61 protein-coding genes, 4 tRNA genes and 1 other RNA gene (2 of these 66 running past the window's edge) are annotated in these 53,390 nt (G+C 71.1%); 33 read left to right on the plus strand and 33 right to left on the minus strand.

From position 1 onward, the window contains the following. From ACLNEE_RS02485 to ACLNEE_RS02505, 5 genes are all read right to left on the minus strand, one after another. On the minus strand, positions 1-371 hold the 5' end (the start) of the coding sequence (locus ACLNEE_RS02485) for a M23 family metallopeptidase (protein WP_411421624.1). 817 nt of this gene lie to the left of the window's left edge; 371 of the gene's 1,188 nt are visible here — the first part of the coding sequence; its start codon is at positions 369-371; its stop codon lies beyond the left edge, outside the window. A gap of 92 nt (positions 372-463) precedes the next feature. Beyond that, positions 464-1,198 (minus strand): biotin--[acetyl-CoA-carboxylase] ligase, encoded by a 735-nt coding sequence (locus ACLNEE_RS02490; protein ID WP_412006740.1) that lies wholly within the window; start codon positions 1,196-1,198, stop codon positions 464-466. Beyond that, a complete protein-coding gene (locus ACLNEE_RS02495; RefSeq protein ID WP_411421622.1) occupies positions 1,180-2,391 on the minus strand; it encodes an aminotransferase class I/II-fold pyridoxal phosphate-dependent enzyme in 1,212 nt (403 codons plus the stop codon). The genes ACLNEE_RS02490 and ACLNEE_RS02495 overlap by 19 nt, the downstream gene beginning before the upstream one ends. Next, entirely contained in the window at positions 2,378-2,698 is a 321-nt protein-coding gene (locus tag ACLNEE_RS02500; protein WP_411421621.1) for a thioredoxin family protein, read from the minus strand. The genes ACLNEE_RS02495 and ACLNEE_RS02500 overlap by 14 nt, the downstream gene beginning before the upstream one ends. 61 nt (positions 2,699-2,759) lie before the next feature. After that, positions 2,760-3,533: a PspA/IM30 family protein gene (locus tag ACLNEE_RS02505; RefSeq protein WP_411421620.1), complete on the minus strand. Its 774-nt coding sequence runs from the start codon at positions 3,531-3,533 to the stop codon at positions 2,760-2,762. Positions 3,534-3,588: 55 nt separating this feature from the next. On the opposite strand from ACLNEE_RS02505, the gene ACLNEE_RS02510 reads away from it, so the two are divergent. Further along, on the plus strand, positions 3,589-4,206 hold the full coding sequence (locus ACLNEE_RS02510) for a DciA family protein (RefSeq protein WP_411421619.1): 618 nt from the start codon (positions 3,589-3,591) through the stop codon (positions 4,204-4,206). On the opposite strand, the gene ACLNEE_RS02515 is transcribed toward ACLNEE_RS02510, so the two are convergent. From ACLNEE_RS02515 to ACLNEE_RS02525, 3 genes are read right to left on the minus strand one after another with little or no spacing between them, the layout of a single operon-like run. Next, positions 4,200-6,032 carry an ArnT family glycosyltransferase gene (locus ACLNEE_RS02515; protein ID WP_411421618.1) on the minus strand — a complete coding sequence of 611 codons (1,833 nt, stop codon included), beginning with the start codon at positions 6,030-6,032 and terminating at the stop codon, positions 4,200-4,202. The genes ACLNEE_RS02510 and ACLNEE_RS02515 overlap by 7 nt on opposite strands. A 26-nt stretch (positions 6,033-6,058) precedes the next feature. Further along, entirely contained in the window at positions 6,059-7,156 is a 1,098-nt protein-coding gene (locus tag ACLNEE_RS02520; RefSeq protein ID WP_411421617.1) for a glycosyltransferase, read from the minus strand. Then, a complete protein-coding gene (locus ACLNEE_RS02525) occupies positions 7,156-8,091 on the minus strand; it encodes a DMT family transporter (protein WP_411421616.1) in 936 nt (311 codons plus the stop codon). Before ACLNEE_RS02525 ends, ACLNEE_RS02520 begins: the two co-directional genes overlap by 1 nt. 52 nt (positions 8,092-8,143) lie before the next feature. Here ACLNEE_RS02525 and sppA point away from each other — a divergent pair, with 52 nt between their 5' ends. From sppA to ACLNEE_RS02590, 13 genes are all read left to right on the plus strand, one after another. After that, a complete protein-coding gene (gene sppA / locus ACLNEE_RS02530) occupies positions 8,144-8,956 on the plus strand; it encodes a signal peptide peptidase SppA (protein ID WP_411421615.1) in 813 nt (270 codons plus the stop codon). Continuing rightward, on the plus strand, positions 8,953-9,378 hold the full coding sequence (gene aroH, locus ACLNEE_RS02535) for a chorismate mutase (RefSeq protein WP_411421614.1): 426 nt from the start codon (positions 8,953-8,955) through the stop codon (positions 9,376-9,378). The genes sppA and aroH overlap by 4 nt, the downstream gene beginning before the upstream one ends. Positions 9,379-9,401: 23 nt before the next feature. After that, positions 9,402-10,004 (plus strand): DUF2808 domain-containing protein, encoded by a 603-nt coding sequence (locus ACLNEE_RS02540; protein ID WP_411421613.1) that lies wholly within the window; start codon positions 9,402-9,404, stop codon positions 10,002-10,004. 97 nt (positions 10,005-10,101) lie between these two features. Beyond that, on the plus strand, positions 10,102-10,239 hold the full coding sequence (gene rpmH, locus ACLNEE_RS02545) for a 50S ribosomal protein L34 (RefSeq protein ID WP_213178710.1): 138 nt from the start codon (positions 10,102-10,104) through the stop codon (positions 10,237-10,239). A gap of 4 nt (positions 10,240-10,243) precedes the next feature. Continuing rightward, positions 10,244-10,627: a ribonuclease P protein component gene (gene rnpA / locus ACLNEE_RS02550; RefSeq protein WP_411421612.1), complete on the plus strand. Its 384-nt coding sequence runs from the start codon at positions 10,244-10,246 to the stop codon at positions 10,625-10,627. Beyond that, entirely contained in the window at positions 10,624-11,034 is a 411-nt protein-coding gene (locus tag ACLNEE_RS02555) for a PH domain-containing protein (protein WP_411421611.1), read from the plus strand. The genes rnpA and ACLNEE_RS02555 overlap by 4 nt, the downstream gene beginning before the upstream one ends. A 52-nt stretch (positions 11,035-11,086) precedes the next feature. Beyond that, positions 11,087-12,223 carry a membrane protein insertase YidC gene (gene yidC, locus ACLNEE_RS02560; protein ID WP_411421610.1) on the plus strand — a complete coding sequence of 379 codons (1,137 nt, stop codon included), beginning with the start codon at positions 11,087-11,089 and terminating at the stop codon, positions 12,221-12,223. A 30-nt stretch (positions 12,224-12,253) separates the two neighbouring features. Continuing rightward, positions 12,254-12,832, plus strand: coding sequence for a YceD family protein (locus ACLNEE_RS02565; RefSeq protein WP_411421609.1), 579 nt, complete (start codon positions 12,254-12,256; stop codon positions 12,830-12,832). Next, positions 12,829-14,346: an AAA family ATPase gene (locus ACLNEE_RS02570; protein ID WP_411421608.1), complete on the plus strand. Its 1,518-nt coding sequence runs from the start codon at positions 12,829-12,831 to the stop codon at positions 14,344-14,346. The genes ACLNEE_RS02565 and ACLNEE_RS02570 overlap by 4 nt, the downstream gene beginning before the upstream one ends. Before the next feature lie 70 nt (positions 14,347-14,416). Further along, on the plus strand, positions 14,417-14,596 hold the full coding sequence (locus ACLNEE_RS02575; RefSeq protein WP_411421607.1) for a hypothetical protein: 180 nt from the start codon (positions 14,417-14,419) through the stop codon (positions 14,594-14,596). 159 nt (positions 14,597-14,755) lie between these two features. After that, entirely contained in the window at positions 14,756-15,751 is a 996-nt protein-coding gene (locus ACLNEE_RS02580; RefSeq protein WP_411421606.1) for a FliH/SctL family protein, read from the plus strand. Positions 15,752-15,804: 53 nt separating this feature from the next. Beyond that, positions 15,805-16,977: an aminotransferase class V-fold PLP-dependent enzyme gene (locus tag ACLNEE_RS02585; RefSeq protein ID WP_411421605.1), complete on the plus strand. Its 1,173-nt coding sequence runs from the start codon at positions 15,805-15,807 to the stop codon at positions 16,975-16,977. A 102-nt stretch (positions 16,978-17,079) separates the two neighbouring features. Then, positions 17,080-17,640, plus strand: a complete 561-nt coding sequence (locus ACLNEE_RS02590; RefSeq protein ID WP_411421604.1) for a hypothetical protein — start codon at positions 17,080-17,082, stop codon at positions 17,638-17,640. A gap of 7 nt (positions 17,641-17,647) precedes the next feature. On the opposite strand, the gene aqpZ is transcribed toward ACLNEE_RS02590, so the two are convergent. The 4 genes from aqpZ to yidD are packed head-to-tail and all read right to left on the minus strand — an operon-like array spanning position 17,648 to position 20,577. Continuing rightward, a complete protein-coding gene (gene aqpZ / locus ACLNEE_RS02595) occupies positions 17,648-18,388 on the minus strand; it encodes an aquaporin Z (protein ID WP_411421603.1) in 741 nt (246 codons plus the stop codon). A gap of 52 nt (positions 18,389-18,440) precedes the next feature. Continuing rightward, positions 18,441-19,943, minus strand: coding sequence for a UDP-N-acetylmuramoyl-L-alanyl-D-glutamate--2,6-diaminopimelate ligase (locus ACLNEE_RS02600; RefSeq protein WP_411421602.1), 1,503 nt, complete (start codon positions 19,941-19,943; stop codon positions 18,441-18,443). A gap of 29 nt (positions 19,944-19,972) precedes the next feature. After that, a complete protein-coding gene (locus ACLNEE_RS02605) occupies positions 19,973-20,245 on the minus strand; it encodes a glutaredoxin family protein (RefSeq protein WP_411421601.1) in 273 nt (90 codons plus the stop codon). A gap of 20 nt (positions 20,246-20,265) precedes the next feature. Continuing rightward, entirely contained in the window at positions 20,266-20,577 is a 312-nt protein-coding gene (yidD, locus tag ACLNEE_RS02610) for a membrane protein insertion efficiency factor YidD (RefSeq protein WP_411421600.1), read from the minus strand. Positions 20,578-20,670: 93 nt separating this feature from the next. Between yidD and rpsD the strand changes: the two genes are divergently transcribed. After that, entirely contained in the window at positions 20,671-21,279 is a 609-nt protein-coding gene (gene rpsD / locus ACLNEE_RS02615) for a 30S ribosomal protein S4 (protein WP_411421599.1), read from the plus strand. A 115-nt stretch (positions 21,280-21,394) separates the two neighbouring features. On the opposite strand, the gene trpC is transcribed toward rpsD, so the two are convergent. The 5 genes from trpC to ACLNEE_RS02640 all read right to left on the minus strand — a co-directional run bounded on the left by trpC (position 21,395) and on the right by ACLNEE_RS02640 (position 25,011). Then, positions 21,395-22,279, minus strand: coding sequence for an indole-3-glycerol phosphate synthase TrpC (trpC, locus tag ACLNEE_RS02620; protein ID WP_411421598.1), 885 nt, complete (start codon positions 22,277-22,279; stop codon positions 21,395-21,397). 53 nt (positions 22,280-22,332) lie between these two features. Next, a complete protein-coding gene (gene lpdA / locus ACLNEE_RS02625; RefSeq protein WP_411421597.1) occupies positions 22,333-23,787 on the minus strand; it encodes a dihydrolipoyl dehydrogenase in 1,455 nt (484 codons plus the stop codon). Between the two features lie 50 nt (positions 23,788-23,837). Then, positions 23,838-24,647, minus strand: a complete 810-nt coding sequence (locus ACLNEE_RS02630) for a TrmH family RNA methyltransferase (protein WP_411421596.1) — start codon at positions 24,645-24,647, stop codon at positions 23,838-23,840. Positions 24,648-24,667: 20 nt separating this feature from the next. After that, entirely contained in the window at positions 24,668-24,883 is a 216-nt protein-coding gene (locus ACLNEE_RS02635) for a hypothetical protein (RefSeq protein WP_412006741.1), read from the minus strand. Between the two features lie 44 nt (positions 24,884-24,927). After that, positions 24,928-25,011, minus strand: a tRNA-Leu gene (locus ACLNEE_RS02640). 179 nt (positions 25,012-25,190) lie between these two features. Between ACLNEE_RS02640 and murA the strand changes: the two genes are divergently transcribed. The 5 genes from murA to ACLNEE_RS02665 all read left to right on the plus strand — a co-directional run bounded on the left by murA (position 25,191) and on the right by ACLNEE_RS02665 (position 29,725). Further along, the gene (murA, locus tag ACLNEE_RS02645; protein WP_411421594.1) at positions 25,191-26,546 is read left to right on the plus strand and encodes a UDP-N-acetylglucosamine 1-carboxyvinyltransferase; all 1,356 of its coding nucleotides are present in this window, start codon (positions 25,191-25,193) and stop codon (positions 26,544-26,546) included. Between the two features lie 12 nt (positions 26,547-26,558). Beyond that, positions 26,559-26,640 (plus strand) — tRNA-Leu (locus ACLNEE_RS02650). Between the two features lie 8 nt (positions 26,641-26,648). Then, entirely contained in the window at positions 26,649-27,881 is a 1,233-nt protein-coding gene (locus ACLNEE_RS02655) for an aspartate aminotransferase family protein (protein ID WP_411421593.1), read from the plus strand. Then, the gene (locus ACLNEE_RS02660) at positions 27,874-29,127 is read left to right on the plus strand and encodes a bifunctional folylpolyglutamate synthase/dihydrofolate synthase (protein WP_411421592.1); all 1,254 of its coding nucleotides are present in this window, start codon (positions 27,874-27,876) and stop codon (positions 29,125-29,127) included. Before ACLNEE_RS02655 ends, ACLNEE_RS02660 begins: the two co-directional genes overlap by 8 nt. A gap of 19 nt (positions 29,128-29,146) precedes the next feature. Further along, entirely contained in the window at positions 29,147-29,725 is a 579-nt protein-coding gene (locus ACLNEE_RS02665) for a pentapeptide repeat-containing protein (RefSeq protein WP_411421591.1), read from the plus strand. Here the strand turns inward: ACLNEE_RS02665 and ACLNEE_RS02670 are convergent. The 3 genes from ACLNEE_RS02670 to ACLNEE_RS02680 are packed head-to-tail and all read right to left on the minus strand — an operon-like array spanning position 29,722 to position 32,925. Then, positions 29,722-31,128, minus strand: a complete 1,407-nt coding sequence (locus tag ACLNEE_RS02670; protein WP_411421590.1) for an FAD-binding oxidoreductase — start codon at positions 31,126-31,128, stop codon at positions 29,722-29,724. The two genes, ACLNEE_RS02665 and ACLNEE_RS02670, sit on opposite strands and share 4 nt — an antisense overlap. Then, positions 31,121-32,428 (minus strand): amidohydrolase family protein, encoded by a 1,308-nt coding sequence (locus ACLNEE_RS02675; protein WP_411421589.1) that lies wholly within the window; start codon positions 32,426-32,428, stop codon positions 31,121-31,123. Before ACLNEE_RS02675 ends, ACLNEE_RS02670 begins: the two co-directional genes overlap by 8 nt. Further along, a complete protein-coding gene (locus ACLNEE_RS02680; RefSeq protein WP_411421588.1) occupies positions 32,425-32,925 on the minus strand; it encodes a DUF4359 domain-containing protein in 501 nt (166 codons plus the stop codon). The genes ACLNEE_RS02675 and ACLNEE_RS02680 overlap by 4 nt, the downstream gene beginning before the upstream one ends. A gap of 14 nt (positions 32,926-32,939) precedes the next feature. Between ACLNEE_RS02680 and ACLNEE_RS02685 the strand changes: the two genes are divergently transcribed. Then, positions 32,940-33,012, plus strand: a tRNA-His gene (locus tag ACLNEE_RS02685). A 21-nt stretch (positions 33,013-33,033) separates the two neighbouring features. On the opposite strand, the gene ACLNEE_RS02690 is transcribed toward ACLNEE_RS02685, so the two are convergent. Both ACLNEE_RS02690 and ACLNEE_RS02695 read right to left on the minus strand, forming a co-directional pair. Continuing rightward, complete coding sequence (locus ACLNEE_RS02690; protein ID WP_412006742.1) at positions 33,034-34,122, minus strand: DUF1611 domain-containing protein; 1,089 nt, start codon at positions 34,120-34,122, stop codon at positions 33,034-33,036. Between the two features lie 28 nt (positions 34,123-34,150). Further along, entirely contained in the window at positions 34,151-35,245 is a 1,095-nt protein-coding gene (locus ACLNEE_RS02695) for an enolase C-terminal domain-like protein (protein WP_411421587.1), read from the minus strand. Positions 35,246-35,340: 95 nt separating this feature from the next. On the opposite strand from ACLNEE_RS02695, the gene miaB reads away from it, so the two are divergent. From miaB to ftsZ, 5 genes are all read left to right on the plus strand, one after another. Next, a complete protein-coding gene (gene miaB, locus ACLNEE_RS02700) occupies positions 35,341-36,741 on the plus strand; it encodes a tRNA (N6-isopentenyl adenosine(37)-C2)-methylthiotransferase MiaB (RefSeq protein ID WP_411421586.1) in 1,401 nt (466 codons plus the stop codon). A gap of 29 nt (positions 36,742-36,770) precedes the next feature. After that, a complete protein-coding gene (locus ACLNEE_RS02705) occupies positions 36,771-37,880 on the plus strand; it encodes a D-alanine--D-alanine ligase family protein (RefSeq protein ID WP_411421585.1) in 1,110 nt (369 codons plus the stop codon). Next, positions 37,877-38,287, plus strand: a complete 411-nt coding sequence (locus ACLNEE_RS02710) for a hypothetical protein (RefSeq protein ID WP_411421584.1) — start codon at positions 37,877-37,879, stop codon at positions 38,285-38,287. Before ACLNEE_RS02705 ends, ACLNEE_RS02710 begins: the two co-directional genes overlap by 4 nt. After that, positions 38,284-39,105 carry a cell division protein FtsQ/DivIB gene (locus ACLNEE_RS02715; protein WP_411421583.1) on the plus strand — a complete coding sequence of 274 codons (822 nt, stop codon included), beginning with the start codon at positions 38,284-38,286 and terminating at the stop codon, positions 39,103-39,105. The genes ACLNEE_RS02710 and ACLNEE_RS02715 overlap by 4 nt, the downstream gene beginning before the upstream one ends. A 184-nt stretch (positions 39,106-39,289) precedes the next feature. Continuing rightward, the gene (gene ftsZ / locus ACLNEE_RS02720; protein ID WP_412006743.1) at positions 39,290-40,504 is read left to right on the plus strand and encodes a cell division protein FtsZ; all 1,215 of its coding nucleotides are present in this window, start codon (positions 39,290-39,292) and stop codon (positions 40,502-40,504) included. Between the two features lie 169 nt (positions 40,505-40,673). Here the strand turns inward: ftsZ and ffs are convergent. Then, an RNA gene (gene ffs / locus ACLNEE_RS02725) (signal recognition particle sRNA small type) lies at positions 40,674-40,770 on the minus strand. A gap of 40 nt (positions 40,771-40,810) precedes the next feature. Between ffs and panB the strand changes: the two genes are divergently transcribed. After that, entirely contained in the window at positions 40,811-41,629 is an 819-nt protein-coding gene (gene panB, locus ACLNEE_RS02730; RefSeq protein ID WP_411421582.1) for a 3-methyl-2-oxobutanoate hydroxymethyltransferase, read from the plus strand. Here the strand turns inward: panB and hemW are convergent. Continuing rightward, positions 41,517-42,833 (minus strand): radical SAM family heme chaperone HemW, encoded by a 1,317-nt coding sequence (hemW, locus tag ACLNEE_RS02735; protein ID WP_411421581.1) that lies wholly within the window; start codon positions 42,831-42,833, stop codon positions 41,517-41,519. The genes panB and hemW overlap by 113 nt on opposite strands. 100 nt (positions 42,834-42,933) lie before the next feature. Here hemW and ACLNEE_RS02740 point away from each other — a divergent pair, with 100 nt between their 5' ends. From ACLNEE_RS02740 to ACLNEE_RS02765, 6 genes are all read left to right on the plus strand, one after another. Further along, positions 42,934-44,109 carry a PIN/TRAM domain-containing protein gene (locus tag ACLNEE_RS02740; protein ID WP_411421580.1) on the plus strand — a complete coding sequence of 392 codons (1,176 nt, stop codon included), beginning with the start codon at positions 42,934-42,936 and terminating at the stop codon, positions 44,107-44,109. A gap of 31 nt (positions 44,110-44,140) precedes the next feature. Continuing rightward, on the plus strand, positions 44,141-44,839 hold the full coding sequence (locus tag ACLNEE_RS02745; RefSeq protein WP_411421579.1) for an ATP-dependent Clp protease proteolytic subunit: 699 nt from the start codon (positions 44,141-44,143) through the stop codon (positions 44,837-44,839). A gap of 72 nt (positions 44,840-44,911) precedes the next feature. After that, a complete protein-coding gene (locus ACLNEE_RS02750) occupies positions 44,912-45,514 on the plus strand; it encodes an ATP-dependent Clp protease proteolytic subunit (RefSeq protein WP_411421578.1) in 603 nt (200 codons plus the stop codon). Between the two features lie 69 nt (positions 45,515-45,583). Next, positions 45,584-46,579 (plus strand): ketol-acid reductoisomerase, encoded by a 996-nt coding sequence (gene ilvC, locus ACLNEE_RS02755; protein ID WP_411421577.1) that lies wholly within the window; start codon positions 45,584-45,586, stop codon positions 46,577-46,579. A 28-nt stretch (positions 46,580-46,607) separates the two neighbouring features. After that, positions 46,608-47,648, plus strand: coding sequence for an adenosylcobinamide-phosphate synthase CbiB (gene cbiB, locus ACLNEE_RS02760; protein WP_411421576.1), 1,041 nt, complete (start codon positions 46,608-46,610; stop codon positions 47,646-47,648). 49 nt (positions 47,649-47,697) lie between these two features. After that, positions 47,698-47,940, plus strand: coding sequence for a hypothetical protein (locus tag ACLNEE_RS02765; protein ID WP_411421575.1), 243 nt, complete (start codon positions 47,698-47,700; stop codon positions 47,938-47,940). Positions 47,941-47,966: 26 nt separating this feature from the next. On the opposite strand, the gene ACLNEE_RS02770 is transcribed toward ACLNEE_RS02765, so the two are convergent. The 9 genes from ACLNEE_RS02770 to hisF form a co-directional block, all read right to left on the minus strand. Next, positions 47,967-48,275: a YciI family protein gene (locus ACLNEE_RS02770; RefSeq protein WP_411421574.1), complete on the minus strand. Its 309-nt coding sequence runs from the start codon at positions 48,273-48,275 to the stop codon at positions 47,967-47,969. Between the two features lie 23 nt (positions 48,276-48,298). Next, the gene (locus ACLNEE_RS02775; protein ID WP_411421573.1) at positions 48,299-48,544 is read right to left on the minus strand and encodes a hypothetical protein; all 246 of its coding nucleotides are present in this window, start codon (positions 48,542-48,544) and stop codon (positions 48,299-48,301) included. Positions 48,545-48,863: 319 nt separating this feature from the next. Further along, positions 48,864-48,948 (minus strand) — tRNA-Ser (locus ACLNEE_RS02780). A 40-nt stretch (positions 48,949-48,988) separates the two neighbouring features. Continuing rightward, positions 48,989-51,022, minus strand: coding sequence for a ComEC/Rec2 family competence protein (locus tag ACLNEE_RS02785; protein ID WP_411421572.1), 2,034 nt, complete (start codon positions 51,020-51,022; stop codon positions 48,989-48,991). A gap of 55 nt (positions 51,023-51,077) precedes the next feature. Beyond that, positions 51,078-51,269 (minus strand): hypothetical protein, encoded by a 192-nt coding sequence (locus ACLNEE_RS02790; protein ID WP_411421571.1) that lies wholly within the window; start codon positions 51,267-51,269, stop codon positions 51,078-51,080. Further along, entirely contained in the window at positions 51,266-52,165 is a 900-nt protein-coding gene (gene glyQ / locus ACLNEE_RS02795; RefSeq protein ID WP_412006744.1) for a glycine--tRNA ligase subunit alpha, read from the minus strand. The genes ACLNEE_RS02790 and glyQ overlap by 4 nt, the downstream gene beginning before the upstream one ends. Positions 52,166-52,235: 70 nt before the next feature. Next, positions 52,236-52,946: a bifunctional demethylmenaquinone methyltransferase/2-methoxy-6-polyprenyl-1,4-benzoquinol methylase UbiE gene (ubiE, locus tag ACLNEE_RS02800; RefSeq protein WP_411421569.1), complete on the minus strand. Its 711-nt coding sequence runs from the start codon at positions 52,944-52,946 to the stop codon at positions 52,236-52,238. Next, positions 52,933-53,262 carry a hypothetical protein gene (locus ACLNEE_RS02805; RefSeq protein WP_412006746.1) on the minus strand — a complete coding sequence of 110 codons (330 nt, stop codon included), beginning with the start codon at positions 53,260-53,262 and terminating at the stop codon, positions 52,933-52,935. Before ACLNEE_RS02805 ends, ubiE begins: the two co-directional genes overlap by 14 nt. A 79-nt stretch (positions 53,263-53,341) precedes the next feature. Then, positions 53,342-53,390: the 3' portion of an imidazole glycerol phosphate synthase subunit HisF gene (hisF, locus tag ACLNEE_RS02810; protein WP_411421568.1), read on the minus strand. Its footprint extends 731 nt past the window's final position; only the last 49 of its 780 coding nucleotides appear in the window; its start codon lies off the right edge, out of view — the gene reads right to left on this strand; the stop codon is at positions 53,342-53,344.

Raw genomic sequence — 53,390 nt, forward strand, 5'->3', positions numbered from 1 at the left:
GTGACGATGCCGTCGCGCACCAGGGAGTCCAGGGAGCGATCGAAGCGGGCGGGGGGCTCGTCACGCCCCTGGGCCGGCGCGGGGCGCAGGGGGGGGGCAGGCTGGGGCCTGAGCCGGGAGGTCGCGGCCGATCCCGGGGATGGCGGAGACGGCGGCGTTGCGGAGCGGGTGGGCGGCGAGACGGCGGGGAGGGCAGGCCTCGCCACTGGTGGGGCGGCCGGTGACGCGGCCGCGGGGGCGGGAACAGCGGCCTCCTCCCGGGCTGGATCGGAGCTCTGCTCCTGGGCTGCGACGAGACCGGAAAGCCCCACCAGGGTGGTGGTGGCGGCCAGGGCCACGGGGACCAGGCGGAAGGGAGCGGATCGGGCCATGACGGGATTGTAAAAAGCGCGGGCTCACCGCGCCCAACCGGCGCGATCGGGCCGGATTCCTCCGTCGGGCCGACCGCGGGGTCCGCCAGCGCTCAGAACACCCGGGCCAGCGTGGTGCGCCACGGACCGCGCTCCAGCCGCAGGCCCCCGTCGCTCTCCAGGCCCGCGATCTGCCAGCGCAGGCCGAGATGCTCCACGCCCTCCCGGGGTGACCAGAGCCGTCGCTCGGCCTCGCGGCGCACCAGGTCGGGCTCGTCCGCATGGCGGAGGGCCCAGTCGATGGCCGACAGCACCCGCACCTCCAGCCGACGGGGGCAGGCCTCGGGATGCCAGGCCCGGCCCGGTGCAAGGGCCTGGCCGACCGACACGGCACCGGGGGGCACCCGGTTGATGCCATTGAGGCCGATGCCCGCCTGGGCCCAGCGCACCTGCGCCCCCCGCAGACGCAGGCGCGGCAGCAGGCCGGCCAGCTTGCGTCCGTGCAGCAGCAGGTCATTGGGCCACTTGATGCGCACCGGCAGCCCCAGGGTCTCCAGTTGCTGCGCCAGGCCCACCGCCAGGCCGAGCGCCAGGCTCGCCCGGGCCTCGCCGCTCCAGGGGAACGCCGCACTCAGCCACACCCCGCCGCGCGGGGCACTCCAGAGGCGGCCCCGCTGGCCGTGGCCATAGCGCTGCCGCGCCGCGATCACCGCCAGCCGGCCCTCGAGCGGCCCGGTGGCGCTGGGGCGACCTCCCAGCCACCGCTCCAGCTCCCACTCCGTGCTGCCGCAGACGGCGAGGCGCCGGATCTGCCAGGGGCCGGGGGGCCTCAGCGGCCGGCCAGCCAACGGCCGATCCGATCCGCACCCTCCTCCAGGGAGGCGCTGGGGTGGACGAGGGCCAGCCTGAGCCAACCCTCACCCCCCGGACCAAACCCGTTCCCGGGGGTCAGGGCCACGCCCGTGGACTCCAGCAACTCGCCACAGAAGGCCTCCGCGTCGCACAAGGCCTGCCCGTCGCGGTGGCGGACCTGGGGAGGCAGGGGCAACCAGAGGTAGAGCGCCATGCTGGGCAAGGGCACCGGCCATCCCACCGCCTCCAGGGCCGCGGCCATGCGATCACGACGCTCCCTGTAGACCTCCCGCAGCTGCGCCGGCCAGTCGGGGGCCTGCTCGAGGGCCGCCACGGCGCCGGCCTGAAGCGCCAGGGACTGGTTGAAATCCACCACCCCCTTGAGCTGGCGAAGGGCCGTGATCAGCCACTCGGCACCGATCGCGAAGGCCAGCCGGTAGCCCCCCAGGCACCAGCTCTTGGACAGGGAGAAGAACTCGATGCCGCACTCACGCCAGTGGGGATGGCGCAGCAGGGCCGGGGCTTCGCCCTCGAGAGCCAGATCCACGTAGGGGTTGTCGTGGGCCAGCACCAGGTCGTGGCGCAGGGCCTTCTCCACCGCCGCATCCACCCAGGCCTGCTCGCCCGTGGTGGCGGTGGGGTTGTGGGGGAAGCCGAGCACCATCAGCTTGAGCGCATCCCACGTGGACGGTGGGAGACGGTCGAAGTCCGGCCGCCAGCCGTCGGCAGGGTCGAGCCGCAACAGCTCGGGCCGGGCCGAGGCGAGCTGCAGCCCCCCCAGGTGGGAGGGGTAGTAGGGATCGAGCAGCAGGGCCCGATCGCCGGGATTCAGCACGGCCAGCGGAAGGTGGGCCGTGCCCTCCTGGGAGCCCACCAGCAGCAGGACCTCCCGCTCGGGATCGACCGCCACACCGAACCGTCGCTGGGCCCAGCCGGCCACGGCCTGGCGAAACGGGAGCGTGGAGGCATGGAGGCAGTAGGCGCTGCTGGCCGGATCGCCCAGGCCGGAGCGGATCGCCTCGATCGCCACCGCAGGAGGCTGGAGATCGGTGGATCCCAGCGAGAGATCGAGCAGGGGAGGCCCTGCGGCACCGGGTTGCCGGGCCCTGGCGGCATAGGCCGCCTTGCGCTGGTCGTTGCGGGCGAAGACGCCGCTGCCCAGGCGGGAGAGCCGCTCAGAGATGGGCATCCAGGAAGGCCTTGAGCTGGGCCTGGGCCATGGCACCCTCATGGCGCGCCACCACCTGGCCGTCCTTGTACAGCACCAGGGTGGGAAGACCCTGCACCTCCAGCAGATCGCGACTGGCGGGGTTGGGGTCGGCCTCGAGCTTGCCCACCGTCAGACGCCCGGCGTATTCCGCCGCGGCCCAGTCCATCATCGGGGCCATCAACCGGCAGGGGCCGCACCAGGTGGCCCAGACATCCACGAGCACCGGGGTGCTCACCTCCAGGACCTCGCTCTGGTAGTTGGCATCGCTGAGCTCGAGGACGGACACGGCAGGGTTGGGGTGGGTAAGGGCGGCAGGGAAGGAACGGAACCAGCGGACAGGGTCGCGGTCAGAGCTTGTCGATCGAGCGCTTCAGCTCCTCGAGCTCCGCATCGACCTCGGCCACCTTGACGGGCTCGAGCTGGGGAACCGGGTCACTGTCCAGGGGGAGGGCGACGGGAGTCTGGGCGCCGGAGAGCCGGTTCTTGAGAGCGGCGAGCTCGTCGTCCACATCACTGCCCTCGAGGGCGGCGAACTGGCTTTCGAGGTCGGCTCCGGCGAGTTCGGCGGCCGCCTGGCTGCGGGCCTCCATGGTCTGCACCTTCTCCTCCATCCGCTCGAAGGCCGCCATGGCGGAATTGGTGCCGAGATTGCCGACGGCGCTCTGCAGCTGCTCCTGCGCCTGGGCCGCCTGGGCCCTGGCCTTGAGCATGTCCTTCTTGGTCTTGGCCTCGGCGATCTTGGCCTCCAGGGCGACCAGGCTCTTCTTCAGCGCCTCCACCTGGCCCGCCTGGCTCTGCAGCTGGGTGTTCAGCGCCGTGGCGGTGTCCTGGTAGGTCTTGCGACGGGTGAGCGCCTCCCGGGCCAGGTCCTCCTCCCCCTTCTGCAGGGCGAGTTCGGCCCGCTCGAACCACGTCTTGGACTGGCTTTCGGCCTGCTCCGCCTGGTTCTGAATCCGCTTCTGGCTGGCGATCGCCGTCGCGACGGCCTGCCGCAGCTTCACCAGATCGGACTGCATGTCCGCAACGGACTGGTCAAGGATCTTGGAGGGATCCTCCATGCTGCCGATCACCGCATTGGCGTTGGCGCGGAACAAACGGCTGAGGCGGTCGAAGAAGCCCATGGCCCAGCGAGGTGCGATGCCAGAGGCTAACCATGGACGGTCCTAGCGTTTGCGCATGGTTCCCGTGCCGCCACCGACCGACGCCGGGGATGGCCCCGTTCGCGGCCGCCGCCGCCGCCGGGAGCGGCCGCTGATGGGGACACGGCGCCACGGCAACCTGTCGATCCTGGCGCCGGCCCCGCAGGCTCCGGCCGCCACCCTGTCGCGCTGCCTCGAGACGCTGCAGCAGAGCTGGCAGAGCAGCGGCAACCTGGCGGCCCTGTGGCAGCGGTGGCCCCAGCTCGCCGGCCCCCAGCTCGCCCCCCACTGCCGTCCCCTGCGGCTGGCGGGTTCGGTGCTCACCGTGGGGGCCGCCCCAGGCCCCTGGCTCCAGGCCCTGCAGTACAACCGCCACCAGCTGCTGGCCAGCCTGCGGGCGGCGGGCTTTGCGATCCGCTCGATCCGCTTCGAACAGCACCATCCCGGCGCCCCGGTGCTCCAGGCCAGCCTGGGAGAGGCCGACAGCTGGGCCCGCCATCCCAGCCGGGTGGACGTGCATGGCATGGCGACCTGCCCCTGCTGTCACTGCCCGGCTCCGGCAGGGGAGATGGCCCTGTGGGGCCACTGCAGCTTCTGCCGTCGCAGGGATCTGAACCCTCCCCCCGACGCGGAGGGGGGGGCAGCGGATCAGTAGCGCTCCGGGCGGGGATCCCGCCAGTCGGGACGGACACCGGCCGCCTTCAGCGCCGCCGCCCGCCGCTCGAGCCGGGAGCGATCCAGCCGCCAGAGGCGGTAGATCCCCGCGGAGTCCAGCAGCTCGGGCTCCAGGCCCTGCCAGTAGGGCTGCTGCGCCGTTCCGGCGTCGATCACCAGCAGCAGCGTGGGCTGCTGCTGCACCGTGCTGGGACTCTGGCCGGCGCGACGTTCGGCCCCGAGCCGATCCGCCAGGTTCACCAGCCCCGTCGCCGGGGCCCCCTCGAAGATCACGACCTGGCGGGCGTAGTAGTGCAGGGAAGGCTTGAGCATGCCCACCATGGCCAGGGGTTCCTGGGAATGCCGGTCCTGACGGACAGTGGCGGCCATCTGGCGCACCGGCGCGCCCCGCAGCCCATCCCCCAGCTCCCCGACGGGCAGCAGGACCAGCGGCACAAACAGGACCAGCGGGAGCTGCAGGGCCAGCAGCCCCTCGGATCGGCCGCGGGAACGCCAGGCCAGCCCGGCCGCCACCGCCGCCAGGCCGTAGCAGCCAGCCGCCAGCGCCAGCCGCCGACTGGCCAGCAGCTGGGCCGGCAGGGTGGGCATTTCCGGGGTGACGATCCCGGGCACCCACCAGGGGGCCGCGGCAAAGACCAGCGCCAGGAGCAGCGCCAGCACCAGGCTGAGCCCGAACGCCAGGCGCCACGGCCTGCCGCCGCCGGGACGCGCGGCCAGGGCGATCAACAGCCCCGCCGCCGGGGTGGCGGGCAGCCAGTAGCTCGGCAGCTTGGTGGCGGCCGCCGTGAAGAACAGCAGCACCGCCAGCAACCAGCAGGCCGCGAAGCGCTGCAGGGAGAGGGCCGGTGGCAGGGGCGGCCCCGGGAAGCCGAACCGGCCCCCGCCGATCCCCCGAATCAGCCCGAGCAGCAGGAGGGGACTCCAGGGAAGACTGGCCAGCAGCAGCACCACGGCGAAGAACCACCAGGGCTGCTGATGGTTGTTGACCACGGCGGTGAACCGCTGCAGGTTGTGGTAGCCGAAGAAACTGCGCCAGAAGGGCTCCCCCTCCACCGCGAGGGCCAGGCCATACCAGGGCAGAGAGATTCCGGCCGTGATCGCCAGCCCGACCGGGGGACGCAACCGCGTCCAGAGCCGCCCCAGATCAGCCTGAAGGGCACCGAACAGCAGCAGGGTCAGGCCGAGCAACAGGATGGCCACGGGCCCCTTGGCCAGCACGGCCAGCCCGAGCAGCACCCAGCCACGCCACCACCCCCCTCCCGCGGCGGCATAGCTGTGCCAGCAGAGCAGCAGGGCCAGGCTGAGGCAGCCGGAGAAGAGGGCATCGCTGACGGCGATGCGACCCCAGAGCAGCACCAGCGGCGAGAGGGCGAAGGCCAGGGCCGCCGTCAGCGCCGTGACCACGGCCCGGGGCTGCCAGCGGTCCTGCCCGTGGTCGGTCGCCTGAGGCCAACGCAACAGGGTCTGGACCAGAGCCAGCATCACCGCCACGCTGGCCAGGGCCGAGGGCAGCCGCGCCGCCCAGGTGCCGAGGGGATTCCACTGCTCCTGGCCCGGCAGGGCATAGACCAGCCCCATGGCCCAGTACACCAGCGGTGGCTTGTCGTAACGGGGCAGGCCATTGACGCGGGGGATCAGCCAGTCACCGCTTTCGGCCATCGCCCGCGCCGAGGCGGCGAACAGCGGCGGAGTCTCATCCACGAGGCCACTGCTGCCCAGCTGCCAGACGAACAGCCCCAACCCCAGCAGCAGGGTGAGCCCCAGGACCCGACGGCGCACGGCAGGGGTGACGGAACGGGAGGGCAAGCGGGACGGTCGGCTGCGGGGCGACCCTATCCGCCACGCGCAGCCCGGTCCGCCGCCGCGGCCACCACCGCCTCGAGCCACGCCTCGATCCGCGCCGCGAAGGCCTGCTGGGAACAGGTCTGCTCAACCCAGCGGCGGCAGCCGGCCCGGGGGACCGCCAGGGCCCGCTGCACCGCAAGCCGCAGGCCATGGCGATCATCCGGTGGGGCCAGCGCCCCGTTGGTACCTTCCTGCACCAGCTCGCCGGGGCCGCCGCGGGCATAGGCGGCGACGGGCACGCCGCAGGCCATGGCCTCCACCACCACGTTGCCGAAGGCCTCGTTCCACTTCGGGGTGTTGAGCAGCACCGCACAGCGACCGAGCTCCTGCTGAAGCCGCTCCGTCGGCAGAAAGCCACGCCACTGGATCGTGCCCGCCGGCACCGAAGCCTCCACCCGCCGGGCGTAGGCCCCATCCTCCTCCAGGCCCCAGACGGCCAGGGGCATCTGCAGATCCGCGGCCACCGCGGCGGCATCCTCCAGGCCCTTCTCCGGGGCAACCCGGCCCGCCCAGCCCAGCAGGGGATCGCCGCTGGGGGCGAAGTGGTAGCGGGTCAGGTCGAAGCCGTTGCCCACCAGACGGGGGGCGCCCGGCAGGCTGAAATCCCCAGCCTGGGCCGCGGTGTGGAAGGCAAAGTGCTCGGGATGGTGCTGTGCCACTGCGGCGACCACCGCATCCATGGCCTCACCCACCGACCCCATGCTGATCAGATGGGCCAGGGGGCACGCGGTGTGCGGCGTCAACCAGATCGGCAGCCAGTCGTAGGCCAGGTTGACGATCACATCGAAGCCGGCCTGATGGAGGAGGGCGCGTTGCCAGAGCTTCGGCAGCACGCCATCCACCGGAATCTCCACCGGAGCGTCCCGGTGGCGGTGCTGCCAGCTGGGCTGGTCGACACCCGCTTCACACCAGAGCGCGGCGCCGCTGCAGGCCGGGGGCAGCCGGGAGCCCTCCCCGGCGAGCACGGTCAGGCGATGGCCGCGCTCCAGCAGTCCCGCGACCAGGGCCGTGGCGGTGAGTTCCACCCCCCCACCCCGGCCACTGCCCAGGCTGCCCACCGGCGTGCTCACCACCAGCACCCGCATCAGCGGTGCCCCTGCCAGAGCTGCTGGCGGCGGTTGATCAGCAGCACCGAACTGAGAGCCAGGGCCGCCCCCAGCCACTGCAGGGGCAAGAGCCGCTCCTCCAGCCAGGCCACCCCACAGAGCACCGCGAAGACAGGGGTGAGAAAGGTCAGGGCGGTGAAGCCGGTGAGGTCGCCGCTGCTGGCGAACCAGAAGAACAACCCATAGGCCAGGGCACTGCCGAGCAGCGTGGCGTAGGCCATCAGGCCCCACTGGAGCGGCGACCAGGCGGGCAGCCAGGGGCCGCCGCCGGCGAGGGCAGGCGCCTCGGCCAGCAGCAGCAGGGGCAACCCTCCCAGCACCATGTGCCAGCCGGTGATCGCCACCGGATCACTGCGGCGGGCGGCATAGCGGCACAGCACCGTCCCGACCGCCATGGCCACCGCGGCCCCCAGCATCCAGAGCTCCCCGTGACTCCAGGCCGACTGGTCGAGGGACGCGGGTCCCTCCAGCCACCAGTGCCGCAGGACCGGTCCGGGCAGGCCCAGGCAGAGGATGCCCAGCAACCCCAGCAGCAGACCGAGCCAGCCCACCGGGTTGATCGCCTCCCCGAACAGGCTCCGGGCCAGCAGGGCCACCAGCAGCGGCTGGGAATCGATCAGCACCGACCCCAGGCCGGCCCCGGTCTGACCCAGGCCACGGGTCAGCAGCCCCTGGAACAGGCTTCCATCCACGAGCGCGAAGGCCAGCAACCAGGGCCAGTCGGCCGGATCGATCCGGAGCGAGCGGCCCAGCAGGACGGCGGCCAGCAACACCACAGCACCGGCGGGCAGGAGCCGCAGGGTGGCGATGGCCCAGGGCGAGCCCCCCGTGAGCAGGGGCTTCATCGCCGCCATCGCCGTACCCCAGAGGGCGAACGGCAGGATCATCAGAAGCCAGCGGAGGGGCTGGGGCATCGGAGCCGGTTCGGAGCTTCTTTTTAAGATCCAGCCACCTTCTCCCGTTCCCATGGTCTGGCCCTGGCGCCGCAAGACACGCCGCACCATGGCGCGGATCAGCATCGAGGGCCCGATCGGGGGCGGCACCCGCACCCGCGTGCTCAAGGCCCTGCGCCAGGTGGAGGAGCGGGAGTGTCCGGCCCTGCTGCTGCGGATCGACAGCCCCGGCGGCACCGTGGGGGACAGCCAGGAGATCCACAGCGCCCTGCTGCGGCTGCGGGACAAGGGTTGCCGCGTGGTGGCCAGCTTCGGCAACATCTCCGCCTCCGGAGGGGTCTACATCGGTGTGGCGGCCGAGAAGATCGTGGCCAACCCCGGCAGCATCACCGGCTCGATCGGGGTGATCCTGCGGGGCAACAACATCTCCAAACTGCTGAAGCGCCTCGGTGTCAGTTTCGAGACCGTCAAGAGCGGCCTCTACAAGGACATCCTCTCGCCGGACCGGGCCCTGACCCAGGCCGAACGGGACCTGCTGCAGGACCTGATCGACTCGAGCTACACCCAGTTCGTGGCGGCGGTGGCCGAGGGCCGCGGCCTGACGGAAGAGACCGTGCGGCAGTTCGCCGATGGCCGCGTCTTCAGCGGAGCCCAGGCCCGGGAGCTGGGACTCGTGGATCAGCTCGGCGACGAGGAGGCGGCCCGCCGGCTGGCGGCGGAGCTGGCCGGCCTCGATGCCGACAAGACCCGGCCGATCACCTTCGGAGCCCCGCCACGGCGTTTCGCCGGGCTCATCCCCGGCCGGGGTCAGCTCCGCCGGCTGGGCCAGTTGCTCAGCCTGGAACTGGGCTGGAGCGGCCAACCCCTCTGGCTGTTCCGCCCATGAGCGAGCCCCTGGAGCTGCGTGCCCTGCGGGGAGCCACCACCGCCAGCGGCAACACCGTCGAGGCCATCGCCGAGGCCGTCGGCGAGCTGGTGGATGCGCTGGTCGAACGCAACGGGCTGGCGGGGAGCAGGGTGCTGTCGGTCACCTTCTCCGTGACCGCCGATCTGGATGCCTGCTTCCCGGCCGCCATCGCCCGCCGCCGGCCCGGCTGGGAACAGGTGGCCCTGATCGACTGCCAGCAGATGGCCGTCGCCGGGGATCTGGGCCACTGCATCCGGTTGCTGGCCCACGCCTGGATGGAGCCCGGACGCCCCCCCTGCCATCCCTACCTCCGCGAGGCGAGCCGCCTCCGGCCGGACCGCGCCAGCCCAGAGGCCGACCACCACCACACTCCTTCCTCCCGGGGCTCTGCTGAGAATTGAGCCATTGATCCTGTGGAGGCCCAATGGGTTTCAACCCACTACGCCACCCTCGCGCTCTGGCCGCCGCCGCGGGGCTGGGAGCCGCAGCCCTGACTGGCGTTGGGCTGCTCCATCCGGCTGGCCTGCAGCCCGCGGCCCAAGCCCAGGGCACCTCCGGACTGGTGGAGTTCCGCTGGGAGAACAGCCGCGACTACCGCAAGCTCTACTTCTTCATGACCGATACCCAGCGCCTCAAGCGCTCGGAGTATTACCTGCTGCTTCGGCCCAAGGACCGGAAGACCGCCATCCTCAAGCTGAGCATCACCATTCCGAAGTACTTCGACGCCAAGATCGATCCGTCGCGGGTGCAGCTCTGCAAGATGAATGAGGGTGGGATGCTGTCGCGCACCCGCTGCGTCGAGAAGATCCCCGCCACCATCGAGATCGCCGAGAATGGCGGAGCGATCGAGATCTTCCCCGACACCCCGGTTTCGGACGAGGGAACGATCGGGGTTTACATCAAGCTCTTCAACCCCTTCAACGTGGGGATGTATCAGTTCAACGCCCTGGCCCAGGCCCCCGGTGAGGTGCCCATCTCCGGCTACCTGGGCAGCTGGCTGATCCAGATCGATCCCCCCAGCAACTGACGGTCGGCGGCCCTGCCTGCCGGGGCGTCTCCAAGCCGCCTGATAGGTTGGCGCCAACGCCCTATTCCGACGCGTCGCCAGGAGCGAGCACGAAGCCATGACCAAGCGCACCCTCGAAGGAACCAGCCGCAAGCGCAAGCGTGTGTCCGGTTTCCGGGTCCGGATGCGGACCCACACCGGCCGCCGGGTCATCCGCACCCGTCGCCGCCGCGGCCGGTCCCGCCTCGCCGTCTGAGCGCTTGGCCCTGCCTCGCTGCCACCGGCTGAAAGGGGAACGGGTCTTCGACAGTCTCTACCGCAAGGGTCGGCAGTTGCACGGCCCTTTTTTGATGCTGCGGTGGCTGCCGGCCCGCGCCGAGCTCCTGCCCATGAGCCAGCGGGGCTCAGCCACCTCCCCCTGGCGCTGCGGCGTGGTGGTGAGCACGAAGGTCCACAAGCGCGCCGTGCAGCGCAACCGCCTGCGCCGCCTGATCCACGGCCACCTGCTGCAGCTTCCCCTCGGGCAGGCCGACAGCCCGGTGTGGCTGCTGATGAGTCTGAAGCCCGGCTGCGCCGAACGCACTCCTGACGCCCTGCTGGGAGAATGCGAGCAGCTTCTGCACCGAGCAGGCCTGACACCATGAGCAAGCAGAGCCCAGCAGAGATCCAGGAAACGGTCTTCTTCGAGGGAGGTCCGGCCCGGGGCGACCTGATCGTCAATCTGCTCTTCGGCCTCACCGTGATCGGCCTGCCCTTCGCGGTCGGCGCGATCGTGCGGGCCCTCTGGCTGCGTTTCCGCATCACCAACCGACGGATCGAGGTCAATGGCGGCTGGCGCGGACGGGAGCGCACCCAGGTCGTCTACAGCCAGATCCGCGAGGTGCGCAGCGTGCCCCGCGGCTTCGGGGCCTGGGGTGACATGGTGCTGGTGCTCACGGACGGAGCCAAGCTCGAACTGCGCTCGGTGCCCCGCTTCCGGGATCTCGAGGCCTACATCGAGGAGCGCCGCCAGGCCGCCCGTCCCGCCCCACCCCGGGGCATGGCCGCCTGAGCCTCAGGCACACTGATCCACGCTTTCCCCTCACCCCCAAGCCCCCTCCGCCGTGATCGGCTACATCTCCGACAACCTGCTGCTCCCGATCCTCGACTTCTTCTACGGATTGGTGCCGAGCTACGGGCTGGCGATCATTGCCCTCACGGTGGTGATCCGGCTGGCACTCTTCCCACTCAGCGCAGGCTCGATCCGGAACGCCCGGCGCATGCGCATCGCCCAGCCGGTGATGCAGAAGCGTCAGGCGGAAATCCGCTCCAAGTTCGCCAGCAACCCCCAGAAGCAGCAGGAGGAGCTGGGCAAGTTGATGAAGGAGTTCGGCAGCCCCCTGGCCGGCTGCCTGCCCCTGCTGGTGCAGATGCCCATCCTCTTCGCCCTGTTCGCCACGCTCCGCGGCTCACCGTTCGCGGATGTGCCCTACACCCTGAACCTCAAGGTGCTGCCGGCCGAGCAGGTGGCGACCATCGAGCCCAAGCCCTTCAACAGCGCCAGCCACGCGATCTTCGTCTCCAACACCGAGCACGTGCCGGTGATCGCCAGCCTGGAGAATGGCAACAAGCTGGGGGTCGGCAGCCGCGAGACGGTGAACCTCCACACGAAGACCGGCCAGAGCTTCGACACCGTGCTGGCGGACGTGGAGAACGGCAGCGCCTTCACGCCCAGCTGGAGCGTGACCAAGGGCGAGGGTGTGGTCAGCGTCGATCAGAACGGCACGATCACGGCTCTCGCCCCCGGCGATGCCACCGTTGAAGGGAAGATCCCCGGCCTGGCGGCCCGCAGCGGCTTCCTGTTCATCAAGGCGCTGGGCCAGGTGGGCTTCATGACCGAAGGCACGGTCAACTGGGACATCGCCGGACTTGTGGCGGCCTTCGGGGCCTCGCTGTTCATCTCCCAGATCCTCTCCGGACTGGGCATGCCCCCCAACCCCCAGCAGTCCACCGCCAACAAGATCACGCCGGTGATGATCACGGCGATGTTCCTGTTCTTCCCCCTGCCGGCCGGGGTGCTGCTCTACATGGTGGTGGCCAACGTCTTCCAGGCCCTCCAGACCTATCTGCTCACCCGGGAGGCCCTGCCGGACAACCTCCAGGCCATCCTCGATCAGCAGCTGGCCCAGCAGACCGTCACCGTCTCCCCCGCCGGAGCCTCCGGGGGACGTCTGCCCTTCGAGCCGAAGGGCAAGAAGTAGCCAGCGCCATCCCGCGCTCCCCCCAGTGCCATGTCCGTCGATCCAGCGTGCCCGCCAGCCGGGCCCCGGGGCAGCGCCTCCGACCTCAGGCCCATCCCGATCCAGGATCTGCGCGGCCTCGCTGAGGGCCGCACCTGGACCGTGGAGCAGCACCTCGAGGGCCTCGCCAGCCTCACCCCGGTGCGGGGCGCGCTCCGGGCCGTTCACTGCGGCAACGTGCTGGCGGTCGACGGCCGGGCCACCACGATCCTCACCCTGCGCTGCGACCGTTGCCTGCAGCACTTCAACCACCCGCTGGGCTTCCACACCCGTGAACTGATCTGGCTCGGCGAAGCGGCCCGCCAGCAGGGGGTGGACAGCGAGCTGCTGGAGGGCCCCGCCACGGAGCTGGAGCTCGATCCCGATGCCCTCACCGAGAGCCTGGACCCCCGCGGCCATTTCGATCCGGCCCACTGGATCTTCGAGCAGCTCAGCCTGCAGCTGCCCCTGGTGAACGACTGCGGCGAGGAGTGTCCGGGGCCCAGCACCTGGAGCAGCGACGCCAGCCGTGGGGATCCCCGCTGGGCCGCCCTGGCCGCCCTGCGCGAGCCGCCGCAGGACACCCCATGAGCACCGACAGCTGGGCAGACCAGCTGGATCTGATGATTCGGGCGCGCACGCCGATCATCTGGATCCGCAGCCTGGAGGAGCAGCGGGTCGAGTCGCTGCTGGAGGCGGCGGCGCGACGTCTCGGCGACCGCCTCCTGCTGCGCTGGGATTTCGTGGAGGGACTGGCCGGCCTGCCCAACCGGGAGGGGGAGGCGGCCCGGAACCCGATGGCCGCCCTCGCCTGCCTCGATTCCCTTCCCGCCGACCAGGGCGCCATCCTGCTGCTGCGCGACTTCCATCGCTACTGCGAGGACGCCGGCATCTGCCGCCGCCTGCGCAACCTGTCGCGCCAGCTGCGGCTGGCGCCCCGCACCCTGATCATCACCGCTCCGGACTGGCAGCTTCCGCTCGATCTCGATGACTGCATCACCCTGCTGGATCTGCCCCTTCCCGACGCCGACGAGATCGGCCAGCTGCTGCGCTCCATCGCCGGGGCGAGCGGCCAGCCCCTCGACGCCGCCGTGCTGGCGGAACTCACCGCGGCCTGCCACGGGTTGAGCGAGCAGCGGGTGCGCCAGCTGGCCGCCCGGGCCCTGGCGCGCCGTGGCCGTCTCGGGGCCGATGACCTGGCCGAGGTTCTCGAGGAAAAGCGCCAGGCCATCGCCAAGAGCGAGCTGCTCGAGTACTGCCCCAGCAGCTCCACCCCAGCCGACATCGGCGGGCTGGAAACCCTCAAGCACTGGCTGGAACAACGGCGGATGGCCTTCAGTGCCGAAGCCCGGGCCTATGGCTTGCCCCTGCCGCGCGGTGTCCTGCTGGTGGGTCCCCAGGGCACGGGCAAGTCCCTCACCGCCAAAGCCATCGCCCACAGCTGGGCGATGCCCCTGCTGCGCCTGGATGTGGGACGGCTGTTCGCCGGGCTGGTGGGAGCGTCGGAAGCGCGCACCCGCGACATGATCCAGCGGGCCGAGGCGATGGCGCCGTGCGTGCTCTGGATCGATGAGATCGACAAGGGCTTCGGGCTGGCCGCCACCGGAGACGGGCGCAGTGACGGGGGGACCACGCAGCGGGTGCTGGGCACGGTGCTCACCTGGATGGCCGAGAAGACCAGCCCGGTGTTCGTGGTGGCCACGGCCAATGCCGTGGAACGCCTTCCTCCGGAGCTGCTGCGCAAGGGCCGCTTCGACGAGATCTTCCTGCTGGACCTGCCCAGCCCCGAGGAACGCCACGCCATCTTCGATCTCCAGCTGAAGCGACGGCGGCCCGACCATCGCATTCCGCTGGAGGTGCTGGTGGACCGCACGGCCGGGTTCTCGGGCGCCGAACTGGAGCAGACCGTGATCGAGGCCATGCACCTGGCCTTTGCCGAGCGGCGGGAGTTCGGCGAGGCCGACCTGATCGCCGCCGCCAGCCAGGTGGTGCCCCTGAGCCGAACGGCGCGGGAACAGCTCGAGGCCCTGCACCAGTGGGCCAGCACCGGACGGGCGCGACCGGCCTCGAGATTGCGGCGCGTAACGAACTCCGACGCCAGGTAACAAGGCTCTCCTGGGGGAGGGGCCGCATCAGCCGCCCTCCCTACGGTCTGCGGAAGCCCATGGCCTTCCCATGACCCCCAGCCCCACCCCCCGCGACCGCAGCGAACTGTTCACCCAGCTGGCGGTCGCCTGCATCGGGGCGGGGGTCGTCACGACCGTGGCGGTGGCCCAGGGGCAGAATCCCCTCACAGCGCTGGGCATCACCCTCTTCTCGGCCGTGGCGGCCGTGATGCTGGGTCAGGTGCTCTAGGCCCTGCATCCAGCCGGGGCCTCGCCAGGTGAAGGGGGCGCTCCAGCCGGCCGCGCGCCGCTGGTTGGCCGGCCACTTTGCAAAGGGGATCCCCAGCGTTGTGAATCCCTGCATCGCCGGATCAGGGTGAAGTTGTGGTTGTTCCGGTCTCCCTGGGCCATGGCCTTCATCACCTCCCCGTCTCCCCTGCGTCGCCTGGCGCTGCCCGCTGCGGGCATGGCCCTGGTGATGACCTGCAGCAGCACCCTTCCTGCCGTGGCGGCGGTGGTTCAGACCGCCTCGCCCATCCCCCACGAGCTGCTGCTCGCCAAGGACGACGACAAGGACGAGAAGAAGAAACGCAAGAAGAAAAACAAGGACAACCAGCAGCAAGAGAACAGGAACGAGAACAAGCGGAAGAACAGCAAGTCCTCCGATCAGAACCGCAAGGATCGCAAGGAGCTCAACCAGAAGGAGCGCGATCGGATCTATCGCCAGGGCGTGAAGGACGGCAAGGACAAGGGCTTCGAGAAAGGCAAGGAACGCGGCTACGAAAAGGGTGTGCGTTCCGGCTACCGGGAGGGCCTCGACAAGGGACGCGACCGCGGCTACGACCGGGGCTACAACAAGGGCTACAACCGTGGCTACCAGCGCGCTTCGGATCGCTGGAAGGATTGGGACAGCAACCGTTGGCGGGACTACAACCGCCGCGACCGCAACATCTGGACCCGTCGGACCGTGGTCAACAACTACTACGGCAATCCCGGCTGGGCCCGCAACCGCGGTTGGTACAACAACCGCCCCTGGGGCGGCGGCTGGTACGGCGGATGGGGCTCGAGCTCGCCGCCTTGGGGCTGGTGGTTCGGTCAGTCCCTGGTCTGGGGAATCACCACCCTGACTACGGCGGCGATCATCAACAACGCCATCGACCGGGCCATTGAGCGGCGTCAACCCACGGTGATCGTGCCGAACACCGACTGGCAGCTTTACTACGGCAGTGTGCAGCCGGTCCAGGATTACGGCGCGACCTTCGCGGTCTACAACGGCATGGGCACCTACCAGATGGAGGCTGACTGCAACGAAGGGCTCCTCAACGGGGATGTGCCGAGCACCCCGGCCGAGGCCCAGCTCCTCAATGCGGCCTGTCAGGTGACCTTCGGCGCCGGTCAGATCTGACCAGCAGGCCGGGGCTCCCAGCAGCCCGGTTCACCAGCCCCCGGTTCAGCCCGATGCCCCCGACCCTGCGCGATCAGCTGCCGGCCCTGGCCAACAAGGCCTACTTCAACTACGGCGGCCAGGGCCCTCTGCCCACGCCGAGCCTGGAGGCCATGGTCACGGCCTGGCAGCGCATCCAGGAACTCGGCCCATTCACCGACGACGTCTGGCCCTTTGTGGAATCCACGGTGGCGCGGCTGCGGCGGCGGCTGGGGTGCTGGCTGGGGGTGCCGCCCCACCGCCTGAGCTTCACCGAGAACGTCACCAGCGGCTGCGTGCTGCCGCTGTGGGGGCTGCCCTGGCAGGCCGGCGATGCGTTGCTGCTCAGCGACTGTGAGCACCCCGGCGTGGTGGCCGCCTGCCGGGAGCTGGCCCACCGCCATGGCCTGAGCCTGCACAGCCTGCCGGTGGCGGATCTGCTCGGCAGCCCCGCGGCCACGGATGCGGCGGTGCTGGAGCGGCTGGAGGCGGCGCTCACACCCCGGACCCGGCTGGTGGTGCTCTCCCATCTGCTCTGGAACACCGGCCAGATCATGCCGCTCGAGCAGGTGGCCGCGCACCTGCAGGATCACCCCCGCCGGCCCTGGCTGCTGGCCGACGCCGCCCAGGCCCTCGGCAGCCTTCCCGTCGCCGCCGCCGCCGCGGTCGTCGACATCTATGCCTGCACCGGCCACAAATGGTGCTGCGGTCCGGAGGGCCTGGGCGTGGTGGCCCTGTCCGAACGGGTGCTGGCCGAAGCCAGGCCCACCCTGATCGGCTGGCGCAGCCTCAGCCACGAAGGCACGCCGGCCAGCGGCTTCCATGCCGATGGGCGGCGCTTCGAGGTGGCCACCTCCTGCATCCCCCTGTTCGCCGGACTGGACTGTTCGCTGCAGCTGCTCGAAACCGAGGGGAGCGCCGAGGAACGCCACGCACGCCTGCGCAGGAGTGCGGGGGATCTCTGGCGGCAACTGCAGGATGTGCCTGGGTTGGACACGCTGCTCCAGGTGGAGCCGCCCGCCGGTCTGGTGAGCTTCACCCTGGCCGGCATGTCTCCGGTCGAAGTGGTGGGCCAGCTGGGCCGGCAACGGGTGTGGCTGCGCAGCCTGGATCAGCCCGCCTGCCTGCGGGCCTGCACCCACCTGCCCACGAACGCCGCCGACCTGGAGGCCCTGCTGAACGCATTGCGAAGTACCGCCAAAACCTGATCCACAGGCCGATGTCAGCGCCACACTGACGGTGTCAGCACGGCCCTCGCCATGGCCCTTCCGCAGTCCAGACTCCCCCTCCCTCCAGGAGCCGTCCTTGCCGTGAGCGCTGCGGCAGCGGCCACCCTGGCGACCTTGCTCGGCACGCCGCCGGCCGTGGCGGCCCAGGCCAGCGCCGAGCAGCGCCAGGCGGCCGAGAAGGCCTGCCTGCAGCAGGCCGCCCAGGAGGGCTTCCGCTCCGATCGAAGCCGGGTGAGCGCCAGCCGCTCCCTCGTGGATGGGAAGGTGGAGGTTGTGCTGCAGGCGAGCCGCGACGGCCTCACCCAGACCAGCCTCACCTGCTCCTACGCCGCCGGCCAGGGCGTCATCGCCATGCTGGAGGGGAAGCTGGAGCCAGGCTCCCAGAAGCAGTCGCCCTACGCCTCCGCCAAGGACACCATGGCCGGTGCCGGCGAAACCGCCCAGGAGAAGGCCGCCGAGGCGCTCGCCCCGATCAACGGCAAGCTCGCAGCCGGCAGCGAGAAAGAATCGCCCTACTCAGCCGCCAAGGAGGCAGGAGGGGCCTCCCTGGAACCCACCCTGGCCCGGCTCTGGGGCCTGGCACTGCCACTGGCTCTGGCGCTGGGCAGCTACGGCTGGCTGCGAAGCAGGGAGACGATGTGAGCCGCGCTCAGCTTTCGCCGGCCTCCAGCAGATGGCGCTGCACCCAGCCGGCCAGCAGGGCACCCACGATCGGAGCCAGCCAGAACAACCACAGCTGAGCCATGGCATCGCCTCCTGCCCACACGGCCACGCCGGTGCTGCGGGCCGGGTTCACGGATGTGTTGGTGACCGGGATGCTGATCAGATGGATCAGCACCAGGGAGAGCCCGATCGGCACGCCGGCCATGCTCGGGAAGGTGTCGCGGTGGGTGGACCCGAGAATCACCAGCAGGAAGATGAAGGTGAGCACCACCTCGATGATCAGGGCGGCCCAGAAGCTGTAGCCACCCGGTGAGTGGGCACCGAATCCATTGGTGGCCAGAGGATTGCTGCCGCTCAGCTCAAACCCGGCTCGGCCACTGGCCACGCCGTAGAGCAGCCCACCGGCGACGATGGCCCCCAGAACCTGGGCCACCACATAGCTCAGCAACTGGGAGCCCGGAAAGCGGCCGCTGGCCCACAGCCCGAAGCTGACCGCGGGATTGATGTGGCAGCCGGAGATCCGCCCGATCGTGTACGCCATGGTGAGCAGGGTGAGACCGAAGGCCAGCGCCACCCCAAGGAAACCGAGACCGAGCGGATTGGCATCGGCCTGGGCATAGGGAAAGACCGCGGCCAGCACGGCGCTGCCGCAGCCCCCGAGTACGAGCCAGAAGGTCCCGATGAATTCGGCGAGAAATTTCTTGGAGAGAGGAACCGCCGCTGCCATGCCGATCCGGAAATTGTGCCGAACTTAGCGCCATGCGCTCAGACGATCCCGCTCAGACCGTCCGGGCCATGAGCGCCTTCTCGGCCTCCTCGCGATCGTCGAAGTGGATCTTCGTGGTGCCGAGGATCTGGTAGTCCTCGTGGCCCTTGCCGGCGATCAGCACCAGGTCGCCGGCCTGCGCACTGGCGATCGCCATGGCGATGGCCGTGGCCCGATCGCCCTCCACCTGCAGATCGGTCCCGGCGGGAATGCCGGCCACCACATCCTCGAGAATCCGCGCGGGATCCTCCGTGCGGGGGTTGTCGGAGGTGACCACCACCCGGTCGGCCAGACGGGCCGCGATCGCCCCCATCTGGGGGCGCTTGCTGCGGTCGCGGTCGCCACCGCAGCCGAACACGCAGACCAGGCGCCCCTGGGTGAAGGGCCGGCTGGCCGTCAGGGCATTGTCCAGACCATCGGGGGTGTGGGCGTAGTCGACGAGCACGGCCGGCTGCCCCTCCAGCCCACGGCCCATCACGCGTTCCATGCGGCCGGGCACCCCGCGGAAACTGTCCAGCCCATCGAGGAGCAGGGGCAGAGGCATCCCCTGCTGAAGCAGCGCGCCCACGGCCTGCAGCAGGTTCATCAGGTTGAAGCGGCCCAGCAGGGGGGAGCGGAACCGGCCTTCGCCCACCGGGGTGACCAGCCGCCCCCGCACCCCGCTGCTCTCCATGGTCAGAGCGTCGATGAACAGGTCGGCGTCGGCGTCGCGCAGGGAACTGCTCCAGCAGCGCTCCCCCAGCTGGGCGGCCAGCTGGGCCCCCCAGGGATCGTCCCGGTTCACCACGGCAGAGGGGGTGCCCTTCTCCAGGAGCAGGGGAGCCGCAAAGAGGCTCGCCTTGGCGGCGAAGTACGCCTCCATGGAGGGGTGGTAATCGAGGTGATCCTGGGTGAGGTTGGTGAACACGGCGCCGGCGAAACGGCAACCCGCCACCCGCTGCTGGTCGAGGGCGTGGGAACTCACCTCCATCGCGGCGATGCGGGCGCCGGCATCGGCCGCCTGGGCCAGCTGGGCCTGCAGCAGATCGGCGAAGGCGGTGGTGTGCTGGGCGGTGACGGCATGGCCGGGCCAGCGGTTCTCGAGGGTGCCGAACAGCGCCGCCGGAGTGCCGGCGGCGGCGGCCAGATGCTCGATCAGGTGGGTGGTGGTGGTCTTGCCGTTCGTGCCGGTGACCCCGATCAGGGCCATCCGCTGGCTGGGCTGGCCCCAGAAGGCGGCGGCCAGCAGCCCCGCCCAGCGGGCCATCGCCCCATCCGTCACCAGCACGGGATCGCCCGCCGCCGGGGGGTCGGCGGCGGCGGCCGCAGGGCTCACCACCGCGGCACAGGCGCCGGCCGCGAGTGCCGAACGCCAGAAGGCCCCGCCGTCCACCTGGTTGCCAGGCAGACCCACGAACAGGGTGCCGGGGCCCACCCGGCGGGAGTCGCAGCTGATCGCTTCGACAGACGCCTCGGGAAAGTCGGCGGGTACCTGCAGTCCCACGTCGCGCAGCAGGGGGTGAAGCCGGTGGTTCATGGGCCGCTCAGCCGGGAGGTGGCGCCGTTCTAGGCGCTCCGGCCAGGAAAACCGTTCCTCCGCAACCAAACCAGCAGCGCTTCGTCCACCAGACGAGGCGGCACCCTCGGCAGCACCTGCTCCCCCTGGGGGCTCTGCCAGGCCAGCACGGGCACCTCCAGACCGAAGCGGGCCTGGAGGGCCGGATCCTCATCCACATTCACCACCTCCAGATCCGGCGCGGCAGCGAGCCCGCGCAGCTTCTCCTCGAGGCCCTCGCACAGGCAGCAGCCCGGGCGGGAATAGAGCCGCAGCATGGTCATGGGGAAGGGGGAGGAGCGGGTCAGTCGGGCACCGGATCACAGCCGCAGGGCGTGAACGGATGGCAGCGCAGCAGACGCTGCAGGGTGAGCCAGCTGCCGCGCCAGGGTCCATGGCGGCGGATCGCCTCCAGGCCGTAGGCGCTGCAGCTGGGGATGAAGCGGCAGCGGGGTCCGAGCAGGGGCGAGAGGAAACGGCGGTAGGCGCCGATCAGCCCCAGCAGGAGCAGGGCCAGCCAGCGGGAGGGCCCCGGGGGCAGCCCGAGCGGCTCAGGGACCGGGGTGAGTCCGAGGGCCTCGGGGCCAACCGATAGGATCGATCGTTGGCGCGTCAAAGCGCGGGCTGCGGACGCTCTCCAGCTTGCCCGAGCAACCGTCGCCACGGGCCCCCATCCGGCGGGGCCGTTCCGTCCCACGACCTTCTTTTCATGTCTCGTTACCGCGGCCCTCGTCTGAGGATCACGCGGCGCTTGGGAGACCTCCCCGGTCTCACCCGTAAGTCCGCCAAGCGGTCTTATCCCCCCGGTCAGCACGGCCAAGCCCGTCGCAAGCGCTCCGAATACGCCATCCGTCTGGAAGAGAAGCAGAAGCTTCGCTTCAACTACGGGATTTCCGAACGTCAGCTGGTCCGCTACGTGAAGAAAGCCCGCGCCCAGGAAGGTTCGACCGGAACCAACCTGCTCAAACTGCTCGAGAACCGTCTCGACAACATCTGTTTCCGTCTCGGCTTCGGCCCCACCGTGCCCGGTGCCCGGCAACTGGTGAACCACGGTCACGTCATGGTGAACGGCCGCGTGGTGGACATCGCCAGTTACCAGTGCAAGGCCGGTGACGTGGTCGCCATCCGGGAACGCAAGCAGAGCAAGCAACTGGCTGAAGGCAACCTGGAATTCCCCGGTCTGGCCAACATCCCGCCCCACCTGGAGCTCGACAAGAACAAGCTCACCGCCAAGGTGATCAGCAAGTGTGAGCGCGAGTGGGTCGCCCTCGAGATCAACGAACTGCTGGTGGTGGAGTTCTACTCCCGCAAGGTCTGAGCAGACCGCACCGCTGTCGGCGGGGTCGAGGGCGCCAGGCCTTCGGTCCCTCGATTCACCCAGCCCCCGCCGAACGGTGGGGGCTTTTTCCGTGGGGGCCGGGGGCGCGGCGGCTTCAGCCCTCGATCAGGGTCTCCAGGGCCGCCGTCACATCGGCCTGCCGCATCAGCGCTTCACCCACCAACACGGCATCGGCTCCCGCTCCCTGCACCCGGTCGAGGTCCTCCCGGCTGAACAGTCCCGATTCGCTCACCAGCAGAGCCCCTCGCTGCCGGAGCTGATCGCCGTAGCCGGCCATCAGCGCTTCGGTCGTGGCCAGATCGGTGTGGAAGGTGGCCAGGTCGCGGTTGTTGATGCCGATCAGGCTCACGCCGTCGAGGGCGAGCACCCGCTCCAGCTCCTCGGCATCGTGGACCTCCACCAGGGCCGTCAGCCCCAGGCTGCGGGTGACCTTGAGCAGGTAGGCCAGATCCTGGTCGGTGAGGATCGCCGCGATCAGCAACGCCGCATCGGCTCCTGCGGCACGGGCCTGGTAGAGCTGGTAGGGGCTGAGGATGAAGTCCTTGCAGAGCAGGGGCAGATCCACCGCCTGGCGCACCTGCACCAGCACGTCGAATCCACCCTGAAAAAACGACCGGTCGGTCAGCACCGAGAGGCAGCTGGCACCACCGGCGGCATAGCCGCGGGCGATCGCCACCGGATCGAAGTCCTCCCGGATCACCCCCTTGCTGGGGCTCGCCTTCTTGATCTCGGCAATCACCGCGGGCTTGCGGCAGCTGGCCCGCAGCGCCGCCAGGAAATCGTGGGTGGGGGGAAGCTCGGCCACCTGCTGGCGGAGCTTCTCGAGCGGCACCCGCTGCCGGTCGCTGGCGACCTCCCGGTCCTTCTCCCACACGATCCGCTCGAGGATGTGGCGGGGCTCAGCCTCGTCATGGGGAATGGCGTACTCCAGATGGGCCACCTTCACCTTGGGGTTGGGTGGTCGGCGACGGATCTCCATGGCTCAGGCGGTGTGAGGGGATTGGGTGGTGCGTCAGCGCGGGGCTGGGGCGCTCAGTCCACCGCCATGGCGGCCTGTTTGTAGGCGACTTCGACCACCTCGCTGAGGGTGGGGTGGGTGTGCACCTCCCGAGCGAGCTCCACCACGCTCTGGCGGCGGGCCACCGCGTTGGCGATCTCCTGGATCAGGTCGGCCGCGTGCAGCCCATAGATGTGGGCCCCCAGCACTTCGCCACTGGCCTTGTTGAACAGGAGTTTCATCAGACCGTCGCTCTCCAGTTCGGCCAGGGCCTTGGAATTGGCCTTGAAGTAGCTGCGCACGCTGCCGAGCTCGAAGCCCTCCCGCGAAGCCAGCTCCCTGGCATCGGCTTCGCTCAGCCCCACCGAGCTGATCTCCGGGTGGGTGAAGGTGGCCGCGGGGATCGAGCGGTAATCGATGGCGCGGGCGTGCCCGAGGATGTTGTCGACAGCCACGGTGCCCTGGGCGGCCGCCGTGTGGGCAAGCATCATCTTGCCGGTGACATCCCCCACGGCCCACAGGTGGGGCACGGGTTCCCCCTGCACCAGCACCCGCATCCGCTCATCCACCGGAACGAAGCCGCGGTTGGTCTCCACCCCCACCGCCGCCAGGTTGAGATCCTTGCTGCTCGGCACCCGACCGGTGGCCACGAGCACGGCATCGACCTCCAGGGTCTCGACGAGTTCCCGGCTCTGCATGTCGGCCAGTTCGATCGTCACGGGGCAGCCGGGGGTGACCTTGCGGGCCAGCACGCCGGCGCGGGCGTCGATGTCGCGGCCGTCGATCAGGTGACGGGCGGCGATCTTGGCGATGTCCGGATCGAAGGTGGGCATGACCCGATCCAGCGCCTCGATCATCGTCACCTCGCAGCCGAGGGCCGTGTAGACATCGGCGAATTCCAGGCCGATGTAGCCGCTGCCGATGATCGCCAGCCAGCGGGGCAGCCATTCCAGGCTCACGGCCTCGTCGCTGGTGAACACCGTGCGGCCGTCGGTCTCGATGCCCGGCGGCACGAAGGGCTCGGAGCCTGTGGCCAGAATCACGTCCCTGGCGCTGTAGGTGCGCTCCAGGCCACTGCCGCTCTCCCGCACGGTGACCTGCTGGGAACCGGCCAGGCGTCCGCTGCCCCGCAGGATGGTGGCCCCGGCCCGCTCCAGGGTTCTGGTGAGGTTGGTGCGGATCGTCGCCACCAGCTGGTTGGCATGGTCGGCGATCTTCTGGCGCTCGAACCGCACCGGGGCCGCATGGATGCCGAAGCCGGCCAGATGCTCGGCATCGGCCAGTTCGCGCACCCGGCCGCTGGCGGCCAGCAGCGCCTTGCTCGGCACACAGCCCCGGTTCACGCAGGTTCCACCCATGTCGCGGGATTCCACGATCGCCACCCGCAAGCCATGGTCGGCAGCGTGTTTGGCCGCATCGAAGCCGCCGTAGCCGGCCCCGATCACGATCACGTCGTAGTCGAAGGCGCCGTTGAAGGGGGCGTCGCTCACCGGGGGCCGTACTCAGCTGGCGGGCATTCTCCCCCGTCGCAGGCCGCGCGTCAGGATTCGGCCTGCTGCCGCCACCGCTCCAGCAGCAGAGGCGCCGCGGCCACCGCCACATTCAGGGACTCCACGGCGGCGCTGTGGGGGATGGTGACCCGGTGGGTGGCCCGCTCCACCAGCTCGGGTGCCAGGCCCGCCCCCTCCTGCCCCAGCAGCAGCACGGTGGGACGCCGCCAGTCGAGCTGCCAGTAGGGCAGGGCGCCGCTGTGGGGTGGCAGGGTGGCCACCACCTGCAGGGCGCTCTGTCCGGCCAGCGCGTTGAGCTTGTCCACCAGCTCAGCACGGCTGCAGCGGCGGGTCGGCAGCGCGAGGGCGGCGCCGGCGGAGGCCCGCAGCACCTTGGGCTGGAGCGGATCAGCCCCCTCGGCGAGCCAGAGGGCCTGCACCTGGGCGGCCAGGGCGGTGCGCATCAGCGTGCCCAGATTGCCCGGATCCTGGAGGGCGTCGAGCGCCAGCACCAGGCCAGGCCGCGCCGGCCCCCAGCTGGGCGTGGGCAGCGGCAGGGTGAGCACCACCCCATCGGGGTGCTCGGTGGTCGCCACCGCGTCCAGCACCTCGGGGGTCACGGCGACCGGACGCCACGACCCGGCCAGCCCCTCCAGCAGGGCGGCGTGGGCATCGAACCAGGCCGGGGTGGCGACCAGCTCCCGGGGTTCCAGGGCCAGGCGCGACACCTCCTCCACCAGATGGGTGCCCTCCAGCAGGGCGAGCCCCTGCTCCCGCCGGCCCCGGGGCTGGTGAAGCTGCCGCAACCGGCGCACCAGAGGGTTGCGGCGGCTGGCGATGACCTCCGGCAAGGGGGCCACGGGGAGGTGCGATCCGGGGTTCAGAACCGTTCGTGGCGGCGCACGCGCAGGGCGTCGTGCATGACGAGCTCGGCCTCATCGAGCTCGAGGCCCCGCACCGCCGCCACCTCCCCCTTGATGCCTTCGGCGCGGAGGTTCTCGATCAGCTTGCGCAGGACGATGTCCTCGACGGTGGTCTGGTCGAGGCCATCAGGGGTGAGACTCTCCAGAAACTTGCCCACCTTCGAGGCAACCACCTCGGAGGAGTTGGATATTTTTAGGAGAATCATGAGATTGAAAATGCGGATGGGGAGACTTGAACTCCCACGACATTGCTGCCACTAGTACCTGAAACTAGCGCGTCTACCAATTCCGCCACATCCGCGTGGCTGCCGCGTGGCTGCTGCTCAGCGACCCGAAAAGGATACGCCATGGAGCCGCCCGCCCCCGATCCGGCCCCGCGCTGTCCCGGCGCCCGTCAGGCCAGTTCGCGCGGCGGCCGTCTAGACGGTCTCACGTTTTGTTGTCAAGATGCGGCGACCAGGGAGCCCGGAAGGCCTGATCATGAGCTATTCAGCCATTCACGCCGCCACCCCGACCCCTGAGACGCCTGATCCCCAGCTGCTGATCAGCGGCGGACGCCGGCTGAGCGGCGAAGTTCAGGTGAGTGGTGCGAAGAATTCCGCCCTGGTGCTGATGGCGGCCTGCCTGCTCACCCGCGACACCGTGCGGCTGCGCAACGTGCCCCCGCTGACGGACATCACGGGCATGGGCGAGATGCTCACCAGCCTCGGCGGCAGGGTGAGCCGGGATGGCGACAGCCTCGACCTCGACGGTTCGGGGATTCACAGCGCCACCGCTCCCTATGAACTGGTCAACAGCCTGCGGGCCAGCTTCTTCTGCATCGGTCCCCTGCTGGCCCGCATGGGCATGGCGAAGGTTCCGCTGCCCGGCGGCTGCCAGATCGGCACCCGCCCCGTCATCGAGCATGTCAAGGGGCTCAAGGCCCTCGGCGCCCAGGTCACCATCGAACACGGGGTCGTCACCGCCGTGGTGCCCGGGCGTGGTCACCGCCTCACCGGCAGCCGCATCCACCTCGACTGTCCCAGCGTCGGTGCCACCGAGACCCTGATGATGGCCGCCGTCCTCGCTGACGGCGAGACGGTGATCGACAACGCGGCCCAGGAGCCCGAAGTCATCGACCTGGCGGGCCTGCTGCTGGCGATGGGTGCGCGGGTCCGCGGCGCCGGCACCCCGACGATCACCATCGTGGGTGTGGACCGCCTCCATGGCGCCGATTACGCCGTCATCCCCGACCGGATCGAGGCGGGAACCCTGCTGCTCGCCGCAGCGATCACCCGCTCCCAGCTGCGGGTGACCCCCGTCATCCCGGAGCACCTTGGGGCGGTGCTCACCAAGCTCGAGGAGGCCGGCTGCACCCTGGAGCCCGACGGCATCGGCCTCACCATCAAGGCCGATGTCATCCAGGCCGTCGACCTGCGCACGCAGCCGTTCCCCGGCTTCCCCACCGACCTGCAGGCCCCGTTCATGAGCCTGCTGGCCACGGCCCGGGGCACCAGCGTGATCACTGAGAACATCTTCGAGAACCGGCTCCAGCACGTGGCCGAACTGCAGCGCATGGGGGCCGCCATCCGCATGCAGAGCAACACCGCCTTCATCGAGGGGGTGGGCAGGCTGAGCGGGGCCCCGGTCCAGGGAACCGATCTGCGGGCTTCCGCCGCGATGGTGCTGGCCGGTCTGGCGGCCGAAGGCATCACCACGGTGCGGGGCCTGGAGTTCCTCGACCGGGGCTATGCCGGTCTGGAGGACAAGCTCAACGCCGTGGGGGCCTCGATCCAGCGGGTCGTCTCGGCGGCCGATGCCCCGAGGACCAGCCTGCAGGCCAGCCTGGCCGCGTAAGCTCGCGCTCGAGGGAGCGTGCCGGAATTGGTAGACGGACTCGACTCAAAATCGAGCGCCTTCGGGCATGTGGGTTCGAGTCCCACCGCTCCCACTGCTGAGGTGCCCCCTGCAGCACCGGTCGGCCAGGTCGATCCGGTGATGGACACCTATGCCCGCTTCCCGATCAGCCTCACCCGGGGGCGGGGTGCCTGGGTGTGGGACGACCGGGGCAGGCGATACCTCGACTGCGTCGCCGGCATCGCCGTCTGCACCCTGGGCCACAGCGACGCCCGGATGCGGCGCGCCCTGAACCGCCAGCTGGGCAAGCTGCAGCACGTCTCCAATCTGTACCGCATCCCCGAGCAGGAAGAGCTGGCCGGCGCCATCACCGCCCGGAGCTGTTTCGACCGGGTGTTCTTCTGCAACTCCGGCGCGGAGGCCAACGAAGCGGCCATCAAGCTGGCCCGCAAGCATGGCCAGACGGTGCGGGGGATCCAGGGAACGGAAGCCCGCCCTCCCCTGATCCTCACCGCCCAGGCCAGCTTCCATGGCCGCACCCTCGCCGCGGTCACCGCAACGGGACAGCCCAAGTACCACCGGGGCTTTGAACCGATGGTCTCCGGCTTCCGCTACTTCCCCTACAACGACACGGCCGCCTTCGAAGCCCTGCTGGCCTCCTCCGAAGCGGAGGGCCCGCAGGTCGCGGCCGTGCTGCTCGAACCCCTCCAGGGGGAGGGCGGGGTGCATCCGGGGGATCGGGCCTTCTTCCAGCGGGTGCGCGAGCTCTGCGATGCCCGGGGGATCCTGCTCGTCTTCGACGAGGTTCAGATCGGCGTGGGACGCAGCGGCCGGCTCTGGGGTTACGAGACCCTCGGAGTCGAACCCGACGCCTTCACCCTCGCCAAGGGGCTCGGCGGGGGCATCCCGATCGGCGCCCTCGCCGTGAAGCGGGCGGTGGATCACTTCAGACCCGGCGATCACGCCAGCACCTTCGGCGGCAACCCCTTCGCCTGCCGTGCTGGGCTCACCGTGCTGGCCGAGATCGAACGGCGCCAGCTGCTCGGCCACGTGCAGCGCACCGGCCAGCTGCTGCAGCAGACCCTCGGGGATCTGGTGAAGCGGCACCCCCAGCAGCTGGCCGGCGTGCGCGGCTGGGGCCTGCTCCAGGGCCTGGTGCTGCGGCCTGAAGCCCCGCCGGCTCCGGCCGTGGTCAAGGCCGCCCTGGAGGAGGGTCTGCTGGTGGTGCCGGCGGGTGCCGATGTGGTGCGGTTCGTCCCCCCCCTGACCATCCAGCCCCGCCAGGTGCGTCAGGCGGTGGAGCGGCTCGAGAAGGCCCTGATCGGCCTTGGCTGAGACCACGGACGTCCTGCCGGGCGCCACCGACGACTTCGCCGACCTGATCGAGCCCTTCAGCCGCCGGGGTGTCGATCTGGGGCTGGAGCGCCTGCAGGCGGCCCTGGCGGACCTGGGCCACCCGGAGCGCCGGTTCGCGGCGATCCAGGTGGCCGGCACCAACGGCAAGGGATCGATCTGCACCCTGCTCCACCAGGCCCTGCTGGCCGCCGGACTCCGGGCCGGGCTCTACACCTCCCCCCATCTGGTGAGCTGGACGGAGCGGATCCGACCTGGGGCCGAACCTATCGCCGCCGCCAGCCTGCGCCACCACCTGCAGGCGGCCGCCGCGGCGGCCCAGCGCCATGGCCTCACCCCGTTCGAACTGGTCACGGCCGCCGCATTCCTGGCCTTCGCCGAGGCCGGGCTCGACCTGGTGGTCCTGGAGGTGGGCCTGGGCGGCCGGCTGGATGCCACGACCTGCCACCCCGACAGGCGGGTGATCGGCTTCGCCTCGATCGGCCTGGATCACGCCGAGTTCCTCGGGCCGGACGCGGCCAGCATCGCCGCCGAGAAGGCCGCGGTGCTGCAGCCGGGAGCCTGGGCGGTCAGCGGGCCCCAGCAGCCCGAGGTGGCGGCGGTGCTGGGCGCCCAGGCCCGGCGGATGGGCGCCAGGCTGGAGTGGGTGGAGCCGCTGGATCCCAGCGCGTGGGTCCTGGGCCTGCCGGGGGGCGTGCAGCAGCTCAACGCCGCCGTGGCCCTCGGCATGCTGCGGGCCCTGCGCGCCCAGGGCTGGACCATCCCCGAGGCGGCCATCCGCCGGGGCTTCGCCGCAGCCCGCTGGCCCGGAAGGCTGCAGCGGATCCACCGGCTGGGCGTTCCGCTGCTGCTCGACGGCGCCCACAACCCGCCGGCGGCGCAGCGGCTGCGGCGGGAACTCGACCAGCACGGCCAGCGGCATGGCCTGGGGCCGGGCCCCCGCCGGTGGGTGCTGGGCATGCTGGCCAACAAGCAGGGGGTGGAGATCCTGCAGGCCCTGCTGGGGCCGGGGGATCGGGCCTGGATCGTGGCGGTGCCGGGTCATGCGTCCTGGACCGCGGCGGCGCTGCAGGACGCCTGCCCCGCTGCGGGGGTTGGGCTCGAGCAGGCCGAGGATCTGTCGGAGGCGATCCGCAGGGCCGCCGCCGGGGGCTCCGGGCAGCCCGTGCTGGTGGCCGGCTCCCTGTACCTGATCGGCCACCTGCTCGCGGCGAGCGCGCCAGAGTGAGCGCAGACGCCTCAGCGCCATGGCCCGCCGTCCGCTCCGGTCCCGGCTGCTCCAGCCCCTGCAGGGGATCCTCACGGTGGGTGTGACGTTTGGCGTGACGGTGAGCTTGGCCATGGTCGTGGCGGTGGTCGTTGCAGCGGGCGTCGCGGTGGGCAGCCTCACGGCCGGTGCCCTGCCCGCCTGGGCCGCGTTCTCCGGGGTCGACTACACCCTCACCAACCAGAACGAGCAGGACTTCAGCGGCCAGGACCTGGCGAACACCTCCTTCGCGGGGGCGGCGGGGCGCCACGCCGACTTCTCCGGCGCCAACCTGCACGGAGCCATCCTCACCCAGGCGGCCTTCCCCGAGGCCCGCTTCGTGGGGGCAGACCTCAGCGGCGTGCTGATGGACAAGGTGGACTTCAGCGGCGCCGACTTCAGCGGCGCCGACCTCCGCGGGGTGATCGCCTCCGGCAGCAACTTCAGCGGCGCCACGGTCACCAACGCCGACTTCAGCGATGCCCTGATCGACCGGGCGGACCAGCGCCAGCTCTGCCGTGAGGCGGAGGGCACCCACCCGATCACCGGGGCCGACACGCGGCTCAGCCTCGGCTGCTAGCGCTCCAGCCAACCCCGCAGCTTGCCGGGATTGAGCAGACCGGCCGGGTCGTAGGCGGCCTTGGCCGCCACCTGGTCCGCATCGACCACCCCGAGGCCGCCGTCCTCGACGGTGACCACGTGGGGGTTGAAGACGAAGGCCCCCAGCTCGCGGCAGTGCGCCAGGAGCGCCGCCAGACTCTCCGGTCCACGCCAGCGCAGCAGGGGCAGGGCCGCCAGCCGCGCCGCGCCCTGCTGCCGCACCGCCTCGAGGTGCCAGAGCAGGTCCTCCCCCCAGCGGGCCCGCAGGGCGTTCAGGCAGGCAGCTTCCGGCTGGGGCAGCAGCATCTGCAGGTAGGTCCAGCCGGCCTGCTGGGCCCGCCAGTGGAGGGTGGTGTGGTTCCAGGTGAGCTCCCGCAGCGGCAGGCCCCGGCTCTGGCCCTGGGGCGCCTGCCAGCGCAGGATGCCGCCCCGCTCGGCGAGCCAGGACGGCAGCACCTCGAGGGTGTCGGGCGCGGCCAGCAGCAGCAGGCGGTGCTCGCCGGCGGCCGCGGCAGGACACCCGGCCGGCCAGGGGGAGCGGGCCGCGATCGGGGCCTCCAGCAGGCTGAGGGCATTGAGCACCAGGGCCGTGGCGGGCAGGGCCGCAGCCGCCGCCAGGGCCCGGTCCCAGGCGTCGAATCCCACCACCAGCTGCTGCCAGGGCACGGCCTCGGTGGTGGGCAGACGCAGGGCCGTGAGGATGCCGTTGGTGCCGTAGGCATGGTTGAGCGGCGCGCTGCCGGTGGCATCCAGCCGCAGCAGACGGGGTTCGGGCTCCAGGGTCACGACCTCGAGGCCCAGCAGGTTGCCCGGATCGCGCAGGAAGCCCCAGCGCAGCGAACCGATCCCACCGGAGCCCCCGGCGACGAAGCCGCCGATCGTGGCGCTGCGGTAGGTACTCGGCATCAGCCGCAGGGCACGGCCCCGGGGGGCCAGCTGCTGGTCCACCGCCGCCATCAGGGCACCGGCCTCCACCTCCACCACTCCGGTCTCCGCATCGCAGGCGCGTAGCCGATCGAGCCCGGTGAGCTCGAGAACCACCCCCCCGGCCAGGGGCACACACTGGCCGTAGTTGCCGGTGCCCGCCCCCCGCACCGTCAGCGGCACCGCCAGGCGCCCACAGGCGGCCGCCACCACCTGCACCTGCTCCACCGTGCGGGCCCGCACCGCCAGCTGGGCCCGCCGGTCCTGGAACAGCGGCACCAGCACCGGCGAGTAGTCGTGAAAGTCGTGGGAGAGACGCTGCAGCTCGGCGGGCTGGTCCGGCCCCACCAGCTCCAGGCCAGGGTCCTGGTGGACCAGCTCGGCCGCCAGCTCAGCCATCCGGGCCGGATCCGGCCGGGGCGGCAGCCTGGCCTGGTGCGGCAGGGCGGCGTCAGGCACGGGCGGGCGGGGCTCCCAGCCCCTGCAGCAGCGGCGAGGGCTGCTCCGCGGCGGGCGGCTCGAGCCATCGGCCGGCCCGCAGCACGCGCCGGCGGGGAGTGCGGGCGAGCAGGTCGTTCCAGCCGGTGGCGGCCAGCACCACCAGATCGGCCGGGGCGCCCTCACGCAGCACGCCATCCCAGGCCAGCCCCAGCAGCTGGGCCGCCGCCGTGGTGAACGGGGCCAGGCCCTGGCGCAGGGTCGGGATCACGTGGCTGGTGACCACCGCCAGGCGCAGCAGCTCGAACGGATCGAAATCGCCCCCCGGGAACCACGGGTCCTGCACGTTGTCGGCCCCCAGGGCCACCCGCACCCCGGCGCGCTGGAGGCTGCGGATCGGAGCCTGCACCCGCAGCAGCGGGGTGCGGCCGGGGCGACGTCCCAGCAGCCAGAGGTTGGTGAGGGGCAGGGCCACCACCCCGATCCCGGCGGCGGCCACCTGCTCGGCCAGCCGGTCGGTGGCACGCTCGGGAAGCAGGGCGAGGCTGGCGGCATGGCTGCAGACAATCGGCACGCCGCAGCGCTGTTCCAGGGCCAGGCGGGCCACCAGGGACACCCCCCGGCCGGGCTTCACCTCCGCCTCATCGACGTGGAGATCCACAGCGGTGCCGAAGCACTCGGCCCGATCGAGCAGAGCCGCCAGGGCTTCGCGATCGGTCAGGGTCGTGGCGAAGGGGGGCCCCAGCACCCCGCCGAGGCACCCACCCCGGTCGGCCACCCAGCGGGCCAGCTCCTGGCCCTGGGGCGTCAGCCAGTGGGCCAGAGGCGCCAGGGCCACCAGCTGCAGATCCACCCGGCCGGCCCAGCGCTGGCGCAGCTCCAGCAGGGCCTCCCAGCTGGCCAGGGCCGCCGGCCCGACGCTGTCGACATGGCTGCGGATGGCCCGCAGGCCCTGGCTCCAGGCGAGCCGCAGGGCACGCTCGCCGCGCTCCAGCACCTGGGCCGCGCTGCGCCGGCCGTATTCCTCCTGGTTGCGGGCCAGGGCGCCGGCCATGGTGCCGCCCCAGTTGGGATGGGCCGGTGCGGAGAAGGCCTTGTCGAGGTGGGCATGGGGTTCCACCAGCGGCGGCAGGGCGAGCGGCAGGGGCTCGGCGAGGTCCTGCGGCGGCAGCGGGGCCAGGGCCGTGATCCTCTCGCCGGCCCAGCTCACCGCCAGGGGAACCAGACCCTCGCCATCCACAGGCCCCAGCCCCTCCAGCCGGGCATCCACCAGGGCGCGGGGCACCCGCAGCCGCAGGGTCTGGACCGGTGGGTGGCTCATGGGGCGGATTCACCACCACGGACCAGGATGAACTGACCGGCGATCCCCACCACCGTGGTGCTGTAGCGCGGCACCTGCCAGGACAGCACCCGCTGGCCCCCCAGATCGCTCTGGTAGACGCTGAGCAGACCCAGGTTGGTGCGCCGGGTCTGCTGGCTCACCACGGCGCCGATCGCCTGGCGCTGGGAGGCCACCAGCTCCCTGCAGTTGGGCAGGGCGAGCCGCAGCATCGTGGGGAGCGCGTCCCCATCGCAGAACTCGCGCGAGATCTCACCGACCAGACGCCCCGCGGCATAGTCGGCGAACTCCGCCGGGTCAGGGTTGCTCCAGGCCAGGGCGCCTGCGGCGACGGCCAGCAGCACCGTGCCGCCGAGCCAGGGCGAGTGCCAGGGAGAGGGAGCGGCGGAGGTCAGACCGGATCCTGGGCGCGACAGCTGAGCCAGGTTGGCACCGAACGGGTGGATCGCAGCGGCGGGCCTGAGCACGGGTTGGTACATTGGCGCGGACCACGGCGGGCGTAGCCAAGTGGTTAAGGCAGCGGCTTGTGGCGCCGCCATTCGGGGGTTCGAATCCCCTCGCTCGCCCTCTTTTTCCTGCCGGCCTCATCAGGTGTCCGGCCAGGTTTCCAGACCCAGGCCATCGAAGAGCGCGGCCGCCCCCTGCCGCACGGGATCCGCGCAGGGCAACCCGGTGGCCGCCGCCGTGTCCGCCATCGCCTGCCGGGCCTCCGCCTCGCCGAGCCGTGCGGTGTTCAGGGCGATGGCGCGCACCCTGGGGCGCTGACCATCGGAGCGGCCCAGGGCCGCCAGGGCCTCCACCGCGGCGATCAGCTCGCCCAGCGGGGGCAACGGCAGCTCGGGCAGTCCCTTGATGTGCCGCTGGCCGGCACGGTGCACCAGCAGCAGTTCGGTCGGTTGGCTGCCCCGGATCAACGGCAGGGTGGCGCTGGATCCCGGATGGCACAGGGAGCCCTGCCCCTCCACCAGCACCAGCCCGGAGGCCGGCAGCCCGCGCCCCGCCGCCAGCACGGCAGCCTCCACGGCCCCGGCGGCGTAGTCGACGCGCACGGCATCGAGCGGCACACCCCGGCCGGAGATCAGGATTCCCGCCTGGCCCGTGCCCACAAAGCGGGCCGCCACCCCGCGCCGGCCCGCCTCGGCGAACAGCTCCAGGCAGGCGCTCATCTTGCCCACCGCCATGTCGGACCCCACGGCCAGCAGGCGCCGGCAGGGGAGCGCGGCGGCCCGGGCCGCCGCCACCACCAGGCCTGCCGGCTCCTGCCGCAGATCCCAGATCCACGCCCCATCCCGCCGCAGGGCGGCCAGTTCGGGGTCGTCACCGATGCGGCTGTGCAGCCCGCTCGCCACCGAGAGACCCGACCGCAGGGCGACGGCCAGATCGGCCCGCACCTCGGGGGGCAGCTGCCCCCCGGACGGGGCCAGGCCGACCACCGCCACCTCGGGGCCGTAGGGGAGCGCCTCGGCGAGGGAGGCCACCACGGGCACGGAGCGGTCGATGCCGCTGAGTTCCTTCACCGTCCGCCCGGCGCCGGTCGGATCCACCACCGCCACGATCGGCCCCGGCCGGTAGCGCAGCATCGCCAGGCCGGTCTTGCCGGAGAGGTTGTCCATGCCGCCATGCAGCAGCAGCACCAGGGGCGCCGCGGGATGGAGGGGGGCGATCAGGTCCTCCATGGGGCCACCTCGACTGGGCCACTTTCCATCAGAACGGCTCCAGCCAGGCGTCTGGGGCGGACATCCCCAGGCCGGCGCCGCAGGGCGGCAGCAGCTGGTCAGCGCGGCGCTCCAGCCCCGAGAACGGATCGTCCACCAGGTTGAGGTGGCTGTCGAGATCGGGCCAGCGCACCAGGGGCAGCAGCTGGGCCGCGGCCCCGTTCAGCAGGGACCCATCGGAGTAGCAGCCGAGCATCACCCCGAGATCCAGACGGCGGGCGACCTGGGCCATCAGCAGCCCCTCCGCCAGACCGCCGCACTTCAGCAGCTTGATGTTGATGCCGTCCACATGGGGGGCCAGGCGGAGCAGGTCCGCCAGGTTCCAGCAGCTCTCATCGGCCACCAGGGGAATCGGGCAGACGGGGCGCAAAGCCGCGAAGCCGGCCGCATCCGCATCCCCATCCAGCAGTGGCGGCAGGGGCTGCTCCAGCAGCACCACGCCGCGTTCCGCCAGCACCGGCGCCATCGCCCGGGCGGTCTCCAGGCTCCAGCCACCATTGGCATCCACCTGCAGCTCACAGGCCACGCCGGTGTTCTGCCGCCGCTGCTCCAGGGCCATCACCACCGCGTCGAGCAGGGCGAGGTCGTGGGCCACCCCATCCGGACTGCCCAGCTTGAGCTTGATTCGCGTGGCCGGCAGCTGCTCCCACCAGCGCTCGAGCCGCGCCAGCACCACCGCCGGTTCGCCCAGCCCGAGGGTCACGCTGGTGGCGACACAGGCTGCCGGATCCAGGCCCCAGAGCCGCCAGAGCGGAACCCCGAGCCGCTGGCCCAGCCAGTCCTGCAGGGCCAGATCCACGCCGCAGCGGGCCGGGGGGGACAGCGGCGCCAGCAGGGGCTCGAGGGCCTGGAACGCGGCCGGCGAGCATCCGTCCAGCCGGGGCGCCAGCTGCTCCAGTTCCCAGGCGATGGTGGCCGTGTCATAGCGGCGATGGCCCGTGTCCAGCCCGCCGGTCTCGCCGATCCCCCGGATGCCGTCGTGCTCCAGCACCACCAGCAGGTGGTCCACGGCGTGGGTGGTGCCGCGGCTGATCGCCAGGGGCACGGCCTTGGTGAGGGGGAAGCGACGCAGGTGGCAGCGCATCGGATCGGCGGGCCCCAGCCGGGCGGGGTGGCTCCGTCACGCTGGCATGGGCCGGCTGCCCTGGAACCCGACCCGCGATGCCGGAAACTGGTGCCATGACGGCGACCCAACCCAGCGCGCCCCCCGCCCTCGGCGGCCCGGGGCGCGGCAGCTACTGGATCACCACCTTCGGCTGCCAGATGAACAAGGCGGATTCCGAGCGCATGGCCGGGATCCTCGAAGGCATGGGCTACCGCGAGGCGAACGCTGAGCTGGAAGCCGATCTGGTGCTCTACAACACCTGCACGATCCGCGACAACGCGGAACAGAAGGTGTACAGCTACCTGGGCCGTCAGGCCCAGCGCAAACGGGCCAACCCCCACCTCACCCTGGTGGTGGCGGGCTGCGTGGCCCAGCAGGAGGGGGAATCGCTGCTGCGGCGCGTGCCCGAGCTGGATCTCGTGATGGGCCCCCAGCACGCCAACCGGCTCGACACCCTGCTGGGGCAGGTGGAGCAGGGGCAGCAGGTGGTGGCCACCGGCGAGCACCACATCCTCGAGGACATCACCACCGCCCGCCGCGACAGCCAGGTGTGCGCCTGGGTGAACGTGATCTACGGCTGCAACGAGCGCTGCACCTACTGCGTGGTGCCCTCGGTGCGCGGCCGCGAGCAATCCCGCCTGCCCGAGGCCATCCGCCTGGAGATGGAGGGGCTGGCCGCCCGGGGCTTCAGGGAGATCACCCTGCTGGGGCAGAACATCGATGCCTACGGCCGCGATCTGCCGGGCATCACCCCGGAGGGCCGCCGGCAGCACACGCTCACCGACCTGCTGCAGGCCGTGCACGACGTGGAGGGGATCGAACGGATCCGCTTCGCCACCAGCCACCCGCGTTACTTCACCGAGCGGCTGATCGACGCCTGCGCCGATCTGCCCAAGGTGTGCGAGCACTTCCACATCCCCTTCCAGAGCGGCGACGACGCCGTGCTCAGGGCGATGGCCCGCGGCTACACGGTGGACCGCTACCGCCGCATCATCGAGCGCATCCGCAGCCGCATGCCCGACGCCGCGATCAGCGCCGATGTGATCGTGGCCTTCCCCGGCGAAACCGACGCCCAGTACCGCCGCACGCTCGAGCTGGTCGAGGAGATCGGCTTCGACCAGGTGAACACCGCCGCCTACTCGCCGAGGCCCAACACCCCCGCCGCCGACTGGCCGGACCAGCTGAGCGAGGCGGTGAAGGTGGAGCGCCTCCAGGCGCTCAACGCCCTGGTGGAGCGCGTGGCACGCCAGCGCAGCGAACGCTACCGAGGGCGCGTCGAGCAGGTGCTGGTGGAGGGGATCAACCCCCGCGACCCGGCCCAGTGGATGGGCCGCACCCGCACCAACCGGCTCACCTTCTTCGGCGCCCCCCTCCCGGAATCGGGCCGGGATGGTCGCGGACTGGAACCCGGCGATCTGGTGAACGTGTCCATCGAGGAGGTGCGCGCCTTCTCCCTGAGCGGCACACTGGCCTGAGTTCCAGCCCGGCCGGCACCCGCGCCCCGATGACCCCCGCCCCGAGCCCCAAGCCGATCCGGGTCGGTCTGATCTTCGGGGGGGCCTCCGGGGAGCATGCGATCGCCATCCGCTCGGCCATCACCGTGGCCGGCGCCCTGCGGGAGGGCGCCAACGCCCACCGCTATGCGGTGAGCTGCTTCTACATCGACCGGCGCGGCCGCTGGTGGGGTCCGGATCTGGCCGATGCCGTTCTGGCCCAGGGCACCCCGGCCAGCGAGGAGCAGCTGGCCACAGGGGGCGATCGGGGCGGTTTCCAGGGCTTTCCGCCGCACGCCCTGGCCATGGAGGTGTGGTTTCCCGTTCTGCATGGCCCCAACGGAGAAGACGGCACGATCCAGGGACTGTTCAGCCTGATGCAGGTGCCCTTCGTCGGCTCCGGGGTGCTGGGCTCGGCGGTCGGCATGGACAAGCAGGCCATGAAGGCCGCCTTTGCCGCCGCCGGCCTGCCGCAGGTTCCCTACGCCTGCGTGAGCGAAGCCCAGCTGAAGCGTGATCCCGAGGGGCTGCTCGATCGGCTCGAAGGCGATCTGGGCTATCCCTGCTTCGTGAAGCCCGCCAACCTGGGCTCCTCGGTGGGCATCAGCAAGGCCACCGACCGGGCGTCCCTCCGGGCCGGCCTGCTGGCCGCCGTCCAGCTCGATCCCCGCGTCGTGGTGGAACAGGGGGTGACCGCCCGGGAACTCGAGTGCGCCGTGCGCGGCGGCGGCCCCAGCCCCCTGAGCGCCTCGGTGCTGGGGGAGATCCTCTTCGATGCGGACTGGTACGACTACGACACCAAGTACAGCGAGGGCAAGAGCCACACGGTGATCCCGGCCCAGGTGCCGGCGGCGATCGCCGACCAGGCGCGCCGCATGGCGCTGCAGGCCTGCGAGGCGGTGAATGCCTCCGGGCTGGCCCGGGTCGATTTCTTCTACGCCGAGGCCTCCGGATCCCTCTGGATCAATGAGATCAACACCCTGCCCGGCTTCACCAGCCAGAGCATGTACCCGATGCTCTGGGCGGCCACGGGTGTGCCTCTGCCGACCCTGGTGGATGCCTTGATCCAGGGGGCGAGAGAGTGGCAGTCTTCCCCCCCGGATGGAGGCGCATCGGTATGAGTCACGGGCTGCTCTGGCTGCCGCTGCTGCTGGTGTTCGTGCTGCTCACCACCCTCGGGTGGCTGGAGCGACGCCGTCAGCATCTCTTCCGCGAGTGGGCGGAGGGCTCCGAACTGGCCAAGCTCGATGGCTGCGGTGCGGCCCGGCTCCTGGATGGCGTCCTGAGCTGGAGCAGTTTCGAGGCCGGCAAACTCGTGGTGCGCGACAGCTTCGTGATCAAGCAGCTGGAGCTGGTGGAGCTGCTGGCGCTGGGTTCCGGTGAGGCCCCCCTCACCGAGGAGGCCCAGGGGGCCTGCCGTCTGCGCCTCGTGGGCGGCGGCCAGCAGAAGGACCTCCCCTTCTCGGACGCGGAGCGGGCCCGTCGCTGGATCGACGAGCTGATGGCCCGCTCCCGCTGCGAGCTGTGAGCCAGACCCAGACCCGTCCGCTTCCCCCCGGGGCCGAACGGCGGCGCCAGCTGCGCCAGCAGCGGCGCCGCGAACGGCTGCGCAACCTCTGGCGCCTGCTGGTGTTGGCGGGGCTGGCGGCGGCTCTGGGTTACGGCCTGCTGCGCCAGGGCTGGACCCTCACCGGCCCGGAACAGGTGGAGGTGCTCGGCAGCCGGCAGGTGAAAGCCGATCAGGTCATCCAGGCGGCGAAACTGCGGTTTCCCCAGACGCTGCTCGGCCTGGAACCCCGCCGGATCGCCGACGAGCTCGCCGCGACCCTGCCCGTCGAGCAGGTCCAGGTGATCCGGTTGATGGCCCCGCCGCGCCTGCGGGTGACCCTGGTGGACCGGGAGGCGGTGGCCCGCGCCCAGCGCCGCACCCCGCGCGGGATGGAACAGGGCTACGTGGACCGCCTCGGCCAGTGGATGAACAGCAGCCAGGGACAGCTGCTGAATGGCGAGGAGGCCGCCGGACTGCTGGTGAAAGGCTGGCATCCCCGGCACCGCGCCGCCCTCACCGAGGTGCTGGAGCAGCGGGCCAGCCTCGGCAAGGACCTGCTCGAGATCCGGTTCGAGCCGGCCGGAACCCTCTGGCTGCGCAGCGCCAGCCTGGGCGACGTACGGCTGGGCCCCGCCGACGCCCAGCTCAAGCGTCGCCTCAATGTGCTGGAGCACCTGGTCAAGGAATTGCCGCCCCAGCTCAAGGGCCGTCAGCTCAGGAGCCTGGATCTCAGCGATCCCGAACAGCCCGAACTCGCCATCGCCGGTCCGGCACCCACTCCGGCCAAGAGCCCCTGACGGGCCCCGGGCGGAGCGGTCCCGGCCAGGGAGCCCGGAAGGTCAGGGCGAGCCCATCGAAAAGGTTCAGAGCAAGCCCATTCGAGCGCTCAGTGCCAGCAAACCAGCAAAACACGCCAGGCAGCGGACTCAGGGAGCCTCACTGCGGACATAATGCTGCGCAGCTAACCGGTAATCCTGCCCCATGGCGCAAGACGACGGCACTTTGTTCGAGCCGCCGATCCATACCGGTATCTCCACCTTGAAAGCTGAAGGCTTGACCGCCAACGGTGCCTCCCTTCACAGTGCCGTCATGACCCAGAGCTCCCCCACCCCTGCGGGCATCGTTCCGAGCCAATCGGCCCGCATCGAGGTGATCGGAGTGGGTGGTGGAGGCAGCAATGCGGTCAACCGGATGATCGCCTCGGATCTCCAGGGGCTGGGCTACCGGGTGCTGAACACCGATGCCCAGGCCCTGTTGCAGTCAGCGGCGCAGAAACGCACCCAGCTGGGTCAGAAGCTCACCCGTGGCCTCGGAGCCGGCGGCAATCCGGTGATCGGCCAGAAGGCGGCGGAGGAATCGCGCGCCGAACTGCAGGAATCCCTCGAGGGAGCCGATCTGGTCTTCATTGCGGCCGGCATGGGGGGTGGCACCGGCACCGGGGCCGCCCCGATCCTGGCCGAAGTGGCCAAGGAGGTCGGCGCGCTCACCGTGGGGATCGTCACCAAACCCTTCGGCTTCGAGGGCCGCAAGCGGCTGCGGCAGGCCGAAGAGGGCATTGCTCGGCTGGCCGAGCACGTCGACACCCTGATCGTGATCCCGAACGACCGGCTGCGTGATGCCATCGCCGGCGCCCCCCTGAACGAAGCCTTTCGCGCCGCCGACGACGTGCTGCGCATGGGGGTCAAGGGGATCAGCGACATCATCACCAAACCCGGTCTGGTGAACGTGGACTTCGCCGATGTGCGCTCGGTGATGTCCGATGCCGGCACAGCGCTGCTGGGGATCGGTGTGGGCTCCGGCCGCAGCCGCGCCCTCGAGGCCGCCCAGGCCGCCATGACCAGCCCCCTGCTCGAGTCCGCCCGGATCGATGGGGCGAAGGGCTGCGTGATCAACATCAGCGGCGGCAAGGACATGACCCTGGAGGACATGACCACGGCCTCGGAGGTCATCTACGAGGTGGTCGATCCCGATGCCAACATCATCGTCGGGGCCGTGGTGGACGAGCGCCTCGAGGGAGAGATCCACGTCACCGTGATCGCCACGGGGTTCGACGGCGGCACCGCCTACCGCACCGAGCGGCCCGCGGTCAGCTTCACCAGCGCCACCGCCTTCAACCCCCAGCCGGAAGAACGCGGCGCCAAGATCCCCCCCTTCCTGCTCAACCGTCAGGGCAGGGGCTCCGACCAGGACAGCTGATCGGCCCCGGGAGCAGCCCTGGAAGACCCCACAGGATGTGCCCCCTGACCATCCCCACTCCTGAGTGGTGAGCTCCCGATCCGCGCCGTCAGTTCCCGGGTCGTCAGTTCCCGGGTCGTCAGTTCCCGCGGGGTGAGCCACGGATGCGGCTGAGCGCCCGGCTGAAGAGGGTGACCCGGAATCCACGCCTGCCCCGAGCATCCCGTGTGGCTGCTCCCTTCCGGTCCTGACCAGATTTGGGCGTCAGGGCCGCGTGGGTCCGAGTCGCGTGGATGCTAGCAATGGCCTCCCCGCCTTCCGAGCACCGTGCCCCTGCGCCCTGCCGATCTGGCCCGACGCAAGCAGGCTGGCCTGCCGATCAGCGTGCTCACCGCCTGGGACGCCCTGTCCGGCGCGCTGGTCACCGAGGCCGGCGCCGATGCGGTGCTGGTGGGGGATTCCCTCGCCATGGTGGTGCTGGGCCACCCCACCACCCTGCCGGTCACGCTCGACGAGATGCTCCACCACTGCCGTGCCACCGCACGGGGGATGGCCAGTGCCTGCTCGAGCGGCCAGGAGCCTTTGCTGATCTGCGATCTGCCGTTCCTCACCTACCAGTGCAGCGCCGATGACGCCGTGGCGGCGGCTGGGCGGGTGCTCAAGGAGACCCCCGCCGCCGGCGTGAAGCTGGAGGGCGCTGAACCCGAGACCCTGGCCGTGATCGATCGGCTGGTCCGCAGTGGGATCCCCGTGATGGGGCATCTGGGCCTCACCCCCCAGGCGGTGCATCGCACCGGCTACCGGCGACAGGGCAACGACGCGGCCAGCCGCCAGCGGCTGCTGCGCGACGGCCGCGCCCTGGAGGAAGCCGGCTGCTTCGCCCTGGTGATCGAACACGTGCCGGCCGACCTGGCCGGTGAGCTCAGCCGCAGCCTGAGCATCCCGGTGATCGGCATCGGGGCCGGGGAGGACTGCGACGGCCAGGTGCGGGTCACCGCCGACCTGCTGGGCCTCACCAGCCGCCAGCCGCCCTTCAGCCCCCCGCTGATTCCGGGCCGCAGCCTGGCGGTGGAGGCCCTGCGTCGCTGGCTGGCATCCCAGCCCCATCCCACCAGACCAACAGCTCCCGCAACACCGCATTGCTGAGCGCCAGGCCGGCGGGATCGCTGAGTCGCCATCGCGAACCCTCCACCAGCAGCAGTCCGCGCTGCAGCCACGGCCGGAGCCGTGCCGCCAGGGCAGCCAGCGCCCCATCCACGGCTGGGGGGTCCAGACCGGCCTCCTGCAGCAGGCGGGGCAGCCTCACCCCCTCCCGGCGCCGAAGGCCCACCAGGAGCCGTTCATCGAGGGGCAGGGCGCCGGCCGGCTGCCGTCCAGGCTGCGCTCCCCCCTGCCCCTCGGCCAGGGCCTCCAGCCAGGCCGCATAGGCCGCACGGGTGCGGGGGCGCGCCTGGCGCCGGCCGTCGGGGGCTGCCGTGGCCCCGAGTCCGAAGCCCCACCAGCCGGCGCCGCTCCAGTACACCCGGTTGTGCCGGGAGGCATGGCCGGGGATGGCGTAGTTGGAAATCTCGTAGTGCCCGTAGCCGGCGGCTTCCAGCTCTGACCAGGTGAGCTCCATCAGATCGGCGGCGAGATCGGGATCCGGCAGCTCCAGCTCACCCAGGGCCTCGCGGCGGGCGAACACGGTGCCCGGCTCGATCGTGAGGTCGTAGACCGAGAGGTGGGGCGGCTCCAGGGTCGCGGCCTGGCGCAGCTGCTGACGCCAGGCTGCGAGGGTCTGGCCCGGCACCGCCTGGATCAGATCCAGACTCCAGCTGCGCAGCGCCCCCCGGGCACGGGCCTGGGCCAGCCACCCCGCCGCCTGCCGCAGGTCAGCCCCGCGGTGGCGGCGGCCCAGGTCCAGGAGCACCGCATCATCGAAGCTCTGGCCTCCCAGGCTCACGCGGTTGACGCCAGCCGCCAGGTAACCGGCCAGCCGTTGCCGGTCGAAGCTGGCCGGATCCAGTTCGAGGGTGATCTCCGCCGCGGCCGCCAGGCCGAACTGTCCGTCCAGATCCTCCAGCAGGGTGCCCACCTGGGCCGGCTCGAGCAGCGAGGGCGTGCCCCCGCCGAGGTACACCGTGCTCAGGGGCGGCCCCGCCGGGCCGAGGGCGATCTCCCGCCGCAGCAGGGCGAGATAGGTCGCGATCGAGGCTGCCCCGGGCTGGCCCGGAACGGCGCCGGCCCTGTCACCCAGGGGGACCACGGGAAAATCACAGTAGAAGCAGCGCCGGTGGCAGAAGGGGATGTGGAGGTAGGCACTGCGGGGCGGCCAGGCCAGGGGTTGGCACACCGCGTCTGACGCGCTCAACGGTGCGGGTCCGATCAAGGGCGGTTACCCCCTCCGGCCAAATGTCCCGGTTTCAGGCATGCTGCCATGTGGATTGATCGGGCAGCCACGCAAGGCGGGAATGGTGGACTCCCTCATCCTGATCCTGTTCGTGATCTCCGGCGCCGCCGCCGGCTGGCTCGGCGTCGATCTGCTGCCAGAGCACCTGCTGCTGCAGGTGGACAGGCCCGAGGGCCTGCGCACCGTGCTGGGGGGATTCGGCGCCTTCTTCGGTCTGATCGCCGGCTTTTTTTTCTCCCAGCTGCGGCGGCGGCTCATGCAGCAGGTGCGCAGCATGCCCACCGACCTGCTGATCAGCCGGGCCGTGGGCCTGATCCTCGGCCTGCTGGTGGCCAACCTGCTGCTCGCCCCGATCCTGCTGCTGCCCCTTCCCTGGGAGGTGGTGTTCGTCAAGCCGCTGGCCGCCGTGCTCAGCAACGTGTTCTTCGGCGTGTCGGGCTACAACCTCGCCGAGGTGCACGGCCGAACCCTGCTGCGCCTGTTCAGCCCGGGCAGCACCGAGGCCCTGCTGGTGGCCGAGGGGGTGCTGCAGCCCGCCACCGCCAAGATTCTCGACACCAGCGTGATCATCGACGGCCGCATCCGGGGCCTGCTGGATTCCGGACTGCTGGAGGGGCAGGTGATCGTGGCCCAGAGCGTGATCGATGAGCTCCAGGCCCTGGCCGACTCCGCCAACGCCGAGAAGCGGGGCCGGGGCCGCCGCGGCCTGAAGCTGCTCAGTGAACTGCGCGACCAGTACGGACGCCGGCTCGTGATCAACAGCACCCGCTACGAGGGCAAGGGGGTGGACGACAAGCTCCAGGCCCTCACCGCCGACACCGGCGGCACCCTGCTCACGGCCGACTACAACCTGGCCAAGGTGGCGGAGGTGAAGGGGCTGCGGGTGCTCAACCTCAGTGAACTGGTGATCGCCCTGCGGCCCGAGGTGCAGCCGGGCGATGAACTCCAGCTCAAGATCGCCCGGGAGGGCAAGGAGGCCGACCAGGGGGTGGGCTACCTCGATGACGGCACCATGGTGGTGGTGGAGGGAGCCCGGGACCGCATCGGCGAGCGCCTGCCGGTGATCGTCACCGGAGCCCTCCAGAACCCGACCGGCAGGATCGTCTTCGCCCGCAGCGAGGCGGTGATGCAGCCGGCGGCCGCGGCGGAGGCGGAGGGCGACGGCCACGGCGTCGAGGCTCGGCCCCCGCGCAGGGATCCCGGCAACGGCAAGCGCAAGCCGAGGCCCCCCCGCTAGGCTCCAGCCCAGTGCCTGCCAGGGTCCACGGATGTCGGTGTCAGCCCCCTACTACGGCGATTCCGCCGTGATGCGCACGCCACCACCGGACCTGCCCTCGCTGCTGCTCAAGGAGCGGATCGTCTACCTCGGCCTGCCGCTGTTCAGCGACGACGAGGCCAAGCGGCAGATGGGCATCGACGTGACGGAGCTGATCATTGCCCAGCTGCTCTATCTGGAGTTCGACAACCCGGAGAAGCCGATCTTCTTCTACATCAACTCCACCGGCACCTCCTGGTTCACCGGCGACGCGATCGGCTTCGAGACCGAGGCCTTCGCCATCGCCGACACCATCCGCTACGTGAAACCACCGGTGCACACGATCTGCATCGGCCAGGCCATGGGCACCGCCGCGATGATCCTCAGCGCCGGCACCAAGGGCCAGCGCGCCGCCCTGCCCCACGCGACGATCGTGCTGCACCAGCCCCGCAGCGGCGCCCGGGGCCAGGCCAGCGACATTCAGATCCGGGCCCAGGAAGTGCTGCACAACAAGCGCACCATGCTCGAGATGCTGGCCGAGAACACCGGCAAGAGCGTCGAGGAGCTCTCCAGGGACTCCGACCGGATGACCTACCTCACCGCCGAGCAGGCCAGGGACTACGGCCTGATCGACCGGGTGCTCACCAGCCAGAAGGAGCTGCCGGAGGGCGTGCCGCTCGCCGCCGACCGCAGCCCTGCCGGGATCGGCTGAGCCCACCCAGCCCAGCCGGCTCCAGCCCCGCCCCTTTTCCCCTTTCCATCCCCGACCCGCCGCTTCCAAGCCATGCCCATCGGCACCCCCAGCGTTCCCTACCGCCTGCCCGGCAGCCAGTACGAGCGCTGGGTCGACATCTACACCCGCCTGGGCGTGGAGCGGATCCTGTTTCTGGGCTCGGAGGTCAACGACGCAGTGGCCAATGCCCTGGTCGCCCAGATGCTCTACCTCGACTCCGACGACAATTCCAAGCCGATCTACCTCTACATCAACTCCCCGGGGGGATCGGTGACCGCCGGTCTGGCGATCTACGACACCATGCAGTATGTCAAGAGTGACGTGGTGACCATCTGCGTGGGTCTGGCCGCCTCGATGGGTGCCTTCCTGCTCGGCGCCGGCACCAAGGGCAAGCGGCTCGCCCTGCCCCACAGCCGGATCATGATCCACCAGCCCCTGGGCGGCACCAGCCAGCGCCAGGCCAGTGACATCGAGATCGAGGCGAAGGAGATCCTGCGGATCAAGGACATGCTCAACCACAGCATGGCCGAGATGACCGGCCAGCCCTTCGAGAAGATCGAGAAGGACACCGACCGCGACTACTTCCTCAGCGCCGCCGAGGCCAAGGACTACGGCCTGATCGACCGGGTGATCGCCCATCCCAGCGAGGCCTGAACCAGCCCGGACCGGGGCCGGGCACATGCGTAAGCTCGATCCCTGCTCCCTGCCTGCGCACCTGCCCGGATGGCCCAGCTCTTCTACGACTCCGACGCCGATCTCAGCCTGCTGGAGGGCAAGACGGTGGCCATCATCGGCTACGGCTCCCAGGGCCATGCCCACGCCCTGAACCTCAAGGACAGCGGCGTGAACGTGGTGGTCGGCCTCTACGAAGGCAGCCGCTCGGCCGAGAAGGCCCGGGCCGACGGCCTCGAGGTGCTCAGCGTCGCCGACGCCTGTGCCAAGGCCGACTGGATCATGGTGCTGCTGCCCGATGAGATCCAGAAGGCGATCTACGAGAAGGAGATCGCGCCCCACCTGAGCGCCGGCAAGGTGCTGAGCTTCGCCCATGGCTTCAACATCCGCTTCGGGCTGATCCAGCCCCCCGCCGATGTGGACGTGGTGATGATCGCGCCGAAGGGTCCCGGCCACACCGTGCGCTGGGAGTACCAGAACGGCATGGGCGTGCCGGCGCTCTTCGCCGTGCAGCAGGACGCCAGCGGCAAGGCCCGCGACCTGGCCATGGCCTATGCGAAGGGGATCGGCGGCACCCGGGCCGGCATCCTCGAAACCAACTTCAAGGAGGAGACCGAGACCGACCTGTTCGGTGAGCAGGCCGTGCTGTGCGGCGGGCTGAGCGAACTGGTGAAGGCCGGCTTCGAGACCCTCGTGGAAGCGGGCTACCAGCCCGAGCTGGCCTACTTCGAGTGCCTCCACGAGGTGAAGCTGATCGTGGATCTGATGGTCAAGGGCGGCCTCACCGCCATGCGCGACTCGATCTCCAACACCGCCGAGTACGGCGACTACGTGAGCGGCCCGCGACTGATCACCGCCGACACCAAGGCCGAGATGAAGCGCATCCTGGCCGACATCCAGGACGGCACCTTCGCCCGCAACTTCGTGGCGGAATGCGAGGCCGGCAAGCCCGAGATGAACCGGATCCGCGAGCGCGATGCCCAGCATCCGATCGAGCAGGTCGGCAAGGGCCTGCGCGCGATGTTCAGCTGGCTGAAGGCCGCCTGAGCGGCTGGGGCAGTCGCCCCAGCTGAACATGCTCCCTGATCCCCTGCTGCTGGTGCTGGCGGCCGCAGCCCTGGACCGCGTCCTCGGTGACCCCCGCGCCTGGCTGCATCCAGTGCAGGTGATGGGCTGGTGGATCGGCGGCCTGCGCCGGGCCGCCGAGCACTGGGCAGGCGATCGCCCCGGCCGGCTACGGCTGGCCGGCATCGGCATCACCCTGGCGGTGGTGGGCCTCAGCGCGACGGCCGGCTGGATGGTGGAGCGCCTGTCCCTGGTCGGCACGCTCGGGCGCGTCGTGCTCGTGGTGGCCCTGGCGAGCGCCCTGGCCGGGCGCAGCCTGGAGCAGGGCGTGCAGACCGTACTGAACGCCCTCCCCCCGGCCGCCGCCCCCCCCGACGAGCGCGGGCCGCAGCTCGAACCGGCCCGCCGGACGCTCGGCTGGATCGTGGGTCGGGACACGGCGGGCCTGGGGCGGGGCGAGATCCTGCGCGCCCTGGCGGAGACCGCCAGCGAGAACGCCGTGGACGGACTGTTCGCCCCCCTGTTCTGGATGCTGGTGGGCGCAGGGGTGATGGGCCTCTGGCCCCTGGCCCCCGGCCCCCTGAGCCTGGCCTGGGCCTTCAAGGCCGCCAGCACGCTCGATTCCATGCTGGGCTACCGGCGGGGACGCCTCACCTGGCTGGGTACCGCCGGGGCACGCCTGGATGACCTGCTGGTCTGGCTTCCGTGCCGGCTGGTGGCCCTCAGCCTGCCGCTGGTGCAGGGCCATGGCCTCCCCGCTGGCCTGGCCCTGCTGAAGCGAGCCCTTCAGGACGGCGCACCCGACCCCTCGCCGAACGCGGGGGTCTCCCAGGCCGCCTATGCCCATGCCGTGCAGGTGCAGCTGGGCGGGAGCAACAGCTATGGGGGAGTGCGGAGCCGCAAACCGCTGCTGGCGGCGGGATGCCCAAGGCCGGAGCGGGCAGCGGTGGACACCATGCTCCGGCTCAGCCGAAGACTCGAACTGCTCTGGCTGGCGGTGGCGGTGCTGGCAGCGATCGGCGCGACGTTCATCACGAAAGCTCTCAGCTGATTGCCCAGCAGGGCGGATCTGCCGAAGCTTTTCCCACGTCCATGGGCCCATGCCGATTCGCGAACTCCTCGAAGAAGCGATGAAGGAGCCCGACATCGGGACCACCCCTCGCTTTCGCTGGCACGCCACGCCGGTGGGGATAGCGGCCCTGTGGCATGCGGGCCAGGCCCCCACCGCTCCCCCCTACGACGACGCCCTCAAGGAAGCCCTGCAGGTCGGCCTGGACCTGAGCCGCGAGGAGCGGGAATTCCATCAGATCAGTTCCGGACTGGTGCTCCTGTTCCATTCCTGATCCGGCCGGGCTCGAACCCGGCAGCCTCAGGGGGAGTCGAGGTGGCCTGCGCCGAACACCGTGGCCCATTCGTGCAGGGTCCAGCGCACACATCCCGCCAGGATCAGGGGGTCGTGGCGCACCAGGGCCTCGGCCTCCGCCCAGTCGCCGGCCCAGAACAGCAGCATGCCACCGGCTCCATCGCCTGAGCAGCCGCGGCGATCAGCCCAGTAGCCACTCATCGGGCGGTGACCCCGGCGCTCGAGCTCCGCCAGCCAGGAGAGGTGCTCCGGCACCACCACATCGAAGCTCGGCTTCGGCACGATGCCTTCCTCCAGCTTGACGAACCAGGGCATGGGCCGAACGCAGGGGGAGGCCGTCAGGCGTCAGGATGGTCGACGGCCATGGGATCGACGGCCAGGGGATCGGGGGTGGCGGGACAGGTGCCGGTGCCGCGCAGCCCCTCGAAGAGATCGCCCAGAACGGTGGCCATGGCGCTGGGCAGGGTGGCGGTGGGCACCGAGTCGGCCGCCAGCACGACCATGGCGCAGGCATCCATCAGACGCGAGGCCTCCTGAGCGTTGAGGGAGACCAGGAACTCCCCATCGCACCGGGTGATCCGCATCACCGCCCCCTGTTGCGTGGTTCTCCAATGAGACTAGGCACGCTGTCGGGGTGGCGCAGCGGCAGCAGAACCCTGAGGACGGGGGTTCACGGTCTGTAATAAGATTTTCATTAAGACGTTCCTCGGCGGACACCCCTCGGTGTTCGCTTTTTTTTGGCCTTTGGCACGGGTTAGCCCTGTTGGGCCCTGTTCCGGCGCAACCTGTCCCGGAGCGACCTGTTCCGGAGCAACCTGTTTCGGCGCAACCGGAACTGAGCCCACCGGAACCGGCCGGAAGGCCTGCCGCAGCAGCGTGCGACCGGAACGGATGCAACGGAAACGGAGAGGGTGGGATTCGAACCCACGGAAGGTTGCCCTTCAAACGATTTCGAGTCGTTCGCTTTCGACCACTCAGCCACCTCTCCAGGTGGTGGCCCTGCGGGCCTGGCGCACTGTAAGGAAGCCTCAGCCCCATCCCCGCTCCAACCAGCCACTGGCTCCGCTGGCGTGCCAGGCCGCGGGCAGCTGGGTGGAGCGGTTGCCGCTCAGCCAGACGGGAGCCACGCCGGTGGCGTGCAGCCAGTGCCCCTCGGAACGCCGGGGCACAAAACCCAGCCAGATCCCCTCGGCCCGGCCCGCCCCGGGCTGATCCCGCCAGGCCCACAGGGCCTGGCGATCGGGCAGCAACAGCCAGGGCCGCCCCCCGACCCCAAGCCGGATGGCGCGGCTGTCGAGGCTCAGGGCCTCGGCCGAAAGCCCGGGACTGTGGAGCCGCTGGCCGGGCTGAAGCGGCAGGCTGCCGTCCTCGCTGGCCAGCACCACGCCGCCCAGCTCGCCCCAGCAGGCCGGCTGTTCGGGAGCCACCGGATCGAGCAGCAGCACCCAGTCGAAGCGCCGAACCCCAAGGCCCGTGGCCAGCTGACGGGCGCGGCTGCAGCTGAACGGGTCCGCCTGGAGACTCACCAGAGCCGCCCGACCCTGATGGCGTGCCACCAGCAGGTCGCGGCTGCCCTGGTGCACCAGCAGCAGCCGATCCGCCCGCAGCAGGGCCAGATGGCCGACCACCGCCGCGCCCACCAGGGCCAGTGCCAGCCCGCGCCACCGCAGCCGCCCCCACAGCCCCGGCAGTGAAAGGCCCAGCAGCCCCCCGGCCAGCAGCAGCACCAGCAGGGGGGTCGGCCGCCCCAGCTGCATCTGGGCCATCGGCAGGGCGGCGAAACCCTGCACGACCGCCAGCAGCACGCCGCACAGCCAGGCCAGCGGGGGCAGCAGCCAGGCCAGCAACCCGGGCAGCAGCGCCGCCACCGCTGCCATGGCCATCGCCCCGAGCGTCAGGGGCGTGAGCAACGGGGCCACCACCAGATTGGCCGGCACCGCATAGAGCGGCACCACCCCGAAGTGGAACAGCTGCAGGGGGAGGGTCCAGAGCGAGGCCGCCAGGGGAACGGCGGTGGCGGCCGCCAGCCAGCCGGGGCACCAGCCGGGCAGGAGCCCGCGCAGCCCCTGCTCCAGGGGAGTCGCGGCGAGCACCAGGGCCGCCGTGGCCACGACGCTCAGCTGGAAGCCCACGTCGGCCAGCCAGTCCGGCCGGAGCAGCAGCAGCAGCAGGGCACTGGCCATCAGGATGCCGAAGGGACGGCCCCGCTGGCCGCTCTCCAGCACCGCCAGGGCCAGGGCGCCCATCAGAACGGCGCGCAGCACCGAGGGCTGGGGCCCCGCCAGGAGCACGAACAGGGTCATCGCCCCCGCCGCCAGGCCCAGCCGGGGGAGACAGGGCAGACGCCGCCCCAGGGGAAGCACCACCCCGAGCAGGACGCTGAGATGGAAGCCGGAAGCCGCCAGGGCATGGGAGAGCCCGGCGGCACGGAAGGCCTCCCGCACCTCCGCCGGCAACGGCACCCGGGCACTGCCGAGCACCAGCGCCGCCAGCACCCCGCCCCGGTCCGCCCCGGCCCGCTGCACCAGCTGCCGGGCCATGCGGCGGCGCAGGTCGGCGATCGGCGTGGCCGGACTCCAGCGGACCTCGTGACGCGCCACCTGAAGCTGGGTCGTGGCGCCCTGGCGCTGGAGGCGCTCCGCCGGCCCCGCCAGCAGGGGATGGGGGGCAGGTTCAGGCCGGCGCAAAAGCCCGGAAACGGCCAGCCGCCAGCCCTGGTGCAGGGACGGACAGTGCGCAAAGCGCAGTTCGGTCCGCCCCGCCGGCAGCTGGAGCAGAGCCCGGCAGGCACCGTCCGGACCAGTCGGCTGGGGATCGCCGAGCAGGGTGCCCCGCAGGGTCACTTCCAGGCGGCTGTCGCGGCTTCCGGCCGAGGCCGCAGCGGCCAGGCGCTCGAGCGGATCCCCCGCCACGGGCGGCGGCGGGGCGATCCCCAGCCAAAAGGCCCGCAGCAGGATCAGCGCCAGCAGGCCGGCCCAGACCAGCCGCCGGCTCCAGACCAGCCGTCCGGCGGGTCCTGCCGCTCCCCGCGGCTCCGGGGCCCTGGCCGCCACATGCTCCATGCCGGCAGCGTTGCCACAGCGGGCACCAGCCGCTGCGGGGGCAAGGCCCGCCAGCTCAGGCGCCCGGGATCCTCAGGAGCAGATCGCAGAGTTGCTCGCTCGGCAGCGCCCCATCCAGCAGGGGGGCCACCAGGGCGGCCAGGGGCCGCAGCCGGCAGGGCCAGATCTGGCGTTCACTCAGGCGGCCCAGCTGGAAGGCACCGAGCACCAGCACCGCCGTGAGCAGCCGCGCGCGCAGGGGGTTCATGCCGCGGCGGCCAGGGTCTCCCGCCGCTCCGGGCTCAGCAACGGGAAGCCGAGGGCCTCCCGCTCGGCCAGCCAGGCCTCCGCCACCTGGCGGGCAAGGGCTCGGATCCGTCCGATCGTGGCGGTGCGCTCGGTCACGGAGATGACGCCGCGGGCCTCCAGCAGGTTGAAGGTGTGGCTGCACTTGAGCACGAAATCGAGGGCCGGAGCCGGCAGCCCACGGGCCACCAGATCCGCGGCTTCGGCCTCGTAGAGCGCGAACAGCTGCTGCAGCCGCTCGGGATTGGAGGCCTCGAAGTTGTAGGTGCACTGCCCCTTCTCGAAGGGCAGCCAGAGATCGCCGTAGCTGCGCTCGGCGTTCCAGCTGAGGTCCCAGATGCTCTCGACATCCTGCAGGTACATCGCCAGGCGCTCGAGGCCGTAGGTGATCTCGATCGACACCGGCCGGCAGTCGAGCCCGCCGCACTGCTGGAAGTAGGTGAACTGGGTGACCTCCATGCCGTCGAGCCACACCTCCCAGCCCACGCCCCAGGCGCCGAGGGTGGGGGACTCCCAGTTGTCCTCCACGAAGCGGATGTCGTGCTCGGCCGCCCTGATGCCCAGGGCCTCGAGGGAGGCCAGGTAGGTCTCCTGGATGCCGTCGGGGCTGGGCTTGATCAGCACCTGGTACTGGAAATAGTGCTGGGCCCGGTTGGGGTTGTCGCCGTAGCGGCCGTCGGTGGGGCGGCGGCAGGGCTCCGGGTAGGCCACGGCCCAGGGCTCCGGGCCGATCGCCCGCAGCACCGTATGGGGGCTCATGGTGCCGGCGCCCTTCTCGGTGTCGTAGGGCTGCAGGATCAGGCAACCCTGCGCCGCCCAGTAGCCGTTGAGGGTGCTGATGATGTCCTGGAAGTGCACGCAACGCGCCCTGCGGGAGGGGTCTGACCTGGACCCCATTGTCCTCCTGGGGGTCCGGGGGAGGGCGGCTTCAGGCCTCGAGCTCCAGCAGCCCCATCAGCCCGGCGGCCAGGGGACGGTGGCGCACCTGCCGGAAGCCGGCCCTGCCCGCCAGGCGGACCTGCTCGGCCCCGGTCGGAAAGCGCTCCAGGCTCGCCTCGAGGTAGGCGTAATGCTCCCGCAGGCCGGCCAGGCCGGCGGCCGGCACCACCACCCGGCGCAGGCACAACCGCTGCAGGACAGCGGGGAGCGTTCCCGGCGCAGGTCGGTTGAAATCGAGCAACGCCGCCCGGCCGCCGGGCCGCAGCAGGCGATGCACCTCGGCCAGGGCCTCCGCCGGGTCGGCCAGGTTGCGCAGTCCGTAGGCCATGGACACCCCGTGGGCGCTGCCGGCCCCGAGACCGGAGGCCAGGGCATCGCCCTGGCGCCACTCCACGGCCAGCCAGGGCTGGCGGGCCGAGCGGGCGGCGGCGATCGCCAGGGGAGCGGCGGCCGCGTCGATGCCGATCAGCCGCCCGGCCGGCCGCACCCGCGCCGCCAGCACCAGGGCCAGATCGCCGGTGCCGCAGCAGAGATCCAGCAGGGTCTGGCCCGGGCGGGGACGCAGCCAGGCGACGGCCTGACGCTTCCAGACGCGGTGGAGTCCCAGGCTGAGCAGATCGTTGAACAGGTCGTAGCGCGGTGCGATCTGCTCGAACAGGCGCTGAACCTGGTCGGGATCCCCCGGCTTAAAACTGCCCATCCCAGGGCAGCACGAGGGAGTCTGGAAGCTGGTCGGGCAGGGAGATCGAATCGAGACTCACACCGGCATCGGGAGCGAAGCGCAGCCCACTGGCCTGGAGCCGGTCGGGGGCCGTGAAGGTGATCACCATCACCGTGGCCAGCCCGACCGCGGCGGAGCACACCATGCAGCCGGCCAGCATCAGGGAAAATTCCTGACGGTCATTGGCGGCCTGCATCAGCTGCAGGGCCCACGCCACCAGTGCCACCACGGCCACCACCATCAACAGGGCCAGGCCGGTGGCCAGGGTCGGCGACAGGGAATGAAAAGCAGACACCGCAAGAGGCCGGCCGAGGAGAGAGGTCTGCGGCACCGGAACCGCTTCCAAGGTAACGAGGCGTAACAACCGACCGCGATCAGTCAAGCGGCCGGATCGGCAGCCCCCGGGCCAGCAGCTCGGCCTTG

This window comes from Aphanothece stagnina RSMan2012, assembly GCF_046764815.1.
Taxonomy (GTDB): Bacteria; Cyanobacteriota; Cyanobacteriia; order PCC-6307; family Cyanobiaceae; genus NIES-981.

Bases quoted from the DNA above. Each gene is read 5' to 3' on its own strand.
- ACLNEE_RS02495 (WP_411421622.1), bottom strand. From the start codon at position 2,391: ATGCCCATCTCTGAGCGGCTCTCCCGCCTGGGCAGCGGCGTCTTCGCC.
- ACLNEE_RS02505 (WP_411421620.1), bottom strand. From the start codon at position 3,533: ATGGGCTTCTTCGACCGCCTCAGCCGTTTGTTCCGCGCCAACGCCAAT.
- ACLNEE_RS02510 (WP_411421619.1), top strand. From the start codon at position 3,589: ATGGTTCCCGTGCCGCCACCGACCGACGCCGGGGATGGCCCCGTTCGC.
- ACLNEE_RS02520 (WP_411421617.1), bottom strand. From the start codon at position 7,156: ATGCGGGTGCTGGTGGTGAGCACGCCGGTGGGCAGCCTGGGCAGTGGC.
- ACLNEE_RS02525 (WP_411421616.1), bottom strand. From the start codon at position 8,091: ATGCCCCAGCCCCTCCGCTGGCTTCTGATGATCCTGCCGTTCGCCCTC.
- sppA (WP_411421615.1), top strand. From the start codon at position 8,144: ATGGTCTGGCCCTGGCGCCGCAAGACACGCCGCACCATGGCGCGGATC.
- aroH (WP_411421614.1), top strand. From the start codon at position 8,953: ATGAGCGAGCCCCTGGAGCTGCGTGCCCTGCGGGGAGCCACCACCGCC.
- ACLNEE_RS02540 (WP_411421613.1), top strand. From the start codon at position 9,402: ATGGGTTTCAACCCACTACGCCACCCTCGCGCTCTGGCCGCCGCCGCG.
- rpmH (WP_213178710.1), top strand. From the start codon at position 10,102: ATGACCAAGCGCACCCTCGAAGGAACCAGCCGCAAGCGCAAGCGTGTG.
- ACLNEE_RS02555 (WP_411421611.1), top strand. From the start codon at position 10,624: ATGAGCAAGCAGAGCCCAGCAGAGATCCAGGAAACGGTCTTCTTCGAG.
- ACLNEE_RS02565 (WP_411421609.1), top strand. From the start codon at position 12,254: ATGTCCGTCGATCCAGCGTGCCCGCCAGCCGGGCCCCGGGGCAGCGCC.
- ACLNEE_RS02570 (WP_411421608.1), top strand. From the start codon at position 12,829: ATGAGCACCGACAGCTGGGCAGACCAGCTGGATCTGATGATTCGGGCG.
- ACLNEE_RS02575 (WP_411421607.1), top strand. From the start codon at position 14,417: ATGACCCCCAGCCCCACCCCCCGCGACCGCAGCGAACTGTTCACCCAG.
- ACLNEE_RS02580 (WP_411421606.1), top strand. From the start codon at position 14,756: ATGGCCTTCATCACCTCCCCGTCTCCCCTGCGTCGCCTGGCGCTGCCC.
- ACLNEE_RS02585 (WP_411421605.1), top strand. From the start codon at position 15,805: ATGCCCCCGACCCTGCGCGATCAGCTGCCGGCCCTGGCCAACAAGGCC.
- aqpZ (WP_411421603.1), bottom strand. From the start codon at position 18,388: ATGGCAGCGGCGGTTCCTCTCTCCAAGAAATTTCTCGCCGAATTCATC.
- ACLNEE_RS02600 (WP_411421602.1), bottom strand. From the start codon at position 19,943: ATGAACCACCGGCTTCACCCCCTGCTGCGCGACGTGGGACTGCAGGTA.
- ACLNEE_RS02605 (WP_411421601.1), bottom strand. From the start codon at position 20,245: ATGACCATGCTGCGGCTCTATTCCCGCCCGGGCTGCTGCCTGTGCGAG.
- rpsD (WP_411421599.1), top strand. From the start codon at position 20,671: ATGTCTCGTTACCGCGGCCCTCGTCTGAGGATCACGCGGCGCTTGGGA.
- trpC (WP_411421598.1), bottom strand. From the start codon at position 22,279: ATGGAGATCCGTCGCCGACCACCCAACCCCAAGGTGAAGGTGGCCCAT.
- murA (WP_411421594.1), top strand. From the start codon at position 25,191: ATGAGCTATTCAGCCATTCACGCCGCCACCCCGACCCCTGAGACGCCT.
- ACLNEE_RS02665 (WP_411421591.1), top strand. From the start codon at position 29,147: ATGGCCCGCCGTCCGCTCCGGTCCCGGCTGCTCCAGCCCCTGCAGGGG.
- ACLNEE_RS02675 (WP_411421589.1), bottom strand. From the start codon at position 32,428: ATGAGCCACCCACCGGTCCAGACCCTGCGGCTGCGGGTGCCCCGCGCC.
- ACLNEE_RS02680 (WP_411421588.1), bottom strand. From the start codon at position 32,925: ATGTACCAACCCGTGCTCAGGCCCGCCGCTGCGATCCACCCGTTCGGT.
- ACLNEE_RS02690 (WP_412006742.1), bottom strand. From the start codon at position 34,122: ATGGAGGACCTGATCGCCCCCCTCCATCCCGCGGCGCCCCTGGTGCTG.
- ACLNEE_RS02695 (WP_411421587.1), bottom strand. From the start codon at position 35,245: ATGCGCTGCCACCTGCGTCGCTTCCCCCTCACCAAGGCCGTGCCCCTG.
- miaB (WP_411421586.1), top strand. From the start codon at position 35,341: ATGACGGCGACCCAACCCAGCGCGCCCCCCGCCCTCGGCGGCCCGGGG.
- ACLNEE_RS02705 (WP_411421585.1), top strand. From the start codon at position 36,771: ATGACCCCCGCCCCGAGCCCCAAGCCGATCCGGGTCGGTCTGATCTTC.
- ACLNEE_RS02710 (WP_411421584.1), top strand. From the start codon at position 37,877: ATGAGTCACGGGCTGCTCTGGCTGCCGCTGCTGCTGGTGTTCGTGCTG.
- ftsZ (WP_412006743.1), top strand. From the start codon at position 39,290: ATGGCGCAAGACGACGGCACTTTGTTCGAGCCGCCGATCCATACCGGT.
- ACLNEE_RS02740 (WP_411421580.1), top strand. From the start codon at position 42,934: ATGGTGGACTCCCTCATCCTGATCCTGTTCGTGATCTCCGGCGCCGCC.
- ACLNEE_RS02745 (WP_411421579.1), top strand. From the start codon at position 44,141: ATGTCGGTGTCAGCCCCCTACTACGGCGATTCCGCCGTGATGCGCACG.
- ACLNEE_RS02750 (WP_411421578.1), top strand. From the start codon at position 44,912: ATGCCCATCGGCACCCCCAGCGTTCCCTACCGCCTGCCCGGCAGCCAG.
- ilvC (WP_411421577.1), top strand. From the start codon at position 45,584: ATGGCCCAGCTCTTCTACGACTCCGACGCCGATCTCAGCCTGCTGGAG.
- cbiB (WP_411421576.1), top strand. From the start codon at position 46,608: ATGCTCCCTGATCCCCTGCTGCTGGTGCTGGCGGCCGCAGCCCTGGAC.
- ACLNEE_RS02765 (WP_411421575.1), top strand. From the start codon at position 47,698: ATGCCGATTCGCGAACTCCTCGAAGAAGCGATGAAGGAGCCCGACATC.
- ACLNEE_RS02770 (WP_411421574.1), bottom strand. From the start codon at position 48,275: ATGCCCTGGTTCGTCAAGCTGGAGGAAGGCATCGTGCCGAAGCCGAGC.
- ACLNEE_RS02775 (WP_411421573.1), bottom strand. From the start codon at position 48,544: ATGCGGATCACCCGGTGCGATGGGGAGTTCCTGGTCTCCCTCAACGCT.
- ACLNEE_RS02785 (WP_411421572.1), bottom strand. From the start codon at position 51,022: ATGGAGCATGTGGCGGCCAGGGCCCCGGAGCCGCGGGGAGCGGCAGGA.
- ACLNEE_RS02790 (WP_411421571.1), bottom strand. From the start codon at position 51,269: ATGAACCCCCTGCGCGCGCGGCTGCTCACGGCGGTGCTGGTGCTCGGT.
- ubiE (WP_411421569.1), bottom strand. From the start codon at position 52,946: ATGGGCAGTTTTAAGCCGGGGGATCCCGACCAGGTTCAGCGCCTGTTC.